Origin of the sequence: Pseudomonas ovata (assembly GCF_003131185.1) — a bacterium.
Taxonomy (GTDB): domain Bacteria; phylum Pseudomonadota; class Gammaproteobacteria; order Pseudomonadales; family Pseudomonadaceae; genus Aquipseudomonas; species Aquipseudomonas ovata.
In genome coordinates, this window is record NZ_QFFU01000003.1 from 172,007 (window position 1) to 228,345 (window position 56,339).

The window sequence follows — 56,339 nt, forward strand, 5'->3', positions numbered from 1 at the left end:
TTCCCGTGTTCAACTTCATTCGCCCTGCCAGACCTGTGAGTACGCGCATCGTCGCGAACACACCGCACACGCCGCCAGCGGCGGCCTGACGCCCTGGCGTGAAAAGCTGGCCAAGCAATTGATTCTGGACAACCTCGGCGAGAACATCGAAGTCACCGAACTGGCCCGCGCCTGCGCCTTGTCGCGCAGTTATTTTTCCCGGGCCTTCAAATGCAGCACCGGCCTGTCGCCCCAGGAATGGATACGCGAACAGCGCATCCTGCGCGCCAAATGCCTGATCGCCCACAGTGGCATGACCCTGACCCAGATCAGCCAGGAATGCGGGTTTTGCGATCAGTCGCACTTTTCGCATATTTTCTCGCGCAGCGAAGGCATTACCCCCTTGACCTGGCGCGGCCATGCGCTCAAAAAGCACCAGGCGGCCCACGTGCAGCGTGGGCTCTGAACCCTTCCCGTTGCCCCTTTCCAGGACAGGAACCCGGCAGTGACGCCCATGCCCGAACAGGCCCTGCAATTCGGCCCTTACCGTATCTACCCGCAACAGCGCCTGGTGCTGGACGCTGACCAGCCACTGCGCCTGGGCAGTCGCGCGCTGGACATTCTGCTGGTGCTGCTGGAACGGCCTGGCGAAGTGATCAGCCGTCAGCACCTGATGAACCGGGTCTGGCCCACCAGTGTGGTTGAAGACAGCAACCTGCGGGTGCACATGGCCGGCCTGCGCAAGGCGCTCGGCGATGGCCAGAGCGGCCAGCGCTATATCGTCACCGTGGCTCATCGCGGCTACAGCCTGGTGGCGCCGGTCACCCGTGCGCAGCACAATGTTCCTCATGACAAACCCGCCACGCCGCTGAACGCCGACCACAACCTGCCCTTGCGCCGCGCACGAATGATCGGCCGCCAGCCGCTGGTCGATGCACTGGTGCACAGCCTGCAAAGCCAGCGCCTGATTACCCTCACCGGCCCCGGCGGGATCGGCAAGACCTCGGTGGCGCTGCGCGTGGCCGAGCAATTGATCGGTCATTACCGCGATGGCATCCGCCTGCTGGAGCTGGCGCCGCTGAGTGACCCGCTGCTGCTGGCCGCGCACCTGGCGGCCTTGTTCGACCTGGCCCCCGATGACGGCGACCCGCTGGGCCAGTTATGCGCCTGGCTGCGCGACAAGCATCTGCTGCTGGTGATCGATAACTGCGAGCACCTGATCGATGCCACCGCACTGCTGTGCGAGCGGGTGCTGCGCAGCGCCCCGCACGTCTGCATCCTGACCACCAGCCGCGAACACCTGCGCGCCGAGGGCGAGTTCATCCAGCGCCTGGACGCCCTCGCCTGCCCGCCGCTCGATCAGGCCAGCGACCTGCATGCCAGCGACTTTCCAGCGCTGCAGTTGTTCATCGAGCGCGCCATGAGCTCCCAGGAGCAGTTCGAGGCCAACCGCGTCACCCTGGCCATGGCCGGCGACATCTGCCGGCGCCTGGACGGCATTCCGCTGGCCATCGAACTGGCGGCCGCCCAAGTGACCAGCCTGAGCCTGTCAGACTTGCAGGCCCAGTTGCAGCACAACCCGGGGCAGTTGATCAGCGGCCACCCGGACAGCACCGGCCGGCACCAGACCTTGCTGGCGACCCTGGACTGGAGCTTTCATTTGCTCGCCCCCGCCGAGCAACGTTGCCTGAGCCGGCTGGCGGTGTTCAAGGACCGTTTTACCCTGGAGTCGGCGCTGGCGGTGGCCGGCGACGCCGCGCTGCCGGTCGAGGCGCTGTACACCGTCATCAGCCAGTTGGTGGCCAAGTCGCTGCTCAATGTCGAGGCTGGCGATGAACAGGTGCTTTATCGTTTACTCGACACCACCCGGCACTACGCTCTGGAAAAACTGCGCCAGTGCGGTGAGCTGCCCGCCACCCTGGAGCGCCATGCCGAACATTGCCTGGCCTTGATGCAACAGGCCCGGCAAGACTGGGAGCACTTGCCGACCGGGCAATGGCTGGAGCGCTATACCCGTAGCCTCAAGGATGTACGCGAAGTACTCGACTGGGGGCTGAGCGGTGAAGGGCCGCAAGCGCTGGCCATCGCCCTGGTGGCTCACTCCGCGCCGCTGTGGCAGGAATTGTCGCGGCTCAAGGAGCATGGCGTGTATGTGCGCAAGGCTTTGCTGGGCCTGCAACACGCAGGACTGCAAAATCGCCCGCTGGAACTGCAACTGCGCCTGGCCCTGGGCAGCTTCAGTTATCACAGCCGTGGTCCGGGGCTGGAAACCATGGACGCCTTTGTCGAGGCCTTGCGCCTGGCCGAACAACTCGGTGACGCGGCCGGCAGGCTGCGGGCAGTGTCCGGGCAGATGACCGTCTACTTGTGCCGGGGCGACTACCCGGCGGCGCTGCTGCAAAGCCGAAGGTTCGACCAGTTGGGGCTGGACCTGGACCCTGAGATCAACCTCAGCGCCCATCGCTTGCGCCTGCTGGCCTTGCATTACGAGGGGCAACAAATCCAGGCCCGGCAACAGGCTGAAAGAGTCCTGCAGCGCCTGGCCCACAGCGGCCAGCACAACCGCTTCAGTCGCGGCTTTGGCATCCAGTACGAACAGAGCGTGGCCACCCTGACCGGCCTGGCCCGCATCCTCTGGCTGCAAGGCCAGCCGCTTGCGGCTGAACGTGTGGCCCGGCAGGCGCTGGACATTGCCGTACAGATCGATCACGGCCTGTCGATCTGCTACACCCTGGCGCTGGCCGGCTGCCCCATCGCCCTGTGGTCCGGTCGTACCGGGCAAGCCTTGGAACGGGTCACGCAACTGCTGGCCCAGACCCATAAACATGCCGTGCTGCTGTTTCATACCTGGGGCCGGCATTATGCCCGCTTGCTCGGCCTGCCCGACGCCCCTGCCGGCCCTGCCACTGGGTTGCTCAGCGACATCCTGCTGACCGTACGCGCAGGGGTGATCGACCAGGCTCAACTGGAACGTGCACAACAGGGCGAGGCCGGCTGGTGCGCGGCAGAAATCCTGCGCTGCCGGGCCGAGAACCTGCTGGCGCCCACTGAAGATCAGGACCTCGGCGCCGCTGAGGCGCTGCTGCACCAGGCCCTGGCCATCGCCCGCCGGCAAGGGGCGCTGGCGTGGGAGTTGCGCAGTGCCCTGAGCCTGGCCAGGCTACGGCCGGAACAGGCCAGGACCTTGCTGGAGCCGGTGCTGGACGGGTTTGAAGCCGACAGCCAGACGCCGGATGTGCTGGAGGCGCAGCGGTTATTGGTCCAGAACCTGCCGGGTGGCGGTGCGCTTTAGCCGGGAACGAATGTCGTACGCTTCGCGGCTGAAGCAGCGCCTACGGGTGAGCCACCCAAGGGGTTGCGAATGCAGACTGTCAGGCGCTGAAAATGCGATGCCCTTTCGCGACCGTTGGTCGCGCCTACGGACAGGTGAGGATTACGACACCTGCATCAAGTCATGCCGGTAGTCGCTGTAGCGCTCGTAACGCGCCAGCACCGCCTGGTACTCGCCGCTGGCTTTCAATTGGGTCTGCGCATGCAGGCGTACCGTGTTGTACAGCCGGTAACGCACCTGGCCTTCATCCGGCACCGACACCAACAACGACCGATCTTCCAGGCGACGCACATCGTTGCGCAACCGGTCGAGGCTGTAGCGGCGATCACAGGCCACACTGGCTGCCGCCTCCAGCGAAAAATCCGTCGCGAAGAGTGCCAGACGCTGCAACAGCTCACATTCCTGCTTGCTCAGCTGTGCATGGCTCCAGTCCAGTGCGGCCGCCAGCGACTGGTGGCGCGCCACGGCGGTGCGCCGGGTCAGATTCAGCAACCATTGGCTATTGGCCAGTTGCCGCTGCAACCCGGCGACGGCAAACACGCCCACGTGTGCAGCCAGCAGTTCGATTGCCAGCGGCAGGCCGTCGAGTTGCCGGCAGATGTCGATTACAACGGGCAGGTCCTGGTCGCGCAGCCCATAGCCTGGCTGGCTGGCCTGGGCGCGGCTGACCCATAATTTCACGGCCGCACAATCGGCGCCTTGCAGCGCCAGGCCCGGCACGTGTTGCAGCCATTCGCCCCAGGCATACAGCGGCTGGCGACTGGTGACCAGCACCGCCAGATGCGGCGCGGCATTCAGCAGCTGTTCGATCCATTGACGACAGGTTTGCGGCAGGCATTCGGCACTGTCGATCAACAGCAGGCACTGGCGCTCGGCCAGTGCCTGGCACACCACCTCGAAGGACGGCTGGCCGTACGCCTCCCGTTGCAGCAGCGTCAACAGCGCCTGCAAGACCTGCGCGGGATCGCCGCTGCTGCAGTCGACCAGCCAGACACCGTCGCGATACGCCGGCATCAACGCTTCGGCCACGCGGCTGGCCAACCGGGTCTTGCCGACTCCGGCCGGCCCTGTCAGGGTCACGAAACGCCGGGTCGCAAACTGCCGCACCAGACCGGCCACCGCCTCGTCACGGCCGATCAGAGGCGTTACACACGCCGGCAGGTTGTGCCGGGCATAACCCACCTCACCGGTGGCTGTACGCTCACCCGGCACCTGGACCACCGGGGCAATGAAGCTGTAGCCGCGATGCGTGACCGTGGCGATGTAACGTTCACCGTCTTGCCCGTCGCGCAGGGCACGGCGCAAGGCCGCGATGTGCACGCGCAGGTTGATCGCCTCGACCACTGAATCGGGCCACACCTGTTCGATGATCTGCTGCTTGCCGACCACTGCGCCGGCCTGCTCGACCAGCACCTGGAGAATATCCAGCGCCCGCCCCCCCATCGACACCGGCTGGCCATGACGCAACACCTGGCGCTGGCGCACATGAAAGGCATAGGGCCCGAACAGCAGCACCGATTCTGCCAAGGCTGATTCTGCGAAGGTAATGACCTGACCTTTCATGCGCACCCCCACGCCCTGCACGGGGACCGCCCGGTCAGCGCATGACGCTCAATAAAGAAGAGGGGTTATCTTGGCAGGCACAGGGTTTGAGACAACCACGGCGGGGGACGCGATACGGTCAATGCAGTGCGCGATACGGACACTGCGTCTGCAGATTCCCTCAACTGAATTGCTCACGGTACTGAACGGGGGTAAGTCCCAACCGGCTCGTGAATAGAAAGCGCATGTGCCGCACGCTGCCGAAGCCGCTTTTATAAGCGATGGTCTTGAGGGGCAGCTCGGTGGTCTCCAGCAGGCTGCGGGCGCAGTCGATGCGAGCGTTCTGCACAAACTCCATGGGCGTGACCTGCACGTCACGCACAAACAGCCGCGAGAAATGCCGGGGGCTCATGTTCGCCAGGGTCGCCATGCGCTCGACCGTGAACGGCTCGTCCAGATGCGCCAGTACGTGATTCTGCACACGGGTCACCGCACTTTCCTGCGGGGCCACCGCCGCCGTCAACGGACTGAACAGCGCCTGCCCGCCCTGGCGCCTCATGAGCACCAGCAGCACCTTGGCCACGTCCTGTGCGACCTTCTTGCCATGATCGCGGGCGACCACGGCCAGGGCCAGGTCGATGCCGGCCGTCACGCCACCGGAGGTCAGCACATTGCGGTCCTGAATGTAGATCTGGTCGTTCTGTACCAGCGCCTTGGGGCAGCGCTTGATCAGCCGCTCGGTGTAGTGCCAGTGCGTGGTGACCCGGTAGCCGTCCAGCAGGCCGGCGTCGCCCAGAATGAAGGCCCCGGTGCAGATCGAACCGTAATACTCGGTGCGCGGCACGGCCTCCTGCAGCCAGTGCTGCACGGCCGGCATGGGCTGGTCATAGGCACCGGGACCCCCGGGAATCAACAGCAGGTCGTAGGCTTCGGTGGCCTCTTGCAGGGTGATATCGGCCTGCACCGCCACGCCGTTGGAGGCGCGCAACAGCCCGGCCTGGGAGCCTACGGTGACGATGCGGTAATGCGCCTGCGGCGGCAGATAACGATTGGCAATGGAAAACACCTCCAACGGCCCGGACATGTCCAGCAGCAGCAGGTCGGGAAACAGCAACATGGCCACGGTTTTCATGCAGGGTCTTCGCGCATGGTGAGGGCAGGATTCCAAGTCTGAGGTTGTAGAGCGCTTTATAACCCGCTCGCCCGCTGCACACAACTGTCAACCGCAAAGAGACAGTCATTCATGATTGAGCTACTTATTGCGACAGTCCTGACTTGGTAACCTTGTTCTCACTTGCTCGACACCTGAATGCACAGGGTCGAAACCGAATGGAGAACCTCCCATGATCACTCTTCGCAAAGCTTCCGAACGTGGCGCCGCCGACCATGGCTGGCTCAATTCGCACCATACCTTTTCCTTCGCCAGCTACTACAACCCGCAGGAAATGGGCTTCTCTGACCTGCTGGTGATCAACGACGACCGCGTGCAGGCCGGCAAGGGCTTTGGCCAGCACCCGCACCGCGACATGGAGATTTTCTCCTACGTGCTTGAAGGCGCACTGGAACACAAAGACACCCTGGGCACCGGCTCGGTGATCCGCCCCGGCGACGTGCAACTGATGAGTGCCGGCAGCGGTGTGGCGCACAGCGAGTTCAACCACTCGCATGAAGAAGGCGTGCACTTCCTGCAGATCTGGATCGTGCCTAACGTCGGCGGCGCGACCCCGAACTACCAGCAGCAGCACTTCAGTGTTGCCGACAAGCGCGGCCAGCTGAGGCTGATCATCTCGCCGGACGGCCAGGACGGTTCGCTGCAGGTGCGCCAGGATGCCAGGGTCTATGCCGGGTTGTTCGATGGCAACGAGTCGGCCACCCTGGACCTGCCCGCTGACCGCTACGCCTATGTACACGTCGCCCGCGGCAGCGTCGTCCTCAACGGCCAGACCCTGCAAGCCGGCGACGGTGCAAGGGTTCGTGATGAGCAGCGTCTTGAACTGAGCCAGGGCGTGGACGCCGAAGTGCTGGTGTTCGACCTGCGTCCACAGGAACGGCCACAACGTCCTTGAGGGCAGCGGCCCGCCAAGGGCGGTCAGTTGCAAGCTGCAAGCCACAAGCAAAGGCATTTCGGTGCCGTTGCCTGTGGCTTTTTTCATGGCGGGTGTTTTGCCTGAAATTGATGCTGTTGCCGAAGCAACACCCGAGGGGATACAAACTTCCCACGCTCAAACTGATATTCTTCGACCCCTGGACACTAGGTCTGTTGCCGTTTCATCACGGCCGCGCCGGCGCCCGTTTTGCCGCGAGGCAAGGCAGGCGCCGCGAAGTCTGGTCATTCCAGATGAGTGGCGAGTAACGCAGTATCGTGGCAAAACAGGCCCGGCCCTTCGGGTTGCGTGCCCAATCTCGCCAGGCGGTGTTGGAGGACTTGAAAAGGGAGTGACCCTTTTCGTCCTCCGCCTGGCCTGGCGAGATTGGGCCCAACAACGCGGCTCGTGCTGAAACGGCAACAGACCCTAGGTAAATAACATGAACCGTCGCAAGAAAATCAAACAACTGCTCCAGGCCCACGCCAAAAAGGCCAGCGCCAAACTGGCACCGGCCAGCAAGTCGAAGTACATCAGCAAGGCCGACCGCCTGAAGCTGGCCGCCGAGGCCGAACAGCCCTGCGCAGAAAACAGCGCATAGTAGGAGCGCCCGGGCGGCGATCCGCTTCAGCCGTGATCGGCTGCGTCAGCAGGCGTAAATCTCGGATCCGGTCATTTCATATGTGCTGAAACCCGCCTCAAACGCTGAGCACCACCTGTTGCGCCATGACATAACGGTTCTTGCCCTCGCTCTTGGCGTCGTACAAGGCAAGGTCGGCGCGGCGCATCAGGCTGACCATCGACTCGCCGGGCTCGAGACGCGCCAGCCCCACGCTGATGGACAGGGTCAAGCCGTACAGCTGGCTTGAGTGCACGGCATCGACAAGGCTGCGCGCCAGCGCCTGGGCGGCCGCCACGTCCGGCAACTGGGCGGCGATCGCAAACTCCTCACCGCCCACGCGGGCAAAATTATGGCCCTGGCTATGATCCTGCAGTTGCCTGCCCACCTCTACCAGCACCCGGTCGCCGACATCATGGCCAAACCCGTCGTTGATCTTCTTGAAATCATCGATGTCGAGCATCAGGAAAAACAGCGGCACCGGCACTGCCCTGCCGGCCAGGGTCGTGGTCAGCCGCTCCATGAAGGCGCGGCGATTGGGCAGCCCGGTCAGGGTGTCGGTGTAGGCCATGCCGTGCAACTGGCGTTGCAGGTCGAACACGTCCTTGCGAATCCGGCAAAACGTCGCGCACACCAATGTGGCCACCAGCAGGCTGGCCACGATCAGGATCAGTGTCAGCGCATGATCCAGGGGCCGCTCAAACTCAGGGCTGATGACATAAAACAACGTACCCCAGATGGCAATTCCGGTACTCAAGGCATGTGCCGGGTGCACATGCATGGCGGAACTGGGCAGGCTCAACACCAGGCCGATGGGCAGAAACCACACCAGCGGATTGCCGATGGCGTTGGCCAGCGCGCCCAGGCAGGCGCTGCAGGTGCACAGCAACAGCAGCCCGGTCAGCCACAAATGCCAGGTGGTGCGTGCCCGGAAGGTGAGGTAACAGGCCACCCCGGCCGCTGCGCAATAGCCGTACAACCAGGGTGAAATGGCCTGGCTCGCGCTGGCCAGGGTCACGACCAACAGGCAAATGGCGACGGCGAGGATTTCACTTGAAACTTCCAGCGGACGCAGTTGAGCAAAGGTTTTCTGCTCCAGACTTTCTTCAGTGCCATGCATGCTCTACAACCTCGACGACGGCCTGGACACTGGTGATGTGCGCCCCGTCCATCCGCTCTGAAAACAATGAACACTGATTACCACGGCGAGTACGCCCATGCCAGTTAATGGATGGTTCTTGTAGGGCTGCCAGAAACAGACATAAAGTAAATTACTTATTTTTTGTTTGATAAGAGCCCACCCAGGCCTGCTGCGCAACAGCGATGCCTTTGTCCTGCTGCTTCTGGCTATACCGGCTTAAGGCGCCGGCAGCTCATACCGACGCTGAATCCGCGCCAGTTCACCCGAGTCGCGCAAGTTCACCAGTGCCTGCGCCCAGGCCGCTACGACCTCATCTTCGCAGTCGCGGCTGAACGCGATGTATAACGATGCGCGATACAGCTCGACGGGGATCCGGCGCAGCTTGCCAGGAGCGATATTGAGCTGGCGGCTGTAATAGGCCACCCCGGCATCGGTGTCGCCAACAATGACCGGCGTGCGCCCGATCAGCAGCATGCGGTACAACTGCAGGTTCTCGGTGGCACTTCGATCAAGGTTGTCAAAGCCCATCGCCTCCAGCAGGTCGGGCATCAGCCCCGCATGACGGGTGGTGATCCGCTCTGCCGCCTGCAGTTGTTCCAAGGTGTTCACCGACGGCACATTGGCCAGTTGCCAGGCATGGATGGACTCCTCGACGATCGGCCCGACCCACTTGTACAACGGCTCGCGCGCGGGCGTGCGGAACATGGAATACATGATGGACCTGGGGCGGCTCTGCAACAGATGGCTGGCACGCATACTGGGCACCATGGCCATCTCGAAGTCGTCATGGGTCAGCGCCATGATCGCCTGCACGATCTCGGTGGTCATGCCCGTGAGCTGATCGTTTTCCTGATAGTTGTACGGCGCCCACTCTTCGGTGAAGACCTTGTACGGCTCGGCACTGGCCTGGGGACCCTGCAAGACGCAGAGCAGCATGGCGATAAGGGTCAGGTGCTTCATGTGCTCCGCCTGGCGAACGTCAAGGTGTACAAAAGGGGCACCTTTACAAAGGAGCCAGACAAGCATAGCCCCTGGCGGGGTCGATGGGCGGTTTGTGGGGTTCCCTGGCGGCCAATCAGTCAAATAAGGATGATGTGTGCAGGTGTCCGCACGATCATGAAATCCAAGGCATCGCCTCGCACAATGTCATGGCGTCGGTGAGCGGGGCCCTTCCCGGCTAAAGCGGATCGCCGCCCGGCCGGTCCTGCCGTAATGCGCCGGTCTACAAGTCCTTGAGGTATTGATCCGCGATCCGCTGCAGCGTGCCATCGCGGCGCAGGGTCTCGACGGCCTCGGCAAGACGCTGAACCCTCGCTTCGTTGCAGGTTTTCGAACAGGCCAGGTACAGCTCGGTGGTCATCAGCACCGGGCTCATCAGCAAGGGCCTGGCGGACACGCCGCGCCAGATATAGCGGCTTTCCGGTACACCGTTGAACCACGCATCCACGCGCCCCAGCAACAGCATCTGCGCCGGGTTGTCGCCGATCTTCAGCGAGTAGATCTGCTCGTCGCTGAAACCCTCGTCGCGTAGCTTCTGTTCTTGCGCGCTGCCCATGCCGACGGCAATGCGGCGGTAGGCCTGGCGCGCCTGCTCGAAGGTCTCGACCCGCTTGTCCAGGCTGAAAAATGCCCGGTCCATGGTCATGATCGGCGCGATCCAGGTGTATTTGGCCTCCCGGGCCGGGGTGCGCGACAGCGGCATGATCAGCAGGTCCTGGCCGAACTCCACCGTGCGCTGGCCGCGCGACCAGGGCAGGACAATCAGGTTCAACTCGATGCCCGCCCGCTGGGCAGCCTTGAGGGTGGCGTCGCCGACGATGCCGTGCCGACCTTCAGGCCCCGTCATGGTCAGGGGCGGTGCATCCGGCAGGTAAATGTTCATGGGGGCCGCCTCGGACAGGCACGCTGAACACAGCAACACCACAGGCAGCGCGGCATGACGCAGGTGCAAAGCTCGCAGACCGGGACGGCGGACAGGTGTGGTCGAAAGACCCATTGAAGTGACTCAGTAGAGGTGGCAGTCAGACACAAGACCCGTGCAGCATAGATGCAAATGCGGCCCGGCGCCTGCTGACGCTATACTCGCCCCCCGTTCAACGACCGTTTTCTGGAGATGTTCATGGAGCAGGTGCTGCTTATCGTCGATATGCAATCGACCTTCAGCCCGCCGGAGTGGCTGATCGACCGTATCCGCTTTTTGTCCGCCAACCTCCCCACCATCGCCTCGGTCGAGTTGCATGACGAGCGCGTCACGCCGTTTCAGCAACAACTGGGCTGGCACCCGGCCGCCGAGGATGAAAACCTGATCGAAGCCGATGAAGTATTCATAAAGCACGGCTACGGGCAGACACCCGAAGCCATCGCGCACCTCAAGCGCCTGGGGGTGAAGCGGGTGCTGGTGTGCGGCATGCAGACCGAAACCTGCGTGCTGGCCGCCGGCTTTGCCCTGTTCGATGCCGGGCTCAACCCGACCCTGATCACCGACCTGACCGTGGGCTCGTCGCTGGACCGCTCAGGCAAGATGGGCATCGAATTATGGAAGCACCACTTTCGCCAGGTGACCACCGCCAGCGAAGTGATGGCCGGCTTGCAAGATCCTGTCACCCGGTGCCCTCCTGATGCATGACCCGATCAGAATCCTCGATATCGCCCAAAGCGACTGGGTCGCCCTGCGCGACCGGCTTGCCGAGCAGGGCTGGACCCTGGAAAAGGGCGGCGGCCTGGATCACGCCTGGGCCACGCTGACCCGGGGCGAGCTGCTGATCGAGATGGACTACGACGTCTGGTTCGAAGGCGAGATCGCCTATGCACGCGCGCAGGCGCCGGCCATTGAGGCGCTGTTACCGACGCCCGCCCCGGCAAAACACCTGCACGATAACCCCTTGTAGGAGCGCGCTTGCCCGCGACCGAGTGCGCAGCGCTCGCAAAATCTGCGAAACGCTGAAAATTTACGGCTGTGAACGTATTCGAAAATCTGCGAAACGCTGAAAATTTATGACTGTGAACGTATTCGAAAATCTGCGAAACGCTGAAAATTTACGGCTGTGAACGTATTCGAAAATCTGCGAAACGCTGAAAATTTACGGCTGCTAACGCAGCCGGTCGCGGGCAAGCGCGCTCCTACAGCGGTCCCATGTTTGCTGGGTGATAGCGTTGTGTCAGTGACACAGCGCGCCTACTCGATCTTCACCTTCGCTGCGCGGATCACTTCGCCCCAGCGCTGGTAGTCATCGGCAATCAACTGGCCGAATTTGGCCGGGGTGCTTTTCTCCAGGGTGATGCCGTTCTGGGCGAAGCGTTCGGCGGTCTGCGGGGCGGCGGCGATGACCTGAATGTCGTGGCTCAGGCGCTCGACCACGGCCGGTGGGGCATTCCTGGGCAGGACAATGCCGAACCAGCCGGAGGCGACAAAGCCTGGCAGGCCGGCCTGCAGGGCACCGGGCACGCCCGGCAGCAAGGGTGACGGGTCGGCGCTGCTGAGCACCAGGCCCTTGAGCTTGCCGGCCTTGATCTGCGGCGCCAGCACGGTGACGGTGTCGACCGCCACGTCCACTTCCCCACCCAGCAGGCCGGTCACCGCCGGCGCGCTGCCCTTGTAGGGCACGTGCAGCAAGTCGACCCCGGCCAGGTTTTTCAGCAGCTCACCCGACAGGTGGCACAGCGTGCCATTGCCGCAGGACGAATAGGTCAGCGCGCCGGGACGGGCCTTGGCCTCGGCGATCAGTTCTTGCAGGGTCTGGATCTTGCTGCTGGCATTGACCGCCACGACGTTGGGCACCGAGGCCAGCACCGCCACCGGCGTGAAGTCCTTCTGCGCATCGAAGCGCAGGTCGCCTTGCAGGTTCGGCAGGATGGTCAGTTGCCCGGCGGTGGCCAGCGACAAGGTGTAGCCATCGGGCTTGGCGCGGGCGACGTATTCGGCGGCAATCGCAGTGCCAGCACCGGGTTTGTTCTCCACCACCACAGGCTGGCCCAGTGAGGTCGACAGTTGTTCGGCGTAATAGCGCCCGACCGTGTCGGCCGCCCCGCCCGGCGGAAACGGCACGATCAGGGTCAGTGGACGTTCCGGCCAGGTGCCGGCCTGGGCCAGGCTGGCGACAGCGCCCAGGGCGAGGCCGGCAATTACAGCGATCAGGGGAGTCTTTTTCATGTACGGCTCGTCAGTCAGGGTTGGACAGAAAATCAGTCTTCGCTGAAGGCCACCTGGCGGGTGGCGCGAAAGCGCGGCAGCAGCATCAGGGCGACCACCAGCGCGGTCACGATCAGCAGGGTCAGGCTCAGCGGACGCTGGAAAAACACCAGCGGATCGCCGCGCGACAGCAACATGGCGCGGCGCAGGTTTTCTTCCATCATCGGCCCCAGGATGTAGCCCAGCAGCAGCGGCGCCGGCTCGCAGCGCAGCTTGATGAACAGGTAGCCGAGCAGGCCGAAGCCCACGGTCAGCAGCACGTCGAACAGGCTGTTGTTGACGCTGTACACACCGATGCAGCAGAACAGCAGAATCGCCGGGTACAGCAGGCGGTACGGCACCGACAGCAGGCGCACCCAGAGGCCGATCAGCGGCAGGTTGAGCACCAGCAACAGCAGGTTGCCGATCCACATGCTGACAATCAGGCCCCAGAACAGCTCGGGGCGCTCTTCAATCACCTGCGGGCCGGGCACGATGCCGTGGATCATCATGGCGCCGGCCATCAGCGCCATCACCGCATTGGACGGCAGGCCCATGACCAGCATCGGAATGAATGACGTCTGGGCACCGGCGTTGTTGGCCGACTCGGGGCCGGCCACGCCTTCGATGGCGCCCTGGCCGAAGCGCGCCGGCTCCCTGGCCAGGCGCTTTTCGATCATGTACGAGGCAAACGAGCCGAGCATCGCCCCGCCACCGGGCAGGATGCCGAGCAAGGCCCCCAGCCCCGTGCCACGCAGGATCGGCTTCCATGAACGGCGGTAGTCATCGCGGCTGGGCGACAGGCGTCCGACCCGGGCGATGCTTTGCTGGCCGGTGTGGTCGCGCTCCAGGTTGGCGATGATCTCGGCAATGCCGAAGAGGCCCATCGAGATCACCACGAAGCTGATGCCATCGCTCAGTTGCGGCAGGCCGAAGGTAAAGCGCTCGACGCCGGAGTTCACATCGGTGCCGACCATGCCCAGCAACAGGCCGAGAATGGTCATCGCCAGGGCGCGTAGCACGTCGCCCTGAGCCAGCACGATCGCCGCCACCAGCCCCAGCAGCATCAGCGAAAAATAATCGGCCGGGCCGAACTGCAAGGCTGCGGCCGCCAGCGGCGTGGCGGCCGCGGCCAGCAGGAGAATGGCCAGGCTGCCGGCGACAAACGAGCCGATGGCGGCGATGGCCAGCGCCGCCCCTGCCCGGCCCTGGCGCGCCATGGCGTGGCCGTCGATGCAGGTGACCACCGAGGACGACTCACCCGGCAGATTGACCAGAATTGCAGTGGTCGAGCCGCCGTATTGCGCACCGTAATAGATGCCCGAGAGCATGATCAGCGCCGCCGATGGCGTCAGCCCGTAGGTAATGGGCAACAACATGGCGATGGTCGCCACCGGCCCCAGCCCGGGTAACACGCCGACCAGCGTACCGAGGGTCACGCCGAGCAGGCAGTACAGCAGGTTCTGCAGGGTAAAGGCGGCGTCCAGCCCCAGGCTCAGGTGCGCGAGCAATTCCATGATCGCCCCCTCAGGCCGGCAGCACCGGCAGGTTCAGGCCCAGGGCCCAGGCGAACACCAGCGCACTGAAGCCGCCCAGCGCACTGCCCAGCACGGTCAGTTCGGTGAGGTTGGCCCTGCGCCGCGCCAGCCCGCTGAGCACCGTCATGGCCAGGGTCGCCAGCGCCAGGCCGAGGCTGGGCAGCAACACGGCAAAGGCCACCACGGCGCCGATGACCGACAGCCCCGGACGCAGGCTGAACAAACCGGCCAGCCCGACCTGCTCTGCCGAAAACGCCAGGCCACGCAGCAGGATGAAGGCGCCCAGTGCGCACAACAGCGCCCCGATCAGCAAGGGAAAATAACCGGCGCCCATGCGCATCACCGAGCCGATGCTGTAGTCACCCACCAGGCTCAGGGCCACAGCGCCAAAGCCCAGAAACAACAACCCGGCGCATACGTCACGGGCATCGCTGACCTGCGCCGGCCAGCGCCTCATGGTTGCACCCGCACAGCGGTGGGCGCGGCGGCCTGAGTGATCGGCGCCTGCAAGGCGGCACTGAAGGATTGATCGAACAGGCTGGCGGCCGGGTAGGACTTGATCAGCCCCAGGCCACTGAAGAAGTCGACGGTCTGCTGAGCCCCGGCGATGACCGCCGGGTTGAGCGGGCCGAGGTCGGTTCTGGCGCGGGCAAACCAGACGCGGGCGATGTCACGGTCGGCGCGGGTGCGCTGTGCCCAGCTGTCGGCGTATTGCTCGGTGTGCGCCGGGTCTTGCTGCGCCCAGTCGCGGGCCTTTTTCAGGCGTTGCAGAAAGTCGGCGATGGCCTCGCGCTTGTCCTTGATCGCGTGTTCATTGGCGACCACGAAGCTCTGCGCCGGGATCAGGTCTTTGGCGGTGGCCAGTACGCGGGCACCCTGGCGTTCTTGCTGGGTCACGTAGGGTTCCCAGGTGGCGATGACATCCACCGAGCCGCCGTCCAGCGCATGCGAGGCGTCCAGTGCACTGAGGTAGCGCACCTCCAGCGCCTCACGCGGCACACCGGCCTTGTCCAGGGCGGTGAACAACAGTTGCTGGCTCCATGAGCCTTTCCAGATGGCCGCGCGCTTGCCGCGCAGGTCGGCCAGGGTCTGGATCGGCGAGTCCTTGGCCACCAGGATGGCCACGCCGTCGAGGTTCTGCCGGCTGACGGCGATCACCTTGATCGGCGCGCCCAGGGCGCCCAGAAACAACGGCGGTGCATCACCCAGCAGGCCCAGGTCGAGGCTGCCGACGTTGAGTGCTTCGGCCACCGGCGAGCCGGCAGTGAACTGCTTGAATTCCAGGGTGTACGGCAGGTCGTCGAGCACCTGCGCCGCTTCCATCACGGCCCGTGTGTTGAAGCTTTGGTCACCGACGGTGAGGGTCAGCGCCGAGGCCGAAAAGCTCAAGGCCGCAGCGAGCAGGCCAAGGGCCAGTTGCAGGGGTTTACGCACGATAGTCTCCACGGGGCCGGCAAGGCCAGGATGAGGAGCCCGATCCGCGTGTGCGGTCTCGTGACGCCTGAGTCGATTCAGGAAAGAAAGGGTGTCAGCCCTGGCGGGCGGCGATTCTGGCGCGGGTCAGAGGCAGCAGTTCGCGGCCATAGTCGCGGGCGTCTGCGATGGGGTCGAAACCGCGGATCAGGAAGGTGGTCACGCCCAGGTCGTAATAGGCCAGGAACGCATCGGCCACCTGTTCGGGGGTGCCGACCAGTGCGGTGGAGTTATGACCGCCGCCGACCAGCCCGGCAATGCCGGTCCACAGCCGCTCATCGACGCGGTCGCCCTTGGCCACGGTCTCCAGCAGGCGCTGGGCACCGACACTTTGCGGTTTGTTGGCGATCACGGGGCCGGCCTGCTCGAGGCGCTGGCGGGCGGTGGTCAGGATCTGGTCGGCCTTGGCCCAGGCGGCGTCTTCGGTGGCGGCAATGATCGGCCGGAACGACACGCTGAACTGCACTTTACGGCCATGGCGGGCGGCCTCGGCACGCACCTTTTCAATGGTCTCGCGGGTCTGCTCCAGCGACTCGCCCCACAGGGCAAAGACATCGGCGTGCTTGCCGGCCACCTGCAAGGCCGCCGGCGACGAGCCGCCGAAGTACACCGGCAGGTGCGGCTGCTGCACCGGCTTGATCGCGGAAAAGGCGTTCTGTGCCTGGTAGAAAGTGCCCTGATGGTCGAAAGGCTGGGTTTCGGTCCAGACCCGGCGCACCACGTCGAGAAACTCGTCGGTGCGTGCATAGCGCTGGTCGTGATCGAGGCTGTCGCCGTCCTTGCGCTGCTCGGCATCGCTGCCGCCACTGATGACATGCACCGCCAGGCGACCGTCCAGCAAGTGGTCCAGCGTCGCCAGCTTGCGCGCCGCCAGGGTCGGCGCGACAAAGCCCGGCCGGTGGGCCAGCAGGAACTTGATGTTCGAGGTGGCCTGGCCGGCCAGGGCGGTGACCAGGAAGCCGTCGGGTTGATCGGACCAGTAGCCGACCAGCACCCGGTCGAAGCCGGCCTGTTCATGGGCCTGGGCCGACTCGACAATAAAGGCCTTGTCAAAAACAGGGCCGGCCGGCGCCAGGGTTTCCGAGGCCAATCGGTGACCGATCATGCCGATGAATTGGACGCTCATAGGGGTCTCCTTGATAGCGAACTTTGTATTAGCGGTTATAAATCAACAATCGCTAAAAACCTTTTCGCATAAGCTATCGAGAAGCAGTGACCTTGTGAAATGCAATTTAGTCATAACCTAATATAAAAAAAATGCATTTTTAACCTGCACAGGGGCTTGTAGGAGCGCGCTCTGCCCGCGACCGAGTGCGTAGCGCTCGCAAAATCTGCGAAACGCTGAAAATTTACGACTGTGAACGTATTCGAAATCTGCGAAACGCTGAAAATTTACGACTGCTAACGCAGCCGGTCGCGGGCAGAGCGCGCTCCTACTGTGCCAGGCTGGCGAAGGCGGTGTTGAGGTCGGCCTTGAGTGAGTGGAGGTCTTCCAGGCCGATGTGCAGGCGAATGATCGCATCGCTCGGGTACGTCTCGAACTGACGCTCGCCCAGTTCGGCCACGGTCACCAGGCTTTCATAACCGCCCCATGAGGCCCCGAGCCCGAACAGCTTCAGGCTGTCGATGAATCGGGCCATCTGCTCGGCACCAGGCTCGACCAGTTCGAACGACAGCAGTCCGTTGCTGCCACTGAAATCGCGCCGCCACAGGTCATGGCCAGGATGCTCCGGCAAGGCCGGGTGAAACACCCGCGCCACTTCCGGGCGTTGCCGCAGCCAAAGGGCGATGTCCAGGGCCTGGCGTTCATGCACCTCCAGGCGGCTGGCCAGGGTGCGGGCGCCGCGCAGCACCAGCCAGGCATCGTCGGGGCTGACTGTGCAGCCCAGGGTGTCGCTCATGCGTGACAACGGCGCAAATGCCGCCTCGACGGTGCACACGCAGCCCATCACCACATCGCTGTGCCCGGCCAGGTATTTGGTCAGTGCGCTGATGACAATATCGGCACCCAGTGCCAGCGGCCGATACAGGTAGCCGGCGCCCCAGGTGTTGTCGACCGCCAGCAGCACGTTGCGGGCCTTGCACTGCGCGGCGATGGCCGGCAGGTCAAGGATTTCATACAGCAAGGAACTCGGGCTCTCGGCATAGACCATGCGCGTGCTGGGCTTGAAGGCCGACGCCAGGTCGCGGCCGTCGGCACGGTAGTACTGCACCTCGATGCCGAAGGGCTCCAGCAGTTCGCTGGCCAGGCGTCGCACCGGGCTGTAGACGCCATCGGTCAGCAACACATGGTCGCCGGGGCGCAGATAGGCCAGAAAGGTCTGCGCGACCGCCGCCAGGCCGGTGGCGAACAGCTTGCTGCGGTAGCCGCCTTCCAGTTCGGTGACCAGGTCTTCCAGGGCAAAGGCGGTGGGGTTGCCACGTGCGCCATAGCTGAGCACCCGCTGCTGATCGCGGCGTGAACGGATGTCGCGCATCTGCGCCAGGTTGTCGAACAGCACGGTGCTGAGCCGGGCGACCGCCGGATTGACGGTCCGCCCGCCCTCGACCTGCGCGCCCCGGCCGGCGTGGATCAGCCGGGTGCGCAGCGGCTCACGGGCCGGCAACGGCTGGAAGCTGGCGATTTCCTCTTCGGTCATCTGCGCAATCAGGCCGGTTTCCCAGGCCAGGTACTGGCGGGCGGCGTCCTTGTTGCCATCGTGGCGATCGTGCACGAAAAACAGAAAGTCGATGCACTGCGCCTGGCTCAGCGAGGTATCGCCGCTCACCTGCGCCAGCGCTTGCCAGTCAGTCAGCAGGCGCACGCCCTCGCGCTGTTCCGGGGGCAGTTCGCTGGCGGCCAGTTGTGCCACGTGCGGGTCGTCGGCCAGCAGCACCAAGGGCCGCCGCTCGCCGCGTACCTGTTCGGCAAGCACGGGCCGGATCGACCACTCGGCGCCCTGTGCATGTTGCTGGCGATATTGCTGGCTGGGGCGCAGATCGATCAGCCGTGCGCCGTGCACCTGGTCGGGCCGGGCCACAGGCAGGTCGACGCTCAGGGCCGTGGGTGCCGGCAAGGCCAGGCCACTGTGCAGGCCGTCCTTGAGCACATAGGCTTCATGCCCCAGTTGCCGCAGCCAACTGGCCACGATCGGCGCTCGCACGCCCTCGCTGTCGAACACCACCACCCGCGCCTTGCGCACGCCGATGTACAGGTCGGTGCCCTGGATCAACTGGCCACCCGGCGCGTGCCGGGCACCGGCCAGACTGCCGGCGGCAAACTCTTCGGGGGTGCGCACGTCGCACACGAACAGGCTGCGCTGAGGGTCCTGTGCCCAGGCCTGCACCTGGGCGGCGTCGACGGTATGGACACCGGCCTGGTCGGCCAGGCGCTGCGCGCGTTGCAGTTGTCCAGCCAGCGGCGGGCGCGAGTCCCGCGGTGGGTAATGCACCTGGCGGCCATGGTCCAGCGGCTGGTCGGCCAGAAACCAGCCTTGGGTACCGTTTTCCAGCGCATACACCGGGTTGTCGATGCCCAGGTTGATCAGGGTTTGCGCACCGATGATGCTGCGGGTGCGCCCGGCGCAGTTGATCACAATCGGTGTCTGCCCGTCGCTCACCAGGTCCTCCAGGCGCAGGCCCAGTTCACCGTTAGGGCAACAGACCGCGCCGGGAATGCTCATCTTGGCAAATTCGCTCAGCGGCCGGCCGTCGAGCACCACCAGTGGCCGCCCCTCGCGTTGCCAGGCGGCCAGTTCCGGGGCGGTGATACGGGGCGTATGGCAAGCCTGTTCGACCCGTTCGCCAAAAGCCTTGGACGGCAGGTGCACCCCGGCGAACAGCTCATGCCCGGCCGCCTGCCAGCCCTGGCTGCCACCCGCCAGCCAATGGCCATTGACGTAGCCTTGCGCTTGCAGGCGTTGCAACGCCCGTTGCGCCAGTGCGCCACCCTCCTGGTCGTAAACCACCAGGCGCACGCCGGGGTTGGGCGCCAGGCGCGGGGCGTCGAGTTCCAGGCGGCTATACGGCAGGTTCACCGCATGAAACAGGTGCGCCTCGCCGTACTGGCCGTGTTCGCGAACATCGAACAGGGCGATTTCCTGACCGTCGAACAGCCAGCGTTTGAGTTGCGCAGGGGTGACAGAGTGGCTCATGAGGGGGTGCCGGTTCCTGTGTAAGGTTGCCGTGGGTGTTTAGAGACCGTACGCCTGGATCGAAGGCGACATCTGCGATTTGTTGTAATTGATCACGGTGCCGTCCTCGCGCACGCCGTAGCGGTTTTCCAGCGACTCCAGCGGGCGGCCGTAAAGATGAAAATGCAGGGTCGACCGCTCGCCGTCCACGCGAATACCGTGCAGGTCCTCGCCCAGAAAGCCGATCGGGGTGCCAGGTTGCACCACCACCTCCCGGTCGAGCACCAGCTGTGCACGGGCCGGGTCGCGCCCGTCGTCGGCGCGCTGATAGACACGGTTGAGCTCCTGGCCTTGCACGGCAACGATCACCGCCCAGGTCTCGTGGTTGTGCGGCAAGGTGCTTTTACCCGGCAGCAGCGAGTTGAGGTACAGCGTCGGGCTTTCGCCGTCGTCGTTGAGACGGTAGCGGAACTGGGTCTCGCCCGAGTCGGCGCTCGGCGCCGGGAAGCGCTCGAAGTTGAACAGGTCATGGCGCGTGGTCAGGTCTTCGACCAGGCGGATGATCTCGGCCAGTGCCGCGCGGTCGACGCCGCGCGCATGGATGGCGCGCACGGCATGCAGAAAAGGCTGGATCACGGATTCGGTGGACATGGGCGGTCTCTCTTGTGGCCAGGCAGGGTTCAGGGTCAAACGGAAATGCTGTAGCGGCTCAGGTTGCTCAGAACATCGGGGGCCGGTCTGGCCGGGCGCCGGCCGCTGTCGTGCAGGGCATGCTGCAAGAACTGACGGGTGCGTTCGTTCTGCGGGTCGCGGAAAATCTGCTCGCTGCTGCCATGCTCGGCGATCAGGCCGTTCTCGGTGAAATACACCCGGTCGCTGATGTCTTCGGCAAAGCGCATTTCATGGGTCACCAGCACGCAAGTCATGCCCTCCTCGGTCAGCTCGCGGATCACGGTCAGCACCTCGCCGACGGTTTCCGGGTCCAGCGCCGAGGTCACCTCATCGAACAGGATCAACTCGGGGCGCATGGCCAGCGCCCGGGCAATGGCCACGCGCTGCTGCTGGCCGCCGGACAACTCGCCCGGCCAGGCATGGGCCTTGTGCTCCATGCGCACCTTGGCCAGCAACTCCAGGGCCTGCTGCTCGGCTTCGGCACGCTCGCGGCCCATGACCTTGCGCGGGGCGATGACCAGGTTTTCGAGCACCGTCAGGTGCGGGAACAGGTTGAACTGCTGGAACACGAACCCCACCCGCTTGCGCAGCGCGATGAGCTGGGCCTCGGTGTGCAGGTCGCTGACCTCGGTGTCACCGACGCGGATCGAACCGCGTTGCGGGCGCAGCAAACCGGTGATGCAGCGCAGGATGGTCGACTTGCCCGAGCCCGACGGGCCGATGATCGACACGGCCTGCCCCTTGTGCACCTGCAGGTCGATGCCTTTGAGCACACGATTGGCGCCGAACGCCAGGTGCACGTCGCGCAGGTCGATCAAGGGTTCAGAAGGCATAGCGACGCTCCAGGCGTTGGGTGAGTCGGGAAATCGGGTAGCAATAAAAGAAAAACAGCGCCAGCACAGTGAAGTACACCAGCACGGTGAAGCCGGTCAGGTTGACGGTGTTGCTGGCAATCTGGGCGGTGTCGATCAGGTCGTGCACGCCCACCAGCGAGGCCAGCGCCGTGCCCATGGTCACCACTGCATACAGGTTCATCCACGGCGGCAACATGCGCTTGAAGCACTGCGGCAGGATGATCGAGGTGAAGATCTGCCCGCGGGTGAAGGCCAGCGAACGGGCCGCCTCCCACTGCGTGCTCGGAATCGAGCCGATCGCACCGCGAAAGATTTCCGCGACATTGGCACTGGCCGGCAACGCCAGGCCCACGGTGACCTTGAGCCAGTCGGGAAACGGCAGGTAATACCCGCCCACCTGCACCTCGAAGGGAAAGACGTAGGTGGTGAAGTAGATCAGCACCAGCCACGGAGCATTGCGAAACACCTGCACCCACAGGCGTGCCAGGCCGCGCAGCGGCGCCAGCGGCGACAACGCCAGGGCGCCGACCAGCAGGCCCAGCAGCGTGCCCAGGGCAATGGCCGTGACGCTGATCAGGATGTTCTGCACCAGGCCCATGCCCAGTGCCGGCGTCCACTGCCAGAGCGCGTAAAAGACTTCAGTGGCCATAACCGGGCATCCTCAGGCGGGCTTCCAGGGCACGGCCGGCCAAATTGACGAGGTAACTCAACAGCCCGAAAAAGCTCAGGATCAGAATCATCAACTCGATGACGTTGTCGCTCTGGGTCCAGATCATGATCGAGGCGTAGGTGATGTCATTGACGGCAATGGCCGAGCCGACGGCGGTCATCTTCACCAGGTCGATGAGGTTGTTGACCAGCGCCGGCAAGGCGAAACGCAGCGCCAGAGGCAACTGCACGTACCACAGCAACTGGCGCTGGTTGAAGGCCAGCGAACGGGCGGCCTCCAGAGTTACCGCCGGCACCGCCTCGATGCCGGCGCGCAAGGACTCGGCATGGAAGGCGCCCTTGTGCAGGGAAATCACAATCACCACCCAGGCAAACGGCGTCAGCGGGTTGGCCGCGCCCACCGCCTGGGTCAGGAGCATGTTCAACACCAGAAAAGCGCAATACAGCTGCACCAGCGTGGGGGTGTTGCGCGTGACCTCGATGAACAACCGCGCCGGCAACACCAGCCAGCGCCGGCTACTGGTCAGCGCGGCCGCCAGCCCGATGCCGACCAACAGGCTGCCGATGATCGACAGCCCGCACAGCAGCACGGTGGTCAGTGCGCCGCCGAGCAGGCTGCTACGTGAATAGCCATCGAGCAGGAAGCCATAGTCCAGGCCCAGCGGTGCGGTCCAGTGGATGAACCCTTGCAGCCAGGCGTTCATGAGCGCACCGCGCGGCCGGCACGTCGCGTCGCGACCTCAACCACCACTGGCCTGCTGTTCGGCTTGCAGGCTGACCAGCGCCGGGGAGGCCGGGGTGATGGCGTTGGCCTTCTCGCGCGCGATTAGCCAGCCGCTGCGGTGCCAGCCCTTAACGATGCCGTCGAGGCGCGCCTGGGTGTCGGTCTCGCCGGTGCGGGTCCAGATCACTGACGGCGCGGGGTTGAGTTCCGGCGTGATGGCGCGGTAGTTGGCCCATTCGCCGCCCTTGGCCACCAACGGGTTGATCAGCGTGGCATCGTGCACGGCGGCCACGCAGTTGCTGCCGCGCAGGGCCAGCAGCGACTCGGCCGAACTCTTGAACGCCTTGAGCTGCACGCCGAGCTGGATCAGCGGCTGGGTGTAGCTGCTGCCCTGCGAGGTGCACACCGGCTGGTCCTTGAGCTGCGCCCAGGAGGTGATCGGACTGTCCTTGGCGACCACGGCGGTACCGCCGACCTTGTAGAACGGTGTTGGCACATGGCCCAGCAGCTTGTCGCGGTCGATGTTCCATTCCATGTTGGCGATCAGCAGGTCGACCTTGCCCTGTTGCAGGAACTGCACGCGATTGGCCGGCAGGACCGAGACCAGCTCGACCTCCACCCCTAGTTGCCGGGCCAGGTCACGGGCCATGTCGACGTTCAGGCCTACCGGCTGCTGAGTGGCCGGGTCCAGCGCCCCGAACGGTCCGCCCGAAAGCATGACCCCGACCACGATACGCTCGCGCTGCTGGACCTTGTCCAGCGTGGCATCGGCCCAGGCCGACACCGCAACGGTGGTGCTGGCGGTGGCCAACAGCGCGCCGATCAGCTGCTTTCGAGCCTTGAACAACAGTGACATGGCAATTCCTCGTCCACGGCCGGGGCGTCCGGCCAACTGGGCGGCATCCTAGGCAGTCGACCGAGGGAACGGAAATGCAAAGATCTAATATTGTTATAACTTAAAAAACAGCGCACATGACAAAGGCGTAGAAAACCAATAAATACAGCAGACAAGCGTCATTGAGCGAGCCCTTTACGCACGAACACATAATGATATCTAATCAGTCAGACACTGCCGCTTATGTGAATCGACGCTGATATGACTGAATCCATCCTAGACCTGGAGTTGCTGCGCACCTTCGTGGCCGTGGCCGACCACGCCAGCTTTGCCGAAGCCGGCCAGTCCCTGGCCCGCACGCAATCGTCCGTGACCCAGCACATGCAACGGCTGGAGCAACAAGTGGGCGTGGGGCTGTTTCACAAGCAGGGTCGGCACAAGGCACTGACCGAGGCGGGCCGGCAATTGCTGCGCCGCGCCCGACAGATGCTGGCGCTCAACGACGAGGCGCTCAATGCCCTGCGCGACAACACCCTGAGCGGCGTGCTGCGCATCGGCTCGCCGCACGACATCGCCGACACCGTCCTGCCGCCGATCCTCAGCCACATCGCCCGATCAGCACCGAACCTGCGCCTGGAAATCGACGTCGGCCGTAGCCCGTTCCTGATGCAGGACCTGCACCGTGGCAAGGTCGACATGATTATCTCGACCCGCACCGATCCCGACCTGCAAGGCTTTGCCCTGCGCACCTCGCCGGTGTGGTGGATCTGCGCCGCGCATTACCAGCACGACCCGCTGCAGCCCCTGCCCCTGGTGCTGGTCGACGAGCCGAGCATTTACCGGCGCATGGCCCTGCAGGCGCTGGAACAGGCTGATATCGCCTGGCGCCAGGCCTACCTGGCCTCGAACCTGATCGGCATCAAGGCGGCGGTGCGTGCGGGCCTGGGCATCACGGCGCGCAGCATGGAAATGGTCGGCCCGGACATGCGCGTGCTGGGTGAAAGCGACGGCCTGCCGCGCTTGCCGGACGTGACTTATCACCTGTGGGTAAGGCCCAACGCGGTCAACCCGATCATCCGCCAGGCCTATGCCCTGATTCGCAGCAGCCAAGGGCTTTAGGGTGCCTGCCGATACTGACGCGGGGTAAAACCGGTCAGGGTCTTGAACTGGCGGGTAAAGGCGCTGTGGTCGGTGTAGCCGCACTGCAAGGCCACCTCGGTGATCGGCAGGTCAGTCAACAGCAGCCGATGGGCGTGCTCCAGGCGCACCTTGTGGATCATCTGCCGCGGGGTCAGGTGGAACACCCGCTTGCAGTAGCGCTCCAGTTGCGCCACGGAAATGCCGGCGATGCCGGTCAGTTCCTTCAAGGCGATCGGCCGCTGGAAGTGGGTACGGATATAGGCGTCCACGGCGGCCAGCCGCTGGTAGGCCGGGTGGCTGTCGCTGGCCGATTGCAGGTCGACGGAAATGCCCACCAGGCCAATGATGTCATCGTCGCGGTTGTACAACGGACGCTTGTGGGTCAGGCACCAACCGGGCTGGCGGCTGCCGTACAGGTGCAGCTCGAGCTGGTCGTCCAGCACCAGGCCCTTTTCCAGCACACGCAGGTCCTGCTCGGTGTAGCCGCCACCGAACGGTGCCGGAAAGACCTCGGTGCTGGTCTTGCCCAGCAATGGCGCCAGGTGCCTGAACCCGCAGCGCTGCACCAGGGTGTGGTTGGCCAGGCGGTAGCGGGCCTGCACGTCCTTGATGAAGATCACGGCGTTGGGGATGGCATCGAGCAAGGGCAAGAGCGCCTGGACACCGACCAGCACCTGGTCAAGGCTGTCGGGGCGTTGCGCTGCGTTTTCCTGGCTCAGCGCCGCCAGCGCAGGTTGCATCATGGCTCGTCATCCTTCGGGCTCGGGCGCCTGATCACGGCGCAAACGCCGAGCTTGCCCGGCGCTGGCGGCCTTGTCGAGCATGACAGCCGGTTGGCACAACTGTGCCGATTTCGTCATCGACATTGATGAAAAGCCTCAAGCGCCACAGGGCGTGGCGGTGCACTGTATGAGCACACCCGCCCTGCCCCTTCCGGGTGAAGGATTCCTGCATGAAGCAGCTACGTGTCATCGACTCCCACACCGGCGGCGAACCGACCCGCCTGGTGCTCGACGGCTTTCCACCGCTGGCCGGCGCGACCCTGGCCGAACAGCGCGATGCCTTGCGCGAGACGCACGATCAATGGCGCCGCGCCTGCCTGCTGGAGCCGCGCGGCAATGATGTGCTGGTCGGCGCACTGTACTGCGCGCCCGTGTCGCCCGACGCGGTGTGCGGGGTGATCTTCTTCAACAACGCCGGCTACCTGGGCATGTGCGGCCACGGCACCATCGGCCTGATCGCTTCCTTGCATCACCTGGGCAGGATCGCGCCGGGTGAGCATCGGATCGACACGCCGGTGGGCACGGTCACCGCCACCCTGCATGACGATGGCGCGGTGACCGTGGCCAATGTGCCGTCGTACCGCTACCGCCGCCAGGTGGCCGTCGAGGTGCCCGGCTACGGCCTGTTCCACGGCGACATTGCCTGGGGTGGCAACTGGTTCTTTCTGGTCAGCGAGCATGGCCAGGCCCTCCAACTGAGCAATGCCGAGCGCCTGACCGACCTGACCTGGAAGATGCTCCAGGCCCTGCAAGACCAGGGCATCTACGGTGCCGACAATGCCGTGATCGATCATATCGAGCTGTTTGCCGACGACGAGCAGGCCGACAGCCGCAACTTCGTCATGTGCCCCGGCAAGGCTTACGACCGCTCGCCGTGCGGCACCGGCACCAGCGCCAAGCTGGCCTGCCTGGCCGCCGACGGCACGCTGGCCGCGGGTGAGCGCTGGGTGCAGGCGAGCATCACCGGCAGCCAGTTCGAGGCCCGGTACGAATGGGACGGCGAGCAGGTGCGGCCATTGATCACCGGTCGCGCCTACATGACCGCCGACAGCACCCTGCTGATCGATGAGCAGGATCCGTTTGCCTGGGGTATCTGAAGCCCCGCCCCACCTTTGTCTTCAACGCCTGCGCGGTTCGCCGCCGGGCCGCCTGTGAGGAACGATGATGAACACTGATATTTTCACCGGCACTATTGCGGCCCTGATGACCCCCTGCACCGCCAGGCGCACGCCGGACTTCGACGCGCTGGTGCGCAAGGGCCGAGAGCTGATCGAACTGGGCATGGGGGGCGTGGTGTATTGCGGCTCGATGGGCGACTGGCCGCTGCTGACCGAAGCCGAGCGCCAGGAAGGTGTGGCGTGCCTGGTCGCTGCGGGTGTGCCGACCATCGTCGGCACCGGCGCGGTCAACAGCCGCGAAGCGATCGCCCACGCCGCCCATGCCGCGCAGGTGGGGGCAAAGGGCCTGATGGTCATCCCGCGGGTGTTGTCGCGCGGGGCCTCGCCGGCTGCACAGGAAGCGCACTTTTCGGCCATTCTGGCGGCAGCGCCCGCGCTGCCGGCGGTGATCTACAACAGCCCCTACTACGGCTTTGTCACCCGTGCCGAGCTGTTCTTCAAGCTGCGGCGCCAGCACCCGAACCTGATCGGCTTCAAGGAGTTTGGCGGGGCCGCCGACATGCGCTACGCCGCCGAGCACATCACCTCCCAGGACGACGAGGTGATCCTGATGGCCGGCGTCGACACCCAGGTGGTGCATGGCTTCGTCAACTGCGGCGCCAGCGGCGCGATCACCGGGATCGGCAACGCGCTGCCACGCGAAGTGCTGCACCTGGTCGAACTGAGCAAGCAGGCTGCCCGAGGCGATGCGCTGGCCAGGCGCCAGGCCGAGGAACTGGCCAGCGCACTGCAGGTGCTGTCGTCCTTCGACGAAGGCACCGACCTGGTGCTGTACTACAAGTACCTGATGGTGCTTAACGGCGACCTCGAGTACAGCCTGCACTTCAACGCCACCGATGCACTGAGCGACGCCCAGCGTGGTTATGCCGAACAACAGTACGCGCTGTTTCGCCAGTGGTACGCGCAGTGGTCCGTCGCGCAGAATGTGGCTTGATGAACGCCCCGATGGCGGCCTCTGATCCAGCAGACGTCGTTGTGGTCGGTGCCGGCATTGTCGGCGTCGCCTGCGCCGTGCAACTGGCGCGGCAGAACCTGCGCGTGGTGGTGGTCGACCGCCAGGCGCCCGGCCAGGGCGCCTCGTTCGGCAATGCCGGGCACCTGGCCACCGAACAGGTGTTTCCCATCGCCGATGCGTCGATTCTCAAGCGCCTGCCGGCCATGCTCACCGACCCGATGGGGCCGCTGCGCCTGGACTGGAAGTACCTGCCACGCGCCCTGCCCTGGTTCACGCGCCTGCTGCTGAACCTGCGGCCGGCGCCGTTCCAGCGTACGGTGGCCGGCCTGCGTACACTCAATGAAGGCAGCCTGGCGGCCTGGCAGCGCCTGCTGGCGAGCATCGGCCAGCCCGAGCTGTTTCGGCACGACGGCTCATTGCTGATGTTCGAGCACAGCGCTTCGCGCCCGGCCGTCGAGGCTTTGCAGGCACGCCTGCGCCAACAGCAGGTGCCGGTCGAGTACTGGGCAACCAGCCAGGTGCGCGATGCCGCGCCGCACTTGAGCGAGCACCTGCAAGGCGGTCTGTTCTTTCCGGCCACCGGGCACTTTATCGACCCGCTGGGTGTGGTCGACGCACTGGTCAAGGCAGCCAGAGGCTGTGGCGTGCAGTTCATGCAACGCGAGGTGAGCGGCGGGCACCTGCATGCGGGCGGCGTGTCGCTGGCGACCGGTCAGGGCCCGCTGGCGGCGCAGCGGGTGCTGATTGCCTGCGGCGCGCATTCGGCGCCCCTGACCCAGGCCCTGACCGGCAAGCGCGTGCCGCTGGACACCGAGCGCGGCTATCACTTGATGCTGCCCCACGAGCACGCGCGCCTGCCGTTTGCGGTCACCTCGCTGGAGCGCCGGTTCATCATGACGCCCATGGCCGCTGGATTGCGCCTGGCCGGCACGGTGGAATTCGCCGGACTTGAGCGCCCGCCGAACATGGCACGGGCCTGGCAACTGCACCGCTTGAGCCAGGGCCTGTTCAACCAGGCACTGAGTGTCGAGGGCGCCACGCCATGGATGGGGTTTCGTCCCTCGCTGCCGGACTCGCTGCCGGTCATTGACCGGTTGGAAAACGGCCGGGTCCTGCTTGCCTTCGGCCATCAGCACCTGGGGTTGACCCAGGCGGCGCTGACGGCCGAATGGGTGGCCGCCCTGCTGCGGCCATCGGTGACCGACCGACCGACACTGAAGCCCTATCGGCTGGACCGGTTCTGAACGAAGGGCCCTCAGGCAGCGTCGTCGGTGAAGTCCAGGTCAATGACCTGATAAAACGCCGCCTCGGTGTCGGCCACGTTCCACACTGCCAGCAAGGCATGATGGCCCTGACGCCGGGGCAGAGGCACTTCGTGGACCGTAGGGTTTCGCGCCATCAGCTTCTCCTCGGCTTCATCGCCCCAATAAGGCTGGTAATCATTGAGCACGACATGGATGGGCTCGTCCTCGAAGTGCGCCCTGACCAATTGCTGGCCCGAATCCCAGCCGTCCCGGGTGATCCAGTAGGTCCAGCGGCGGGTCTTGTGCGGCCTGGAGTAGTTCCATTCCACGGTCAGGGTCGAATCGGGGCTGACAGGGTGTTTGGGCCAGTGACTGCCGGGCTGATTGAGCTTCAGGCGTGCATCGGTATGCCCGCCGCTGGCGATGAAGCCATCGGCAGGCGGGGTCTTGCCGGCGACATCATCCGGGGCGTCGGGATCCTTGTAGCCGGCGGCGGTGCCGGGAAAGCCTTTGCCGCCCTCGACTTCGTTCATCTGGCCTTCATCGAGTTCGCCTTGCTCATTGAGATAAACCGCGCGTGATTTGGGACTGACCACGCGCCCGTGCCGGGGCTGCTGTGCTTCAAGATAGGCAAACAACCGGTTGAGGGTGTCATTGATCAGGGTTCTGAGTTCTCGGGTTCTCATGGTGTGCAGTCTCCATTCATGCAAGAAAGCCTGGACCGCATGTGGCTCGCCGTCGGCTTCTTCACGGCTGGAGCCGCACACTCGACACCGCTCAGGCAACCCGCCGCCTCCTGGCGTGCGGTCCACCGGAGACTAGCAAAGCCGCCTGGGCGGCACACCTCGCAGAACTCATAGGTCGATGCCGGTCAAGAGGCCTGTGAAGCCAGGGATTCGGCTTTGACGTCACGCGGTGGGGGCTTCCTGAAACGGAACACGCACCACAACGCCAGGATCCACACCGGGATCATGAACACCGACACGCGGATGCCGGGAATCATCAGCATGATGACCAGGATCATGGCCATGAATGCCAGGCACAGGATATTGCCGAACGGGTACCACAACGCCCGGAAATACAGGGCCTCGCCCCTGGTGTTCATCGCCCGGCGAAAGCGCAGGTGGGTCAGGGTGATCATCACCCAGTTGATCAGCAGGGCCGACACCGCCAGGGTCATCATCAGTTCGAAGGCGTTACCCGGCACCAGGTAATTGATCAGCAGGCACACCCCGGTGATCGCCGCGCTGGCCATGACCGCCGGCACCGGAATACCGCGGCGGTTGACCTTGAGGAACACCTTTGGCGCATTGCCCTGCTCGGCCAGGCCGAACAGCATGCGGCTCATGCAATAGGCACCGCTGTTGTACACCGACAAGGCGGCAGTCAGGATCACGAAGTTGAGCACATGGGCGGCGACGTCATTGCCGATCAGCGAAAAGATCTTCACGAACGGGCTGGCGCCGTAGGCGTCCTGCGACGCCGACAGGCTGAGCAACAACTGGTCCCACGGGTACAGCGAGAGCAGCAGGGTCAGGGCGCCGACATAGAAAATGATGATGCGGTACACCACCTGGTTGATTGCCTTGGGAATCACCCGCCGCGGATTCTCGGATTCGGCGGCGGTGATGCCGACCATTTCCATGCCGCCAAAGGCAAACAGAATGAACGCCATCGCCATCAGCATGCCGCCCACGCCATTGGGGAAAAAGCCGCCATGCGCCCACAGGTTGCTGACCGACGCCTGGGGGCCGCCGGTGCCGCTGACCAGCAGGTAACTGGCCAGGGCGATCATGCCGACGATGGCGAAGACCTTGATGATCGCAAACCAGAACTCGGTCTCGCCGAAGGCTTTCACATTCGTCAGGTTGATCAGGTTGACCAGCACGAAGAAGGCCGCCGCACTGACCCAGATCGGGATGTCCGGCCACCAGAACTGCACGTATTTGCCCACCGCCGTCAGTTCGGCCATGCACACCAGGGCGTACATCATCCAGTAGTTCCAGCCCGACAGGAAACCGGCAAAGCGGCCCCAGTACTGGGTGGCGAAATAGCCGAAGGAGCCGGCCACCGGCTCCTGTACCACCATTTCGCCCAGCTGGCGCATGATCAGAAAGGCGATCAGGCCGGCGATGGCGTAGCCCAGGATCATGGCGGGGCCGGCGGTTTTCAGCACCCCGGCCGAGCCCAGGAACAGGCCGGTGCCGATGGCGCCGCCCAGGGCGATCAGTTGAATGTGACGACTGCTCAGGCCGCGCGTGAGCCCGGCCGGTTGATGATCAGAACTCATGATGGGTGGACCTTTATTATTATTGGCGATCACGCTGCCGTGCCGGGCACGACAGGCCATTGAGACAGTGCAGCAAGGTCAGAGGGTCGAGCGCAGGCTCCACAGTTCGGGGAACAGTTCGGTGTCGAGCATCTTGCGCAGGTAGCCGACCCCTTCGGTGCCACCGGAGCCTTTCTTGAAACCGATGATGCGCTCGACCGTGGTCACATGGCGGAAACGCCATTGCCGGAACGAGTCCTCCAGGTCGATGAATTTCTCGGCCAGCTGGTACAGGTCCCAGTACTGGTGCGGGTGTTGATAGACCACTTTCCAGGCCGCTTCCACCGAGTCGTCGTGCAGCGTGCGCGTGGTTGATACGCGCGCCAGGCGCTCCTCGCTGATGTCCAGCCCGGCCATGGCCAGCAGGCGGATGGCTTCGTCGTAGAGCGACGGCGCTTCCAGGGTCTTTTGCAGCTCGCTGACCAGCTCAGGCCGGTGCGCATGCGGCTGCATCAGCGGCACGCTCTTGTTGCCCAGGATGAATTCGATTTCGCGGTACTGGAACGACTGGAAGCCCGACGACTGCCCCAGCGAGGGCCGAAAGGCCACGTACTCGCTGGGGGTCATGGTCGCCAGCACGGTCCAGGCGTGCACCAGTTGATCAAAGATGCGCGACACCCGTGCCAGCATCTTGAATGCCGGTGGCAGGTCGTTGAGCTTGAGCTGCTCACGGGCTGCACGCAGCTCGTGCAGCATCAGCTTCATCCACAGCTCGGAAGTCTGGTGCTGGATGATGAACAGCAACTCGTTGTGGTCAGTGGACAACGGGTGCTGGGCGCTGAGGACACGCTTGAGGTCCAGGTAATCGCCATAGGTCATGGCGTCAGTGAAATCCAGCCTGGCATCGTGCCACTGTTCGGTGGCACCGGCCTGGGAGTATGGGCATTGGTTCATGGGGCGATCCTCAAGTGACAGAGTGACGGGTCTGGAATTGCGGCTCGCGCCACTGCTGGCTGTCGAGCACCTCGACCAGCGCCTGCACTGCCGCCCCGACGTCCTGGAACGAGGTGTACAACGGGGTGAAACCAAAACGCATGATTCGCGGCTCGCGGTAATCACCGATCACGCCACGGGCAATCAGCGCCTGCACCACGGCATAGCCTTCAGGGTGTTCGAAACTGACATGGCTGCCGCGCTGGGCGTGGTCACGCGGCGTGATCAGGGTCAGTGGGTGGTCCTTGCAGCGTGCCTCTACCAGTTCGATGAACAGGTCGGTCAGTGCCAGCGACTTGTTGCGCAGCGCCTGCATGCTGGTTTTGGCAAAGATATCCAGCCCGGACTCGACCATGCCCAGCGACACCAGCGGCTGGGTGCCGCACAGGTAGCGGGTGATGCCGGAAGCCGGCGCATAGTGCGGCTCCATCGCAAATTGCCGGGCATGGCCCCACCAGCCCGACAGCGGCTGCCAGACCTGATCGCACAGATCCGGCGAGACCCAGACGAAGGCCGGCGAACCGGGGCCGCCGTTGAGGTACTTGTAGGTGCAACCGATGGCGTAGTCGGCCTTGGCGGCCTTCAATTGCACCGGCACCGCACCGGCCGAATGCGCCAGGTCCCACAGCGCCAGCGCACCGTGCTGGTGGATCAATCCGGTGGTCGCGGTCATGTCGTACATGTGGCCGCTCTTGTAGTTGACGTGGGTCAGCAGCACCAGCGCCACCTGGTCGTCCAGCAGGCCCGGCAGGTCCTGGGGCCGCTCGATCAGACGCAGCTCATAGCCTTGCTGCAGCAGGTCGGCCAGGCCTTCGATGACATACAGGTCGGCGGGAAAATTGTGCAGTTCGGACAGGATGATCTTGCGCTGTGGCGCGCGCTCAGCCTGGATACGCAGCCCGGCTGCGAGGATCTTGAACAGGTTGACGGTGGTGGTGTCGGTGATCACCACCTCGCCGCTGTCGGCACCGATCAGCGGCGCCAGCTTGTCGCCCAGGCGCGCCGACAAGGTGCTCCACTGCGCGGTGTTCCAGCTGCGGATCAGGCCTTCGCCCCACTCCTGCTCGATCATCTGTGTGGCCCGCGCCAGCGCCGCCCTGGGACGGGCGCCCAGCGAGTTGCCGTCCAGGTAGATCACGCCTTCGGGCAAGGCAAACTCGTCGCGCAACGCCGCCAGGGGGTCGGCGAGGTCAAGCTCGCGCAAATGCTGTTGTGTAGACATGGGGTTTATCCTTTCAGGGGGCGCAAGACGGCGCGCACGGGGCTGGCGTCCAGGTGAGAAAAACGCAGGGGCAAGGCAATCAGTTCGTAGTCACCTTCGGCCACGGCATCCAGGACGATGCCTTCGAGGATTGCCATTTCCAGCCGTTCGACGGTGTGGTGGGCGTCCAGCGTCTTGGAGTTCTGCGGGTCCAGCGACGGGGTGTCGATGCCGATCAGGCGCACGCCGTGGCGGGCCAGCAAGGCAATGGTGTCTGGTGCCACGGCGGTAAAATCCGGGTCCCATTCAGTCAACGGCGCGTGCTGATAAGTGCGCAGCAGGACACGAGCGGGTACGCCGGCCAGGGCATGCTCGACATCGGCCGGTTCAACCAGCGCACCACTGCCCAGGCAATGGATCACCCGGCACGGGCCCATGTACAGGTCCAGCGAGACCTCGCCGATCGGCAGGCCGTGCTCGCTGTAGTGCAAGGGCGCATCGACATGCGCACCGGTGTGCGGCGACAGGGTGATGCGCCCGACATTGACCGGGCATTGCGGCCCGACGGTCCAGACGCGCTCCTCCTGAAACGGCGTGTCGCCGGGCCAGGTGGGGGTCTGGGTGTTCAGTGGCGGGCTGATGTCCCACCAGAGGTTTTCCTGCTTCATTGTTGTTTTGCTCCCAAGGCAGCCTGTACAGAATTTTATCTGCGAGGGAACAGAATTATCTTGCTAAGTGCGCGCACCAAGGCACTTTATTCGCAGATTATTCGAATAAATAACTAAATAAAGAAGGATCCTGCACCGCATGAAACTAGACAGTATCGATCTGCGCATTCTGGCGTGCCTGAATCAGGACGGCCGCATGAGTAACCAGGACCTGGCCGAGAAGGTCTCGCTGTCGCCTTCGGCCTGCCTGCGCCGGTTGCGTAACCTGGAAAGCGACGGGGTGATCGCCGGCTACGGCGTGCGCCTGGACCCGGCCCGGCTGGGGATCGAGGTGCATGCGATGGTCAACGTCAATGTCCGCCAGGACATGGAGGGCTGGCACGAACGCTTCATCGAGGCGGTGCAACGCTGGCCGGAGGTGGCCGACGCCTACATCGTCACCGGCGCCAGCAACTACCTGCTGCGGGTACGGGCGCGCAACCTCAGCCACTACACCGACTTCATCGTCAACCAGTTGCATGCCACGCCAGGGGTGACCGACATTCGCTCGGACATCATCCTGCAGAGCCTGAAATCCAGGGACAACCTGCTTGATTTGGTGCGGCCTGCGACTTGAGCGGTGATGCCATCAAAATAATCTACTGATTTTACTGGATATCAGATTCATCCCGGGTAGGAGCGCGCTTGCCCGCGACCGAGTGCGCAGCGCTCGCAAAATCTGCGAAACGCCACATATTTACGATTGCTAACCCATCAGAGATCTATGAAACGCCACAAATATACGACTGCTGCGCAGCCGGTCGCGGGCAAGCGCGCTCCTACCAGGGACTTGTGGCGCTGGCCAAAAGTGGTCAGTCCAATTTGAAAATAAATTAATTGGTATTGCCAATATAGGGATCGGCGTGTAGCGTCAGGCCTTGATCGTGCGCGCAGGTCATTGCCTGCCTACAACAAAAAAGAGATCGCCTGACCATGCAGACTCCCCATTCGCCGGGTGCCCGCCGCCCTGCCGTGTCGCTTCACTTCCCTCGCCCAAATGCCTGCCAAGGAGCCATGACATGCTGACTGTCATCTGCGACGAACCCGGTTCACTGACCGCCATCGACCGTGACAAACCGCACAGGCAGCCTGGCGAGGTGCTGATCCGCATCAAGCGCGTCGGGGTCTGCGGCACCGACCTGCACATTTTCACCGGCAACCAGCCCTACCTCGATTACCCACGGGTGATGGGTCATGAGTTCTCCGGCGTGGTCGAGCAGACCGACAGCGAAAGCGACCTGGCCGTAGGCGATGTCGTTTATGTGATGCCCTACCTGTCCTGCGGCACCTGCATCGCCTGCCGCCAGGGCAAGACCAACTGCTGCACGCGCATTCAGGTGCTGGGGGTGCATTGCGACGGTGCCTTTACCGAGTACCTGAGCATTCCCCATGCCTTCGTGCACAAGGCCGAGGGCATCTCTCTGGACCAGGCGGCGATGATTGAATTCCTGTCGATCGGCGCCCACGCCGTGCGGCGCTCTGCTATCGAGGCTGGCAAACGTGCGTTGGTGGTCGGCACCGGCCCGATCGGCATGGCGGCGGCGATCTTCGCTCGCCTGCGCGGGGCACAGGTCACGGTGCTGGACACCCGTGACGATCGACTGGCGTTCTGCAAGCAACATTTGAACCTCCACGCGACGGTGAAAATCGGTGTAGGCGACAAGGACACCCTGGCGCAACTGACCGAGGGCGATTTCTTCGACGTGGTGTTCGATGCCACCGGCAATGCCAAGGCCATGGAACGTGGCTTCGAGTTCATCGCCCATGGCGGCACCTACGTGATGATTTCAGTGGTGCGCGACTCCATCACCTTCTCGGACCCTGAATTTCACAAGCGTGAAGCCACACTGATGGGCAGCCGCAACGCCACACCGGAAGACTTCCGCCATGTCGAGCAGTGCCTGCGCGAGGGCCTGATCCCGGATGCGGCGCTCAACACCCATCGACTGAAGCTGGATGACGTGGCCAGGTCGTTTGCCACCTTGCTCGACCCCAGCCAAGGCGTGGTCAAAGCCATCATCGAGTGTTAGGAGAGGCCCTGATGAGCACTGCACCGACCCTGTTGGTCCTGACACCCGGTGACGATGTTGCCGTGGCCCGGGGCGATATCGCCGCCGGTCATTCGTTGTGCGCCGACGGCGTCACGCTGACGGCTCGCCAGACCGTGCCGTCCGGGCACAAGATCGCTCTGCGCGCGGTTGCGGCCGGCCAGCGCGTCCTCAAGTACGGACAGGGCATTGGCCTGGCCACCGCTGACATCGTGCCGGGCGACCATGTTCATGTGCATAACCTGGACATGCCCGCCATCAGCACCGAACAACACATGCAGAGCATCTATGTGCCCACGGTGCCCGACCCGGCGACGGCCACCTTCGAAGGCTATGTGCGCGAGGACGGCCGCGTCGGCACACGCAATTACATTGGCGTGATTGCCAGCGTCAACTGCTCGGCCACGGCCTGCAAACAGATCGCCAACGCCTTCTCCAGCGAGCGGCTCAAGGATTTTCCCGGCGTCGATGGCGTGGTCGCCATTACCCACGGCAGTGGCTGTGGCATGGGCGCGCAAGGTGACGGCATCGAGCTGCTCAAGCGCACCCTGCGCGGCTATGCCGACCACGCCAACTTTGCCGGCGTGCTGCTGATCGGCCTGGGCTGCGAGGTCAACCAGTTGACACCGCTGATGGAAGAACTCGGCGAGCGCCCGGCCCTGCTCAAGGCCAGCCTGATCATTCAGGAAGCTGGCGGTACGCGGGAAACCGTCGCCGCGGGCATCGCTCAGGTCGAAGCGATGCTGCCGGTGATTGATCGCTTGCGGCGCACCACTGTGCCAGCCCGGCACTTGACCGTCGGCCTGCAATGCGGCGGCTCGGACGGTTACTCAGGCATCAGCGCCAACCCGGCGCTGGGTGCGGCGGTCGATCTGCTGGTGCGCCAGGGCGGCACGGCGATCCTGTCAGAGACGCCGGAAATCTATGGCGCCGAACACCTGCTGACCGCGCGCGCCGCCTCGACCGACATTGCTGATCGGTTGATGGTACGCATCCGCTGGTGGGAAGACTACGTGCGCCAGCACAACGGTGACATGAACAATAACCCGTCGCCGGGCAACAAGGCCGGCGGCATTACCACCATTCTGGAGAAATCCCTGGGCGCGGTGGCCAAGGCCGGCACCACCGGCCTGATGGGCGTTTATCACTACGCTGAAAGGGTCCGGGCCTCAGGACTGGTGTTCATGGACACGCCCGGCTACGACCCGGTGTCGGCCACCGGACAAGTGGCCGGCGGCGCCACGCTGATCTGCTTCACCACCGGGCGTGGCTCGACCTATGGCTGCAAGCCCACACCGTCCTTGAAGATCGCCACCCACACCGGCCTGTTCCAGCGCATGACGCTGGACATGGACTTCAATGCCGGCACCATCATCGATGGCCAGGAATCGGTGGCCCAGGCCGGTGAGCGCCTGTTGCGGCTGATGCTCGACACCGCCTCGGGGCGGCGCAGTTGCAGCGAGGAAAACGGCCTGGGCGACAACGAGTTTCTGCCCTGGCAGATGGGCGCCGTGATGTGAGCGGCGAGCCACTGTAGTAGCCTGCGCAAAATCCCTGATGGACGCCGTATCGATGGCCGCACCAATCCCCCCTGCCGAGCGCAAGCCGTACCAGAAAATTGCCGACCAGTTGCGTGACTACATCGCCCAGGGGGATTTCAAGCCCGGTTCCAGGCTGCCCCCGGAGCGTGACCTGACGCAGCTGCTGGGGGTTTCCAGGCCGTCGCTGCGCGAGGCGCTGATCGCCCTGGAAATCGAGGGTGGGGTCGAGATCAAGATGGGCTCGGGCGTGTACGTGCGCGCCCAGGCCGCCGGCGCATACAACCGCACTGCCACGCTGGGCGAGAGTCCTTCGGAATTGATGCAAGCCCGCGCCCTGATCGAGGGCGAATCGGTGATCCTGGCTTGCCTGCATGGCAAGAAAAGCGACTACCGCTACCTGCAGGCATGCATCGATGCCATGCGCGCCAGCATCGCCGACGGCCTGCCGCCGCTGGAGGACGACCGCAAGTTTCACCAGCGCCTGGCGAGCATGAGTGGCAATTCGGCGCTGGTCAGGATCATCACCGCCCTGTTCGATGAACGCCACACCCCGCTCTCGACGCACCTGAGCAAACACGCTGAAAACACCCTGACCTGGGAAGCGGCGGTGGTCGAGCACGAAGCCATCCTGCACGCCGTCGCCAGCAAGGATGTACTCGGCGCCCAGACCACCATGCGCCAGCACCTGAGCCGCTCGGAAAACCGCTGGCTCAAGGCGCTGGAGCCGGATGACAGCAACGCCGGCCGGCCAGACTGAACCGCAGACCAGGTAGGAGCGCGCTCTGCCCGCGACCGAGTGCGCAGCGCTCGCAAAATGTGTGAAACGCCGCAGATTTTCACCTATGAACACATTCAAAATCTCGAAAACGCTGAAATTTTACGACTGCTAACGCAGCCGGTCGCGGGCAAGCGCGCTCCTACACCGGCCCCATGTTTGATCTGACGGCCAGTTCGACGCCGCGGATTTCTGCCAGGCCCTTGAGGCGGCCGATCAGTGAGTAGCCGGGGTTGCTCTGGCGATGCTGGTCGTCGAGCAACTGGTGCCCGTGATCAGGCCGCAGCGGCAGACGCGGGCCGCCTTCGCGTTCACGTCGGCATTCTTCCTCGACCAGCGCACCGATGACCCCGACCATGTCGACGTCGCCGTCCAGGTGATGAGCCTCGTGGAAGCTGCGCGGGTCGGCCTCGCGGCGGGTCGAGCGCAGGTGGGTGAAATAGATGCGGGGCGCAAACTGCCTGGCCATGGCGACCAGGTCATTGTCTTCACGCACGCCATAGGAGCCGGTGCAGAACGTCAGGCCATTGGCCGGGCTGGGGGCGGCGTCGAGCAACCACTGGGCATCGGTGGCCGTGGACAGGATGCGCGGCAGGCCCAGCAAGGCACGCGGCGGGTCGTCCGGGTGGATCGCCATGCGCACGCCCACCTGTTCGGCCACCGGAATCACCGCCCGCAGGAAATACGCCAGATGTTCGCGCAAGCGGGCTTCGTCGATGTCGGCGTAGGTGCGCAGCAAGGCGCGGAAGTCGTCCAGGCTGTAATGCTCCTCGGCGCCCGGCAAGCCGGCGATCAAGGTGTTGACCAGCGTTTCGGTGCGCGCCGGGGTCAATTGCTCGAAGTAGTCCCGGGCCTGGCGGATGTCCTCGGTACTGTACTCGGCCTCGGCGCCGGGGCGCTGGAGAATGAACAGGTCAAAGGCGGCAAAGGCGGTCTGGTCGAAGCGCAGGGCCCAGCCACCATCGGCCAGTTCCCAGGCCAGATCGGTGCGGGTCCAGTCCAGCACTGGCATGAAGTTGTAGCACACGATGTCGATGCCGCAGCTCGCCAGGTTGCGCACGCTTTGCTGGTAGTTGGCGATGTACTCGTCACGCCGGCCGCAGCCGCGCTTGATGTCCTCGTGCACCGGAATGCTTTCGACCACCGACCAGGTCAGTCCGGCCGCTTCGATCAATTGCTTGCGCGCCGCGATGGCCTCCACCGGCCAGACCGCGCCGTTGGGGATTTCGTGCAAGGCGGTGACAATGCCGGTCGCCCCGGTCTGGCGTACGTCCGCCAGGGAGATCGGGTCCTTGGGGCCGAACCAGCGCCATGTCTGTTCCATGTGCTTTTCCTCTTATTGTGGGTTGGATACGGCAAAGGCGCGCAGCAGCGGCCCCATGCCATCGCGCAGCAAGGCACTGTAGGCGGCCTGCACCGCCTGGCGAAACACACTCTGGTCGGACAACGCGACCGGGAACACCTCTTCCAGGTCGAGAAAGGCGTCCACCCGCGAGGTGCCTTCGAATTGCTCGGCCAGCCGGGCAAACGTGGCGCGCAACGGGTCGTCGATCACAGGCGTCGAGGCGCCCGGCACCGAGCGGGTGCAGTAATGAATCCAGGCAGCGATGCCCAGCGCGGTGCAGGCAATGCCACGTCCGTCATCGAGCAAGTGCCGGGCGCCAAGCAACCAGCGCTGCGGCAGTTTCTGCGAGCCGTCCATGGCGATCTGGCGCAGGCGGTGTTGCAGGCTGTCGTTGGCAAAGCGCGCCGTCAGGTCATGGGCATAGGCCGTCAGGTCGATGCCGGCCGGCATGTCCAGTGTCGGCACTGCCTCCCGGGTCATGTAGCACTCGATGAAGCGTGCCAGGTCGGCATCGAGCATGGCCTCGGCCACGGTTTCGTGGCCAGCCAGCACACCGATGTAGGCCAGCAAGGAATGGCTGCCGTTGAGCATGCGCAGCTTCATGGTTTCGAACGGGCGCACGTCTTCGACCATCTGCACGCCCTCCACTTCCCAGTCCGGGCGTCCGAGCGGGAAGTGATCCTCGATTACCCACTGGCTGAAGCGTTCGCAGACCACGGCCGCCGGGTCGTTACAATCCATTTGCTGCGCCAGTCGCTCGAAGGATTCGCCATCCATGGCCGGTACGATACGGTCGACCATGCAGCCGGGAAACGCCACGTGCTCGTTGACCCATTGAGCCAGACCTTGATCCTGTTGCCCGGCCAGGGCGCTCACCGCCTGGCGGGTGCGCTGGCCGTTGTCGGGCATGTTGTCGCAGCACAGCACGGTGAAGGCCGCAACGCCGGCGGCGCGGCGCCGGCGCAGGGCTTCCAGGACAATGCCGGGCGCCGAACGCGGGGCCTGTGGATGGGCGATGTCATGGGCGATGGTCGGGTCGTCCAGACGCAATTGCCCGGTGGCCGGACTCAGGCAATAGCCCTTCTCGGTGACGGTCAGGGTGACAATCCGGGTCTGCGGCGCGGCCATGCGCTGCAACAGCGCTTCGAGGTCCTGGCCGCCCTCGCCCACATACAGGGCCTGGCGCAGCACGCCGATTTCCCGCAGCGTCACCTGCTCGCGGTCGCGGTATTCGGCCACGTGGTAGCGCCCGTCCTGCTCGCGCAACTGGTCGACCAGCGTCCGGTTCGAGCGCAGGTTGGCGCTGCACAGCCCCCAGTCACTGGCGCCGTGGCGGTTGAGGTGGCGTTGCAGGTAGACCGCCTGGTGGGCGCGGTGAAACGCCCCCAGGCCCAGGTGCACGATACCGATCTGCGCGGCAACGCCGGCAGAGGGCACACGGTTGACGACAGGCATCGATAGGTTCCTTGTGTTCATGGCAGTTACGGACGGCTCAGGGCCGACTCCGGTTGTGCCTGGGCAGGCGAAGCACCGCTGTCACTCGCAGACAGTGGCCGCACGTAGCGCGCCACGCACACCGCACCGATCACGGTCAGCAGCCCGGCCAGCAGGAACGCACTGGTGAACGATCCTGTGAACTGCACCAGAAAGCCGGTCAGGGTCGGGCCGATGATGCCCGAGGTGTTGGCCAGGAAATGCATGAAGCCACTGACGCCGCCGACCCGCGCCGCCGGTACGGTGTCCTGGATGATCGCCCAGTAGATCGCGCCGGTCAGGTACAGGAAGAACACCGCAAAGGCCACCAGGATGACCGCCGGGTACAGGGTCTTGACCAGGCCGGCCATGGCGATGCACACCGCGCACAGCAACAGGCAGGTCACCAGCACCACTTTGCGCGAGAACATGATCCGCCCGGTCTTCTTGAACACGAAGTCGGAGATGAACCCGCCCAGGGCCAGGCCCAGGAAGCCCAGCAGCCAGGGGATGACCGTGGCGATGCTCATGTCCTTGACGTTCAGGCCGTGGGCCATGGTCAGGTAGCTGGGGAACCAGGTCAGGAAGAAGAACAGCGTGTAGTTATAGGAAAAGAACGCCAGGGCGGTGAACAGCACCGTCGGTTGCTTGAGGTAGTAACGCAGCGGATGCACCGGCAGCGACGACACTTCGCTCTGTTGTTCGGCGCTGCGGATTTCTTCGGCCACCTTGCCGTCGGGCTTGTCCTTGACGAACTTGAACCACACCACGGCCCACACCAGGCCCAGGAGCATGATGATGATGAACGAGATCTTCCAGCCGTAGCTGATGGCGATAAAGCCCACCACCGGCCCGGAGATTGCGCCGCCCAATGGCGTGCCGGACATCGAGGTGCCCAACGCCCGCGCCCGCTGCTTGGGCGTGTACCAGTTATTGACCATCTTGCTGGTGGTCACGCTCAAGGGGCCTTCGCCCATGCCGAACAGGATGCGGATGATCACCAGCGTGACGAAGCCGACGGTCAGCACCGTCAGCCCGCTGAACAGCGACCACAGCACCATCGCCAGCAGCAGCGTGGTCTTGGCACCGTAGCGGTCGGCCGCCCAGCCACCGATGAAGTTGAACGCCGCGTAGCCGACGAAAAAGCTACTGAAGATCATGCCCATTTCACCCGTGCTCAGACCGTAGTCCTTCTGGATGAACGGGGCGGCCACGGACAATGCCGAGCGATCCAGGTAGTTGATGACGCCTGCCAGGAACAGCATGATGATGATTAACGTGCGACCTTGACCAAACATGTAAACCTCCCGCTTCTTGTGTTTATTCGGTGAGGGTGCCCGCAAGGGCACGAATCTCTATAGAGCGTTATGCATGGGTGCTGTCGAGCTCGACCAGCACCTTGCGGGTCTGCTCGGGGTGGTTTTCGATCAGGCTGATGGCCGCCGGCATTTCGTCGAAACTGACCTGATGGCTGATCAGGTCCCGCACCTGTAATTTGCCGCTGGCAATCAATGCCATGACTGCCGGGAACTTGCGGTTGTTCAGCCGCGAGCCCACCAGGGTCAGTTCTTTCTTGATCATTTCCAGCTGCACCAGGTCGCTGGGCACGGTGTTGAAGCCCAGCAGGCCGATACGGCCGGCCGGCGAGGCCAGGCGCACCATTTGCGGCATCAATGCCGGGATACAGGCGGCATCGACGATCAGCGGCACGCCTTCGCCGCCGGTTGCTTCACGCATGTGCGTCTCGACATCGATGTCCTTGCCGTTGAGCACACGGGTGGCACCCAGCGCTTGGGCCGTTTCCAGGCGGGCATCAATGACGTCGGTCACGGTGATGTCGGTCATGCCCAGGGCGCGGGCCATCTGCACCAGGGTCAGGCCGATCACACCGGCGCCGTAGATCAACAGGCTGTCGCCCGGATGCGGCTGCATGCGGTCGAGCACGTTCAGGGCGATGGTGTAGGGCTCTACCAGGGCGGCATGGCTCAGGGGCAGCGAATCGGGCAGGCGGTGGGCGTTGTCGGCCGGCACGCAGACCTGCTCGCTGAAGCCGCCGTCGCGGTGTACGCCGATCACTTGCAGGCGCGTGCAGACATTGGGCCGGTTGATGCGGCACGGGTAGCAGGTGCCGCAGCTGATGACCGGGTCGATGCAAACCCGGTCGCCGACCTTGAGGTGTTCGACGCCCTCGCCCACTTCGCTGACCACGCCGGAGAACTCATGGCCGGTCACCCGCGGAAAGCGCACAAAGGCATTCTGGCCGTGGATGATGTGCAGGTCCGAGCCACAGATACCGGCGTAGGCCACATTGACCTTGACCTCACCCGGTGTAACCTGCGGCGACTCGACCTGTGCCAGGTCGAACTCGAAAGGCGCTTTTACTTGAAAAGCTTTCATCGCTCACTCCTGACAGGGCGGCTGGCGCCCTGTGCTGTTGTCGTTATTGATCGGTGCGACGGCGCTTACCAGTGCCAGAGCGTGCCGTCTTCCAGGCGGTTGACCGGCAGGCTGGCGCGTTTGTAGGGGTACTTGGCTGCCAGCGCTTCGTCGATGTCGACGCCATGCCCCGGCGTTTCGCCGGGGGTGAAGTGGCCGTCTTCAAAGCGGTAGGCATGGGGAAAGACTTCGTCGATGCGTTCGTCATGGGGCATGTGCTCCTGGATGCCGAAGTTGGGCACCCAGGTGTCGAAATGCAGGGCCGCGCCCATGCACACCGGCGACAGGTCGGTGGCGCCATGAAAGCCGGTGCGCACCTGGTAGAGCGCGGCAAAATCAGCAATGCGCCGCACATGGGTGATGCCGCCGGCATGCACCAGGGTGGCGCGGATGTAATCGATCAACTGCTCCTGAATCAGCTCGCGGCAGTCATGGATGGAGTTGAACACTTCGCCCACCGCCAGCGGTGTGGTGGTGTGCTGGCGGATCAGGCGGAAGGCTTCCTGGTTTTCGGCCGGGGTGCAGTCTTCGAGCCAGAACAAGTTGAAGGGCTCGACCGCCTTGCCCAGGCGCCCCGCCTCGATAGGCGTCAGGCGGTGGTGCACGTCGTGGAGGATGTGCAGGTCATCGCCGAAGCGCTCGCGCACGGCAGCAAACAGCTTGGGCACGTGGTTAAGGTATTTGGCGGTGTCCCAGACATGCTCGGCAGGCAGGTTGCTGTCGGCCGGTTCGTACCGTTCGCCGCTGCGCTTGGCCACGCCATAGGTGGTGGCAATCCCGGGAATCCCGCACTGCACGCGCACCGCTTTGTAGCCTTGCTCGACATGACGAGCCACCTCATCCAGGCAGCCTTCGATGTCCTTGCCGGTGGCATGCCCGTAGACCATGACCCGCTCGCGGCTCTTGCCACCGAGCAACTGGTACAGCGGCATCTGCGCGGCCTTGGCCTTGATGTCCCACAGGGCGATGTCGACGGCGGCAATCGCGGTCATGGTCACCGGACCCCGGCGCCAGTAGGCGCCGCGATACAGGTATTGCCAGATGTCTTCGATGCGCTGGGCATCGCGACCGATCAGCGCCGGCAGGACGTGCTCTTCAAGGTAGGCGACCACGGCCAGCTCGCGGCCGTTCAAGGTCGCGTCACCGATGCCGTAGAGGCCGGAGTCGGTGACGATTTTCAGGGTGATCATGTTGCGACCCGGACAGGTGACGATGACGCGGGCTTCGATGATTTTCATGGGGGTCAGGCCTCGACGGCAGAAGAAAATGAAGGCAGGGCAAGGCTGGGCATGGCGGCGTGCGGGATCAGCGCACCGCGGTGCTGCACCACTTGAGCGGCCAGGCGATGGCCCCAGCGCGCCGCCAGTGACGGATCACCGCCCTGCAGGCGACACGCCAGGTAAGCCGCGCTGAAGGAGTCGCCGGCCGCGGTGGTGTCGACGATCTGCCGCACCTGCTCGGCGGGCACCTCGAAGCGCCCCGCCGCGCACTGGATCAGGCAGGCCGCCTCGCCACGCTTGAGCGCGACTTCGCTCACGCCAAAGCCGGCATAGGCCTCGAACAGCGCCTCGGCATCGGCGTAGCCGAACAGCAAGGCGTCGTCTTCCCAAGTGATCAGGGCAAGATCGGTCAGGCGCAGCACCTCGACATAGGCCTGGCGCGCCGCCTCGGCATCAGGCCACAGGTGCGGACGGTAATTGTTGTCGAAGACAAGGCGCGTACCCGACTCACGGGCGCGACGCAGGGCCTGAAACAGGCGCTCGCGGCCGGTGGCGGTGAGGATCGCCAGACTGATGCCGCTCAGGTAGAGGTAGTCATAATCGGCCAGGGTTTCCAGCAAGCCGTCGCCCTGGGGGCCGTCGAACATTTGCCGCGCGGCGGCCTCACCACGCCAGTACAGGAAGCGGCGCTCGCCCTGGGCATCGGTCTGGATGAAGTACAGCCCCGGCAGGGCGCCGTCGATCACCCGCACATGCCGGTCACCGACGCCTTCAGTGCGCCACAGCTGGCGCATGGCATCACTGAAGCTGTCGGCGCCCAGGGCGGTGATGTAGTCAGTCACAAGATGGCTGGCCGGGCTCAACCGGGACAGGTAAACGGCCGTATTGAGCGTATCGCCGCCGAAGGTCTGGCTGAACCCCGAGGCCGGGTCGCCACGCATTTCAATCATGCACTCGCCGACCAGAGCCACCTTGAGCGGGCGAGATGGAACGGTTTGCGGGCATCGCCCTGTCATTATCGTCATCACTGCGCGCCTTTGTTATTTTTAAAACGGCGTTTCATTTTAAGCTTGTGAGGCCGAGTTTAATCGGATTTGGCCCATCGTCAAGAAAAATGAAACAGCGTTTTGATGCGCCAGCGTATATCCTCTGGTTTTCGTTTCCGTTGGAGCCTTCATGGACAACAGCACCCTCCAGAACAATGAACTGGTCTCTGCCGTCGGCCGCACGATGGCCGTGCTCGAGGCGCTGGCCGAGCACCCCGAAGAAAGTGGCGTATCGGAGATCGCACAAAAACTGGACATGTCCAAAAGCACGGTCTATCGCTTCCTGCAGTCGCTCAAGGCCCGTGGCTATGTGGTGCAGGATGCCGAGGACCGCTATCGGCTCAGCGTGCGGCTGTTTGAACTGGGCGCCCAGGCCCTGCCCCATCTGGACATCGTCCGCGAGGCGGAACCGGGGATGCGCCGCATCAATGAACTGACCAGCGAGACGGTGCATCTGGGGATTCTTGATGAGGGCAGCATCGTCTACGTGCACAAGATCGACTCCAAATACAACCTGCGGATGTATTCGCGCATCGGGCGCCGGGCGCCGCTGTACTGCACCGGTATCGGCAAGGTGCTGATGGCCTGGCTGGAGCAACCCGAGTTGCTGGCCCACTTGCACGAGGAAAGCTTCGAGCGGCGCACGGCCAATACCCTGACCAGCATCGAGGCCTACTTGCAGGAACTGGAGACAGTGCGCGACCTGGGCTACGCCGAAGACCATGAAGAATTCGAGGACAACATGCGCTGCCTGGCTGCGCCGATCCGCGACCGCTTTGGTCATGTGATCGGCGGCCTGAGCGTGTCCTTCCCGTGCTTTCGCTTTCGTGAGGAGCTCAAGCAGGACTACGTCAAGCAACTGATGGCGGCGACGCAGCAGATTTCCAGCCAGTTGGGCTGGCATGGGACAGTGTTGAAGCAACCCTGATTGCAAGCCGCGGCGACTGATCAGGCATGATCATCGTGCCTGACAGCACCAAGCTGGCACAGGTCACGTGCAAAGCGTGACCAGGCGAGACACCTGAAGTCTCGGCAAGGAATGAAATTTGCCTTCGTATCCACGGACCACCCTTGGGCGCCGCCAATATGAACATTCCTCTGCAGGCTCAACCGTCGGGCACACCCCCTACCTACATGAACCGCATACAGACCCATGACGCCGACGAGCATGCCCGTCAACTCAATGGCTGGCGCCTGTATTACGACCAATTGAGTCACGGTCGATTCGAAGGCGGGCTCGACGAGTTTCACTCGGAAAAGATTCAGATGATCCGCGACCGCTCTAATCAGGCGATGCTAAAGAAAGGTGCAGGCGCTCAAGGCACCGTCGCCTTTTGCCTGACGCTCCAGAAACACGACGATGTCTATTGCTCAGGCCACCAGATCAGAGAGCCTTGCCTGCTGGTGGCGCAGAGCGACAACATGCCCCAGCTCAGGGTCCCGGAGATCGTGGATATTCTGTTGATCGCCATCGATCAGGCATCGCTGCAACAAACGCTTGAGCATCAAGGTAGCAACTTGCGTATTACCGGCTTTCCCAAGTGTTACCCAGTTGGCCACTCACCCGTGTGGCATCAGTTGAAGTGGCTGGTGAACGAACTGACCCGTGCCTCTGCCGGCGGCCATGCGCTTGAGCAGAAGACGGTCCGCAGCGACATCAGCGATACCGTGATCATGCACCTGATTGACCTGATGACAGAAGACGAGGGGGCGTCACTCAAGCCGACCGCACGCAAGCAGATCGTTGACCGGGCGTGCGAGTACGCCATGAGCCATCTCGACGAACCGTTTTCGATTCTTGATCTTTGCAACAGCCTCGGAACCAGCCGACGAAAACTGCAGTACTGCTTTCAGAGCGCGGTGGGCATCAATGCCATGACCTATTTTCGGACATTGCGCCTTAATTCAGTGCGGCGTGAACTTCAGGACAGCCCGTCGCCGCCAGCCATACAGGCGGTCGCAGAGCGCTGGGGCTTCTGGCACATGGGGCGCTTTTGCGGCGACTATCAGACCTTGTTCGCAGAGCGACCTTCGCACACGTTGCGTCGTTGAATTTGTGCTGAAACCGGATATAAAAAAAGCGTACCGCCTACCACCATGTCCTCACTTCGACACCCCCGAATGAGGACACCGCCTTGAATAATAAGATCGCCAGGTTCACCCCTACTTTCATGGTAGTCACACTTGGCTTACTGGGTGCCTGCGCCTCAGCCGAGGCCACCGAGAATGGAAGTCCGACGACCACCTTTGGTGTCCATGACTTTGGTGCAGGGATGACCCCACCCCCTTCGGCAGGTGGCACCGCCGGTCTGCGAACAGGCTACTATCGTGCCAATGTTTTAAAAGACCCTCAGGGCAATCGCTCTGATAACGACTTCTCGATCAACCTGTTGAGTATCGCGCCCTTTTATATACGCATGACCGACGTCACTGTCATGGGCGCCCACTATGGCTGGGGGGTCGTGCTGCCTTTTTTCAAAATGGATGCCGACGTCAGGATTCCGACACCGGCGGGCAACCTGAACATCGAGGCCGATCCGTTTCGCATGGCGGATACGTTGTTCATTCCCCTGATTCTGCAATGGAATGTCTCACCTCAACTGTTCATCAATACCGCCCTGGGTATAACAGCCCCCACCGGCGACTACGACAAGTATCGCCTGGTCTCGCCAGGCCTTAACCACTGGACTTATTCCCCTTCCTTAAATGCCACTTATATAACCCAGGGCGGCTTCGAACTGTCGTCCAGCGTTCAGATCGATGTCAGCACGCGTAACCAGGCGACCGGCTACAAGAACGGCGTGGAATACCGGCACGAGTTTGCGGCAGGGCAGCACATCGGGCCCTGGACCGTGGGGCTGGGGGGCTTCTATTACCAACAGATCAGCGATGACGATGCGCCTGGCCTTACCACGGGCAACCGCTCGAGGGCGCTGGCTATCGGCCCTGCATTGAGCTACTTCCGCCCAGGCCTGCCGCCTGTTTCAGCGCACGTGTACAAGGAATTCGACGCACGAAACCGCACCGAAGGCTACACATTCGCCGTGCGCCTCTCACAAAGTTTCTGACACGCTGCCAGCAAGATCCAGCCCTCGCAATACCCTCTGCCCGTGAGTGGCGCCCTTATAAAGCGTTGCACTTCGCCGTGTTGAAGTCGCGGCATGAGGCCCTGCACATGCGCACAACGCATAACGCTCTTTATTACCAAAACGCACCCCGTTACACGAGGAAACTCCCATGTCACTCAAGGATCAGCTCCAACAGGCCGAGCATGCACTGGCGGATGCCCTGGCCACTCGAAACAGCCAGGTGGTGGCTAACTTATATACCGCCGACGCACGCTTTCTTCCCGACGGCGGGCCCACGTTAAAAGGCCGAGCCGAGATTGCTGGCTTCTTCGATACGCTGTTCAAACACGGCATTGTGGGCGGGATGTTTACAACACTGGAAGTTGACGACCATGACCATACGGCCTCAGAGATTGGCGAATATCAATTGTTTTCCGAGTCCCCCCAGGGTCAACGTTTAACGGCAGCCGCAGGACGCTATCTGGTCATATGGAAACGCATCGACACCGTCTGGAAGTTGCACCGGGATGTTGTCAGCCGAAAGTAATAAAGCGCATGCCCCTCTCTTCATAAGCACGCATTGACCTCTTGTAAAGGAAAAAACATGGCCACCGAGTCTCTTGTATTCCCGACCGAACCCACTAACGCCCGGCCTGGTTCGGACGCGCTCTGGACCTGGAGTGCGGTAGCGCTGACCCAGGCCATCCGCACCCGACATGTGTCAGCCCGTGAAGTAGTACACAGCTGCCTTGAACGAGCAGACGCCATAAATCCTCTGATCAACGCGCTCACCGAGGTTCATCACGACGCTGCCTTATTTGCTGCCGATGAGGCCGATCGCGCGGTGGCTGCGGGGAAACCGCTCGGGCCACTGCATGGCGTGCCGGTGTCTACAAAGGTCAATATCGATCAACGTGGCTACGCCACCACCAATGGCGTAACACTCTTTGCCGACAACATCGCCGACGACGATGCCCCCTCGATTGCCAAAGTGCGCCAGGCCGGCGCTATATTGACGGCGCGAAGCAATGCACCGGCGTTCTCGCTTCGCTGGTTTTCCAGTAACGACCTGCACGGTGTCACCCTTAATCCCTGGAGCAAGGCCCACACGCCTGGCGGTTCGAGCGGGGGTGCTGCCGCTGCCGTAGCCGCCGGCATGATGCCGATTGCAATCGGTAACGATATCGGCGGCTCGATCCGGCACCCTGCCTACTGCTGCGGAGTGACCGGAATAAGGCCGACCGTGGGACGCGTGCCTCGCTGGTTCGGCCCCAAACAGAGCGATCAGCCTTTCTGTGTACAACTCATGGCAACGGACGGCCCCATTGCACGCAGTGTCGGCGACTTGAGGCTGGCGCTTTCGGCCATGAGCGGCTTTGATCCAAGGGACTTGTTGTCGCTGCCTGCATTTGCCAAAAAAGCACCGCTCAGTCGCCCCGTGCGCGTCGGCGTGCTGCGCACATGCGCCACAGCCTCCCTCTCACCCCAGGTCTGCGCGGCCCTGGACCGCGCAGCGGTTTATCTGGCAGACGCGGGCTACATTGTTGAGGACATCGAACTGCCCTTTCTGGAGGAGGCTTATCGCCTCTGGTACCTGCTGGCGATGCAAGAACTTCGAGAGCTGCTGCCACTCATGGAGCAAGCGGGCGATCACGGTGCACTGACAGCGATGAGGTATTTCACTGAAACCGCCGCTGACTGGTGGGGCACGCAGCCTGCCCTGAGCGACTACATGCACGGATATGCCAGGCGCGGCACCTTGATTGCACAATTGCAAACGGTTCTGGAGTCGTGTCCGATCATCGTGCTGCCCGTCTCGGCCGAGCAGGCCTTTCCGCAAAACCTGGACATCAAAAGCCTTGAAGGCGCACAACGGGCGATCTCGGCCAACTGGTCCATGATGGGGATCGCCACCTTGGGCTTCCCGGCCATGTCGGTTCCGGTGGGTGTCGCTGACGGGCTGCCTTGCGGGGTACAACTGTTGGGCGGACGCTACTGTGAAGACGATCTGTTCGATGCCGCTGAAATCATCGAGGCACGCGCGGGTCGGCTTACGCCCATCGACCCACGCTGAGCTCATCAGGTCTGTGTGCAGAACCGCTGTTTTGTCGACGCCGGTTTTTCCAGAACTTGATGCCAGAACGCAGCGATGACTTTTTGCCCACCCACGAAAAAGGGCCCCTGGAGGGCCCTTTCTTGTGCGGCTGACGACTGCATCATTCAACTGCGAATATGGAGCGGGAAACGAGACTCGAACTCGCGACCCCGACCTTGGCAAGGTCGTGCTCTACCAACTGAGCTATTCCCGCTTTATGTCGACCCGTGTACGGACCTTTACAACATTCAGAATAAATCGCTGAACGATTCATTCAAAAGAAAATGCCCTGAACGCGTCAGGGCATTTCTTTTACCTGAAACTTATAAAGCTTCAAGGCCAAATTTGGAGCGGGAAACGAGACTCGAACTCGCGACCCCGACCTTGGCAAGGTCGTGCTCTACCAACTGAGCTATTCCCGCATAGATGGCGTCCCCTAGGGGACTCGAACCCCTGTTACCGCCGTGAAAGGGCGGTGTCCTAGGCCACTAGACGAAGGGGACGTTGCCCGAAACATATCACTATGTTTCAAACTAACCAGAAAATGACAAGCGGTCATTTTCTGTTTTCACCAGCCCTGCGTGAGCAGAACTGCTTGAAACTGGAGCGGGAAACGAGACTCGAACTCGCGACCCCGACCTTGGCAAGGTCGTGCTCTACCAACTGAGCTATTCCCGCATAATGGCGTCCCCTAGGGGACTCGAACCCCTGTTACCGCCGTGAAAGGGCGGTGTCCTAGGCCACTAGACGAAGGGGACACGCTACAACTTCACTCCTTGCTGCGCTTCGCTGTGTGCTTTACGCTGCAAGTGGCGCGCATTCTATGGATGGATCGGAAGGTCGTCAACCCCCTTGTGAAAATTTATTTAAATCAATTACTTCGTGATGATTGACGGTCCAACCGCATGTCGCCTCGGGTGACGGCCAGCATCAAGATTTAAGTGGGCCTGCGGATAACAACATCTAGGCGCGATAGTGCTTAGCCACTACACTCGCCATTAATTACCTGGACTAAAAAAGAGGTCTGCACAGTGACACCACTCATGATCACGGTGCTCGTACTGGTGGGTATCGCACTGCTTATAGCAATCGGTTACCTGAACCATGTGGCTGAGAACAAAAAGCTGGACAAGGCACGCCATAAAGTCGAACTCAACGACCGCCTGCGTCGTTGCTCGGAAATCAGTGAAACCTTCCCAGGGCAACTGATGAGCCCGGCCCTCAAGCTGCTGCTGACCCGCCTTGAGCTTAATGTGGTGCAACGCATGCTGAACATTGAAAAGACCAATGACCAGCTCAAGTTCCGCACCGAGGAGCTCGAAGAATTGATCGCCAAGGGCGAGGCGATTCCGATCACCAACCCGGTCATTGCCATCCAGACCGAAGCCACGGCCAAGGATGTGCGTTTTTTGCTTGAAGCCTTGCACGCACAGGTCACCCGCGCGGCGCATGACGGCTTTTTGCACACCAGTGAAGCCAAGCACTGGATCCGTGAGATTCGCCACATCCTGGTGCTGCTGCATATCGAGTTCTTCAATACGCTCGGCCAGGAAGCCATGAACCAGGAGCAACCCGGTCAGGCGCGCCTGGCATTCGAGCGCGGCGTGAATTACCTGCGCAACCAGCCGGACCCTGTGACCTACCAGAACCAGTTGGCGATCATGGAAAAGCAACTGGCGCGGGTCAATTCGATCGTGCTGACCAACACGGCCCCGACCGAAAACGACGAGAATGCCCTGACCGAAGGCCTCAAGGCCGACGCCGAGCAGACCGAATGGAAGAAGAAGGTCATCTACGACTGATGCCCCCAAGGTCTGTTGCCATGCGCAGACCCTGCCTGCGCACGGCGCCCAGGCTCAGCAGTCGCTGGCCTGCAGAAAGATTGCCGCCAGGCGCTCGATGCCCTCCTGGTCCTGCACACTGAATCGCCCCAGAGCCGGACTGTCCAGGTCCAGCACGCCAATCAGGCGCCCGTCCTTGATCAACGGCACCACCAGCTCGCTGTTCGATGCGCTGTCGCAGGCGATATGCCCGGCAAAGGCATGCACGTCTTCGACCCGCTGGGTCTGGCGGCTCTGGGCAGCGGTGCCGCATACGCCTCGCCCAAAGGGAATGCGCACGCACGCGATCTGTCCCTGAAACGGCCCCAGCACCAGTTCTTCGCTGCGGTTCAGGTAGAAGCCTGCCCAGTTGAGATTGTCGAGCTGGGTGTACAGAAAGGCGGAAAACTGCGCCGCATTGGCGATGAAATCGCGCTCGTCGGCCAGCAAGGATTCAAGTTGGGCTGCCAGCAGGGCGTAGCCTTGCAGGCCATCACCGGCTTCGCTGAGGTCGATCATGCGCGTTGCTCCAGCAGTTGCAGGCCCACCCAGTAGCGGGCGAACTGATAGGCACAGCGCCCGTTACGGTTACCGCGTCCGGTGGCCCAACGGACCGCCAGGATATCCAGCACCTCGTCGCGCTGCCAGCTCAGGCCGGCCTGGGTGGCCAGTTGGCCGATCCAGTGTTCGACCACGTCCAGGTAATGGGTCTGGGTGAAGGGGTAGAACGACAGCCACAGGCCGAAACGGTCCGACAACGCGATCTTGTCTTCCACCGCCTCGCTGGGGTGCAGCTCGCCGTCGACGCGCTGCCAGTTGAGGTTGTCGCTTTCCTTTTCCGGCACCAGGTGGCGGCGGTTGGAGGTCGCGTACAGCAGCACATTGTCCGGCGCCTGCTCCAGCGAGCCGTCGAGCACGCTCTTGAGCACGCGATAATCGCCCTCGCCCGACTCGAACGACAGGTCGTCGCAGAACAGCACAAAACGCTGCGGCAAGGCCTGCAGTTGCTCGACCAGGCGCGGCAGATCGCCCAGATGATCGCGCTCGACCTCGATCAGGCGCAGGCCGGCATCGGCATACTCGGCCAGCAAGGCTCGCACCAGGGACGATTTGCCGGTGCCGCGCGAGCCCCAGAGCAAGGCATGGTTGGCCGGCAGGCCGTCGATGAACTGACGGGTGTTACGCCCCAACTGGTCGCGCTGCAGGTCGACGCCGATCAGGTCGGACAGGCGCATGTCCAGGCTGACCTCAAGGGGCAGCAAGTAGCCGCTGCGACCTTCGCGCACCCAGCGCGCGGCCAGGCTGTGCGACCAGTCGATAGTCTGGCGCGGCGCCGGAAGCAAAGGCTCCAGGCGGGCCAGCACCGCTTCGGCGCGTTCAAGAAAAGCATTGAGCCGGGAATCCACTGTATCTCCTTGTCTATTGACCGATTTGACCGGACTGCGATCAGCTATGCTACGAATCCGGACCGCAAGCAGCAGTACCTAATGGATATAGCCTTTACCAACAGGTTGTCGTTCAAGCAGGCGCGCCTGACCGTCGTGATCGGCTTTGTGCTCGGGACCTTGCTCAGTCTGCTGCAGATCAGCCTCGATTATGCCAGCGAAGATGCGTCCATCGATCGTGAAATTCGCTCGTTGCTGGAAATCAGCCACAATCCGGCTTCACGCATCGCCTACAACCTCGACGCCGAACTGGCGCAGGAATTGACCCTGGGCCTGCTGCATTCATCGGCCGTGGTCAGTGCCCGGCTGACCGACAATAACAATATCGTCCTGGCCAGTGTTGATCGCCCCATGAGCTCAGGTCGCTTCAGGATGCTCAGCGATCACCTGTTCGGCGAAAGCCGCCAGTTCGAACAAGTCCTGAGCCTGGACAACATGCCCAACGAGCCGATCGGCACCCTGCGCCTGACGGTCGACACCTTCGCCTTTGGCAGCCCGTTCCTGCAGCGCGCCGAAATAACCCTGCTCAACGGTTTCGTGCGCAGCCTGGCGCTGGCAGCGATCCTGTACACGTTGTTCTATATGACCCTGACCAAACCGCTGGTCGACCTGACTGGCGCCCTCACCCGTCATGACCCGCGTCGGCACGAGCAGGACAAGCTGGTCTGCCCACCCGGTCATCAGCATGACGAGATCGGCGTTCTGGTCCAGACCGTCAACCGCCAGATCGAAACCGTGGCCAGCGAGTTTGCCCAGCGCCGTGAAGCCGAAGACCGCCTGACCCGCCACCTGGATGAACTGGAAAACATCGTTGCTGCACGCACCACCGAACTCAAGGCCAGCAACCTGCGCCTGAGCCAGTCCAATGAAGAACTGCAACAGGCGCGCAGCACGGCCCTGGACATGGCCCAGGCGCGCTCGGCCTTCCTGGCACACATGAGCCATGAGATCCGTACCCCGCTCAACGGCCTGCTGGGCATGCTGGCCTTGTCCCTGGATGGGCCAATGAATCCGGAGCAACGCCAGCAACTGGCAATCGCCCACGACTCGGGCAAGGTGCTGGTCGAGTTGCTCAACGATATTCTCGACATGTCCAAGTTCAATGCCGGGCACCTGGAGTTCGAGCGCATCCCCTTCGATGTGTGCGCGCTGGCCGAAGACACCGCCATCCTGCTCTCGCAGAACACCGCCCCCAGCGTCGAACTGACGTGCCTGATCGCCCCTGACTTCCCGGCGTCCGTTCTGGGCGACCCGACGCGGGTGCGGCAAATCGTCAGCAACCTGCTGTCCAACGCCTTGAAATTCACCCGTTTCGGCCGGGTGGATGTCCGCCTGGGCCATTACCTGGAAAGCGACAGCCTGATCCACCGGGTACGGATCGAGGTGCGCGACACCGGCATTGGCATTGCCCGCGAAGCACAGGCCCGGATCATCCAGCCGTTCACCCAGGCCGAGACGGCGATTACCCGGCAGTTCGGCGGCACTGGCCTTGGCCTGGCGCTGACGCACAATCTCTGCGAGGCCATGAACGGCCGCCTGGAGATCGAGTCGCAGCCCGGATTCGGCAGCCGCTTCTGCGCCGACCTGCCTCTGCCGGTGCACCTTGAAGCGGTGCCCCATGCGCGACTGAGCGGGCGAGTCACGGTCGTCAGCACTGCCGGCAGCGGCCTGGTGGAACTGCTGGGCAATCACTTGCCTGGCTGGGGCGTCACACTGGAGCGCCGGGGGATCGATGAGGCCGGCAGCTGTGCGCAGACCGACGCCCGGCCCGACCTGCTGATCACCGACTGCCCCGAATGCCTGTTCGATATTCGCCG

General features: G+C 63.5%; 51 protein-coding genes and 5 tRNA genes (2 of these 56 running past the window's edge). 21 read left to right on the plus strand and 35 right to left on the minus strand.

The annotated features are described in order from the left end of the window. Both DGA31_RS06150 and DGA31_RS06155 read left to right on the plus strand, forming a co-directional pair. Positions 1-445 carry the 3' portion of an AraC family transcriptional regulator gene (locus tag DGA31_RS06150; protein ID WP_109511938.1) on the plus strand. It extends 11 nt beyond the left edge of the window, so only the last 445 of its 456 coding nucleotides appear in the window; the start codon falls outside the window, past its left edge; the stop codon is at positions 443-445. A 39-nt stretch (positions 446-484) separates the two neighbouring features. Continuing rightward, on the plus strand, positions 485-3,271 hold the full coding sequence (locus DGA31_RS06155; protein ID WP_109511939.1) for an ATP-binding protein: 2,787 nt from the start codon (positions 485-487) through the stop codon (positions 3,269-3,271). Positions 3,272-3,412: 141 nt separating this feature from the next. On the opposite strand, the gene DGA31_RS06160 is transcribed toward DGA31_RS06155, so the two are convergent. Both DGA31_RS06160 and DGA31_RS06165 read right to left on the minus strand, forming a co-directional pair. Beyond that, on the minus strand, positions 3,413-4,873 hold the full coding sequence (locus DGA31_RS06160; protein WP_109512051.1) for an ATP-binding protein: 1,461 nt from the start codon (positions 4,871-4,873) through the stop codon (positions 3,413-3,415). A 160-nt stretch (positions 4,874-5,033) separates the two neighbouring features. Continuing rightward, positions 5,034-5,984 (minus strand): GlxA family transcriptional regulator, encoded by a 951-nt coding sequence (locus tag DGA31_RS06165; protein ID WP_109511940.1) that lies wholly within the window; start codon positions 5,982-5,984, stop codon positions 5,034-5,036. Positions 5,985-6,195: 211 nt separating this feature from the next. Between DGA31_RS06165 and DGA31_RS06170 the strand changes: the two genes are divergently transcribed. Together DGA31_RS06170 and DGA31_RS06175 are read left to right on the plus strand one after the other, a co-directional pair. After that, positions 6,196-6,918: a pirin family protein gene (locus tag DGA31_RS06170; RefSeq protein WP_056838412.1), complete on the plus strand. Its 723-nt coding sequence runs from the start codon at positions 6,196-6,198 to the stop codon at positions 6,916-6,918. Between the two features lie 460 nt (positions 6,919-7,378). Further along, positions 7,379-7,537, plus strand: a complete 159-nt coding sequence (locus DGA31_RS06175) for a DUF2986 domain-containing protein (protein ID WP_109511941.1) — start codon at positions 7,379-7,381, stop codon at positions 7,535-7,537. Between the two features lie 97 nt (positions 7,538-7,634). Here the strand turns inward: DGA31_RS06175 and DGA31_RS06180 are convergent, their stop codons facing one another. From DGA31_RS06180 to DGA31_RS06190, 3 genes are all read right to left on the minus strand, one after another. Then, positions 7,635-8,675: a GGDEF domain-containing protein gene (locus DGA31_RS06180; RefSeq protein ID WP_109511942.1), complete on the minus strand. Its 1,041-nt coding sequence runs from the start codon at positions 8,673-8,675 to the stop codon at positions 7,635-7,637. A gap of 237 nt (positions 8,676-8,912) precedes the next feature. Further along, a complete protein-coding gene (locus DGA31_RS06185) occupies positions 8,913-9,656 on the minus strand; it encodes a substrate-binding periplasmic protein (RefSeq protein WP_109511943.1) in 744 nt (247 codons plus the stop codon). A gap of 262 nt (positions 9,657-9,918) precedes the next feature. Next, a complete protein-coding gene (locus DGA31_RS06190; protein WP_241509534.1) occupies positions 9,919-10,578 on the minus strand; it encodes a substrate-binding periplasmic protein in 660 nt (219 codons plus the stop codon). Between the two features lie 237 nt (positions 10,579-10,815). Here DGA31_RS06190 and DGA31_RS06195 point away from each other — a divergent pair, with 237 nt between their 5' ends. Next, complete coding sequence (locus DGA31_RS06195; protein WP_109511945.1) at positions 10,816-11,322, plus strand: isochorismatase family protein; 507 nt, start codon at positions 10,816-10,818, stop codon at positions 11,320-11,322. Next, positions 11,315-11,584 carry a hypothetical protein gene (locus DGA31_RS06200; RefSeq protein WP_109511946.1) on the plus strand — a complete coding sequence of 90 codons (270 nt, stop codon included), beginning with the start codon at positions 11,315-11,317 and terminating at the stop codon, positions 11,582-11,584. Before DGA31_RS06195 ends, DGA31_RS06200 begins: the two co-directional genes overlap by 8 nt. A gap of 287 nt (positions 11,585-11,871) precedes the next feature. Here the strand turns inward: DGA31_RS06200 and DGA31_RS06205 are convergent, their stop codons facing one another. From DGA31_RS06205 to DGA31_RS06255, 11 genes are all read right to left on the minus strand, one after another. Then, entirely contained in the window at positions 11,872-12,846 is a 975-nt protein-coding gene (locus tag DGA31_RS06205; protein WP_109511947.1) for a Bug family tripartite tricarboxylate transporter substrate binding protein, read from the minus strand. A gap of 32 nt (positions 12,847-12,878) precedes the next feature. Next, entirely contained in the window at positions 12,879-14,381 is a 1,503-nt protein-coding gene (locus tag DGA31_RS06210) for a tripartite tricarboxylate transporter permease (RefSeq protein ID WP_056838397.1), read from the minus strand. Between the two features lie 10 nt (positions 14,382-14,391). After that, on the minus strand, positions 14,392-14,859 hold the full coding sequence (locus DGA31_RS06215; protein ID WP_109511948.1) for a tripartite tricarboxylate transporter TctB family protein: 468 nt from the start codon (positions 14,857-14,859) through the stop codon (positions 14,392-14,394). After that, positions 14,856-15,836, minus strand: coding sequence for an ABC transporter substrate-binding protein (locus tag DGA31_RS06220; RefSeq protein ID WP_056838393.1), 981 nt, complete (start codon positions 15,834-15,836; stop codon positions 14,856-14,858). The genes DGA31_RS06215 and DGA31_RS06220 overlap by 4 nt, the downstream gene beginning before the upstream one ends. Positions 15,837-15,930: 94 nt before the next feature. Next, complete coding sequence (locus tag DGA31_RS06225; RefSeq protein WP_109511949.1) at positions 15,931-17,001, minus strand: LLM class flavin-dependent oxidoreductase; 1,071 nt, start codon at positions 16,999-17,001, stop codon at positions 15,931-15,933. 307 nt (positions 17,002-17,308) lie between these two features. Then, on the minus strand, positions 17,309-20,008 hold the full coding sequence (gene metC, locus DGA31_RS06230) for a cystathionine beta-lyase (protein WP_109511950.1): 2,700 nt from the start codon (positions 20,006-20,008) through the stop codon (positions 17,309-17,311). A 39-nt stretch (positions 20,009-20,047) separates the two neighbouring features. Continuing rightward, a complete protein-coding gene (locus DGA31_RS06235) occupies positions 20,048-20,638 on the minus strand; it encodes a cysteine dioxygenase family protein (protein WP_109511951.1) in 591 nt (196 codons plus the stop codon). Positions 20,639-20,673: 35 nt separating this feature from the next. After that, positions 20,674-21,492, minus strand: a complete 819-nt coding sequence (locus DGA31_RS06240) for an amino acid ABC transporter ATP-binding protein (protein WP_109511952.1) — start codon at positions 21,490-21,492, stop codon at positions 20,674-20,676. Beyond that, positions 21,482-22,162 carry an amino acid ABC transporter permease gene (locus tag DGA31_RS06245; RefSeq protein WP_056838384.1) on the minus strand — a complete coding sequence of 227 codons (681 nt, stop codon included), beginning with the start codon at positions 22,160-22,162 and terminating at the stop codon, positions 21,482-21,484. Before DGA31_RS06245 ends, DGA31_RS06240 begins: the two co-directional genes overlap by 11 nt. Next, on the minus strand, positions 22,152-22,886 hold the full coding sequence (locus DGA31_RS06250) for an amino acid ABC transporter permease (protein ID WP_109511953.1): 735 nt from the start codon (positions 22,884-22,886) through the stop codon (positions 22,152-22,154). The genes DGA31_RS06245 and DGA31_RS06250 overlap by 11 nt, the downstream gene beginning before the upstream one ends. A gap of 36 nt (positions 22,887-22,922) precedes the next feature. Continuing rightward, positions 22,923-23,762: a transporter substrate-binding domain-containing protein gene (locus DGA31_RS06255; RefSeq protein ID WP_109511954.1), complete on the minus strand. Its 840-nt coding sequence runs from the start codon at positions 23,760-23,762 to the stop codon at positions 22,923-22,925. 240 nt (positions 23,763-24,002) lie between these two features. Between DGA31_RS06255 and DGA31_RS06260 the strand changes: the two genes are divergently transcribed. Continuing rightward, positions 24,003-24,860, plus strand: coding sequence for a LysR substrate-binding domain-containing protein (locus DGA31_RS06260; RefSeq protein ID WP_056838377.1), 858 nt, complete (start codon positions 24,003-24,005; stop codon positions 24,858-24,860). On the opposite strand, the gene DGA31_RS06265 is transcribed toward DGA31_RS06260, so the two are convergent. Then, on the minus strand, positions 24,857-25,624 hold the full coding sequence (locus DGA31_RS06265; RefSeq protein WP_109511955.1) for a helix-turn-helix transcriptional regulator: 768 nt from the start codon (positions 25,622-25,624) through the stop codon (positions 24,857-24,859). The two genes, DGA31_RS06260 and DGA31_RS06265, sit on opposite strands and share 4 nt — an antisense overlap. 209 nt (positions 25,625-25,833) lie before the next feature. Between DGA31_RS06265 and DGA31_RS06270 the strand changes: the two genes are divergently transcribed. The 3 genes from DGA31_RS06270 to DGA31_RS06280 all read left to right on the plus strand — a co-directional run bounded on the left by DGA31_RS06270 (position 25,834) and on the right by DGA31_RS06280 (position 29,040). Then, positions 25,834-26,760: a 4-hydroxyproline epimerase gene (locus tag DGA31_RS06270; RefSeq protein ID WP_056839063.1), complete on the plus strand. Its 927-nt coding sequence runs from the start codon at positions 25,834-25,836 to the stop codon at positions 26,758-26,760. A 67-nt stretch (positions 26,761-26,827) separates the two neighbouring features. Next, on the plus strand, positions 26,828-27,775 hold the full coding sequence (locus tag DGA31_RS06275; protein ID WP_109511956.1) for a dihydrodipicolinate synthase family protein: 948 nt from the start codon (positions 26,828-26,830) through the stop codon (positions 27,773-27,775). Beyond that, on the plus strand, positions 27,775-29,040 hold the full coding sequence (locus tag DGA31_RS06280; protein WP_109511957.1) for an NAD(P)/FAD-dependent oxidoreductase: 1,266 nt from the start codon (positions 27,775-27,777) through the stop codon (positions 29,038-29,040). Before DGA31_RS06275 ends, DGA31_RS06280 begins: the two co-directional genes overlap by 1 nt. 11 nt (positions 29,041-29,051) lie before the next feature. Here DGA31_RS06280 and DGA31_RS06285 read toward each other — a convergent pair whose 3' ends face one another. The 5 genes from DGA31_RS06285 to kynB all read right to left on the minus strand — a co-directional run bounded on the left by DGA31_RS06285 (position 29,052) and on the right by kynB (position 34,171). Then, complete coding sequence (locus DGA31_RS06285; RefSeq protein ID WP_109512052.1) at positions 29,052-29,726, minus strand: lytic polysaccharide monooxygenase auxiliary activity family 9 protein; 675 nt, start codon at positions 29,724-29,726, stop codon at positions 29,052-29,054. A gap of 185 nt (positions 29,727-29,911) precedes the next feature. After that, a complete protein-coding gene (locus DGA31_RS06290; protein WP_109511958.1) occupies positions 29,912-31,330 on the minus strand; it encodes an amino acid permease in 1,419 nt (472 codons plus the stop codon). 78 nt (positions 31,331-31,408) lie between these two features. After that, positions 31,409-32,263, minus strand: a complete 855-nt coding sequence (kynA, locus tag DGA31_RS06295) for a tryptophan 2,3-dioxygenase (protein ID WP_056838367.1) — start codon at positions 32,261-32,263, stop codon at positions 31,409-31,411. Between the two features lie 10 nt (positions 32,264-32,273). After that, positions 32,274-33,524: a kynureninase gene (kynU, locus tag DGA31_RS06300; protein WP_109511959.1), complete on the minus strand. Its 1,251-nt coding sequence runs from the start codon at positions 33,522-33,524 to the stop codon at positions 32,274-32,276. Positions 33,525-33,529: 5 nt separating this feature from the next. Beyond that, positions 33,530-34,171: an arylformamidase gene (gene kynB / locus DGA31_RS06305; RefSeq protein ID WP_109511960.1), complete on the minus strand. Its 642-nt coding sequence runs from the start codon at positions 34,169-34,171 to the stop codon at positions 33,530-33,532. Between the two features lie 139 nt (positions 34,172-34,310). On the opposite strand from kynB, the gene DGA31_RS06310 reads away from it, so the two are divergent. From DGA31_RS06310 to DGA31_RS06325, 4 genes are all read left to right on the plus strand, one after another. Further along, positions 34,311-34,787 carry an Lrp/AsnC family transcriptional regulator gene (locus DGA31_RS06310; protein ID WP_109511961.1) on the plus strand — a complete coding sequence of 159 codons (477 nt, stop codon included), beginning with the start codon at positions 34,311-34,313 and terminating at the stop codon, positions 34,785-34,787. A gap of 442 nt (positions 34,788-35,229) precedes the next feature. Further along, positions 35,230-36,240, plus strand: a complete 1,011-nt coding sequence (locus tag DGA31_RS06315; RefSeq protein WP_109511962.1) for a zinc-binding alcohol dehydrogenase family protein — start codon at positions 35,230-35,232, stop codon at positions 36,238-36,240. Between the two features lie 11 nt (positions 36,241-36,251). After that, complete coding sequence (locus tag DGA31_RS06320; RefSeq protein ID WP_193551493.1) at positions 36,252-37,778, plus strand: UxaA family hydrolase; 1,527 nt, start codon at positions 36,252-36,254, stop codon at positions 37,776-37,778. Positions 37,779-37,830: 52 nt separating this feature from the next. Continuing rightward, positions 37,831-38,556 (plus strand): FadR/GntR family transcriptional regulator, encoded by a 726-nt coding sequence (locus tag DGA31_RS06325; RefSeq protein ID WP_109511963.1) that lies wholly within the window; start codon positions 37,831-37,833, stop codon positions 38,554-38,556. Between the two features lie 160 nt (positions 38,557-38,716). Here DGA31_RS06325 and uxuA read toward each other — a convergent pair whose 3' ends face one another. The 6 genes from uxuA to DGA31_RS06355 form a co-directional block, all read right to left on the minus strand. After that, positions 38,717-39,898: a mannonate dehydratase gene (gene uxuA, locus DGA31_RS06330; protein ID WP_109511964.1), complete on the minus strand. Its 1,182-nt coding sequence runs from the start codon at positions 39,896-39,898 to the stop codon at positions 38,717-38,719. 12 nt (positions 39,899-39,910) lie between these two features. Beyond that, positions 39,911-41,374: a mannitol dehydrogenase family protein gene (locus DGA31_RS06335; protein ID WP_109511965.1), complete on the minus strand. Its 1,464-nt coding sequence runs from the start codon at positions 41,372-41,374 to the stop codon at positions 39,911-39,913. 26 nt (positions 41,375-41,400) lie between these two features. Continuing rightward, positions 41,401-42,690 (minus strand): MFS transporter, encoded by a 1,290-nt coding sequence (locus DGA31_RS06340; RefSeq protein ID WP_109511966.1) that lies wholly within the window; start codon positions 42,688-42,690, stop codon positions 41,401-41,403. 67 nt (positions 42,691-42,757) lie between these two features. Beyond that, positions 42,758-43,789 carry a Zn-dependent oxidoreductase gene (locus tag DGA31_RS06345; protein WP_109511967.1) on the minus strand — a complete coding sequence of 344 codons (1,032 nt, stop codon included), beginning with the start codon at positions 43,787-43,789 and terminating at the stop codon, positions 42,758-42,760. A 65-nt stretch (positions 43,790-43,854) separates the two neighbouring features. Continuing rightward, the gene (gene manD / locus DGA31_RS06350) at positions 43,855-45,066 is read right to left on the minus strand and encodes a D-mannonate dehydratase ManD (RefSeq protein ID WP_056838345.1); all 1,212 of its coding nucleotides are present in this window, start codon (positions 45,064-45,066) and stop codon (positions 43,855-43,857) included. A 5-nt stretch (positions 45,067-45,071) separates the two neighbouring features. Then, entirely contained in the window at positions 45,072-46,073 is a 1,002-nt protein-coding gene (locus DGA31_RS06355; RefSeq protein ID WP_109511968.1) for a sugar kinase, read from the minus strand. Between the two features lie 151 nt (positions 46,074-46,224). On the opposite strand from DGA31_RS06355, the gene kdgR reads away from it, so the two are divergent. The 5 genes from kdgR (at position 46,225) to DGA31_RS06380 (ending at position 51,236) form a co-directional block, all read left to right on the plus strand. Further along, positions 46,225-47,022, plus strand: a complete 798-nt coding sequence (gene kdgR, locus DGA31_RS06360; protein ID WP_109511969.1) for a DNA-binding transcriptional regulator KdgR — start codon at positions 46,225-46,227, stop codon at positions 47,020-47,022. Between the two features lie 158 nt (positions 47,023-47,180). Continuing rightward, the gene (locus tag DGA31_RS06365; protein ID WP_109512054.1) at positions 47,181-48,146 is read left to right on the plus strand and encodes a helix-turn-helix domain-containing protein; all 966 of its coding nucleotides are present in this window, start codon (positions 47,181-47,183) and stop codon (positions 48,144-48,146) included. A 119-nt stretch (positions 48,147-48,265) separates the two neighbouring features. Continuing rightward, positions 48,266-49,162: a SphA family protein gene (locus DGA31_RS06370; RefSeq protein ID WP_109511970.1), complete on the plus strand. Its 897-nt coding sequence runs from the start codon at positions 48,266-48,268 to the stop codon at positions 49,160-49,162. A gap of 169 nt (positions 49,163-49,331) precedes the next feature. Continuing rightward, entirely contained in the window at positions 49,332-49,709 is a 378-nt protein-coding gene (locus DGA31_RS06375; RefSeq protein WP_109511971.1) for a YybH family protein, read from the plus strand. 57 nt (positions 49,710-49,766) lie between these two features. Beyond that, on the plus strand, positions 49,767-51,236 hold the full coding sequence (locus DGA31_RS06380; protein ID WP_109511972.1) for an amidase: 1,470 nt from the start codon (positions 49,767-49,769) through the stop codon (positions 51,234-51,236). A gap of 159 nt (positions 51,237-51,395) precedes the next feature. Here the strand turns inward: DGA31_RS06380 and DGA31_RS06385 are convergent. From DGA31_RS06385 to DGA31_RS06405, 5 genes are all read right to left on the minus strand, one after another. Continuing rightward, a tRNA-Gly gene (locus tag DGA31_RS06385) sits at positions 51,396-51,471 on the minus strand. A 132-nt stretch (positions 51,472-51,603) separates the two neighbouring features. Next, positions 51,604-51,679: transfer RNA gene (locus DGA31_RS06390), tRNA-Gly, on the minus strand. Between the two features lie 5 nt (positions 51,680-51,684). Further along, a tRNA-Glu gene (locus tag DGA31_RS06395) sits at positions 51,685-51,760 on the minus strand. 99 nt (positions 51,761-51,859) lie between these two features. After that, positions 51,860-51,935 (minus strand) — tRNA-Gly (locus tag DGA31_RS06400). A 4-nt stretch (positions 51,936-51,939) separates the two neighbouring features. Next, a tRNA-Glu gene (locus DGA31_RS06405) sits at positions 51,940-52,015 on the minus strand. Between the two features lie 285 nt (positions 52,016-52,300). On the opposite strand from DGA31_RS06405, the gene DGA31_RS06410 reads away from it, so the two are divergent. Further along, entirely contained in the window at positions 52,301-53,059 is a 759-nt protein-coding gene (locus DGA31_RS06410) for a hypothetical protein (protein WP_109511973.1), read from the plus strand. 54 nt (positions 53,060-53,113) lie between these two features. On the opposite strand, the gene DGA31_RS06415 is transcribed toward DGA31_RS06410, so the two are convergent. Together DGA31_RS06415 and DGA31_RS06420 are read right to left on the minus strand one after the other, a co-directional pair. After that, positions 53,114-53,596 (minus strand): GAF domain-containing protein, encoded by a 483-nt coding sequence (locus DGA31_RS06415; protein ID WP_109511974.1) that lies wholly within the window; start codon positions 53,594-53,596, stop codon positions 53,114-53,116. Next, on the minus strand, positions 53,593-54,483 hold the full coding sequence (locus DGA31_RS06420) for an ATP-binding protein (protein WP_109511975.1): 891 nt from the start codon (positions 54,481-54,483) through the stop codon (positions 53,593-53,595). Before DGA31_RS06420 ends, DGA31_RS06415 begins: the two co-directional genes overlap by 4 nt. Positions 54,484-54,564: 81 nt before the next feature. Here DGA31_RS06420 and DGA31_RS06425 point away from each other — a divergent pair, with 81 nt between their 5' ends. Further along, a protein-coding gene (locus tag DGA31_RS06425; protein ID WP_109511976.1) for a hybrid sensor histidine kinase/response regulator crosses the window boundary here: on the plus strand, positions 54,565-56,339 show its 5' portion. 598 nt of this gene lie beyond the right edge of the window; only the first 1,775 of its 2,373 coding nucleotides appear in the window; the start codon lies at positions 54,565-54,567; its stop codon lies beyond the right edge, outside the window.

Excerpts from the sequence above, each read along its gene's own strand:
- DGA31_RS06160 (WP_109512051.1), bottom strand. The coding sequence starts at position 4,873 with ATGAAAGGTCAGGTCATTACCTTCGCAGAATCAGCCTTGGCAGAATCG.
- DGA31_RS06165 (WP_109511940.1), bottom strand. The coding sequence starts at position 5,984 with ATGAAAACCGTGGCCATGTTGCTGTTTCCCGACCTGCTGCTGCTGGAC.
- DGA31_RS06170 (WP_056838412.1), top strand. The coding sequence starts at position 6,196 with ATGATCACTCTTCGCAAAGCTTCCGAACGTGGCGCCGCCGACCATGGC.
- DGA31_RS06175 (WP_109511941.1), top strand. The coding sequence starts at position 7,379 with ATGAACCGTCGCAAGAAAATCAAACAACTGCTCCAGGCCCACGCCAAA.
- DGA31_RS06180 (WP_109511942.1), bottom strand. The coding sequence starts at position 8,675 with ATGCATGGCACTGAAGAAAGTCTGGAGCAGAAAACCTTTGCTCAACTG.
- DGA31_RS06185 (WP_109511943.1), bottom strand. The coding sequence starts at position 9,656 with ATGAAGCACCTGACCCTTATCGCCATGCTGCTCTGCGTCTTGCAGGGT.
- DGA31_RS06190 (WP_241509534.1), bottom strand. The coding sequence starts at position 10,578 with ATGAACATTTACCTGCCGGATGCACCGCCCCTGACCATGACGGGGCCT.
- DGA31_RS06195 (WP_109511945.1), top strand. The coding sequence starts at position 10,816 with ATGGAGCAGGTGCTGCTTATCGTCGATATGCAATCGACCTTCAGCCCG.
- DGA31_RS06200 (WP_109511946.1), top strand. The coding sequence starts at position 11,315 with ATGCATGACCCGATCAGAATCCTCGATATCGCCCAAAGCGACTGGGTC.
- DGA31_RS06205 (WP_109511947.1), bottom strand. The coding sequence starts at position 12,846 with ATGAAAAAGACTCCCCTGATCGCTGTAATTGCCGGCCTCGCCCTGGGC.
- DGA31_RS06210 (WP_056838397.1), bottom strand. The coding sequence starts at position 14,381 with ATGGAATTGCTCGCGCACCTGAGCCTGGGGCTGGACGCCGCCTTTACC.
- DGA31_RS06215 (WP_109511948.1), bottom strand. The coding sequence starts at position 14,859 with ATGAGGCGCTGGCCGGCGCAGGTCAGCGATGCCCGTGACGTATGCGCC.
- DGA31_RS06225 (WP_109511949.1), bottom strand. The coding sequence starts at position 17,001 with ATGAGCGTCCAATTCATCGGCATGATCGGTCACCGATTGGCCTCGGAA.
- metC (WP_109511950.1), bottom strand. The coding sequence starts at position 20,008 with ATGAGCCACTCTGTCACCCCTGCGCAACTCAAACGCTGGCTGTTCGAC.
- DGA31_RS06235 (WP_109511951.1), bottom strand. The coding sequence starts at position 20,638 with ATGTCCACCGAATCCGTGATCCAGCCTTTTCTGCATGCCGTGCGCGCC.
- DGA31_RS06240 (WP_109511952.1), bottom strand. The coding sequence starts at position 21,492 with ATGCCTTCTGAACCCTTGATCGACCTGCGCGACGTGCACCTGGCGTTC.
- DGA31_RS06245 (WP_056838384.1), bottom strand. The coding sequence starts at position 22,162 with ATGGCCACTGAAGTCTTTTACGCGCTCTGGCAGTGGACGCCGGCACTG.
- DGA31_RS06250 (WP_109511953.1), bottom strand. The coding sequence starts at position 22,886 with ATGAACGCCTGGCTGCAAGGGTTCATCCACTGGACCGCACCGCTGGGC.
- DGA31_RS06255 (WP_109511954.1), bottom strand. The coding sequence starts at position 23,762 with ATGTCACTGTTGTTCAAGGCTCGAAAGCAGCTGATCGGCGCGCTGTTG.
- DGA31_RS06260 (WP_056838377.1), top strand. The coding sequence starts at position 24,003 with ATGACTGAATCCATCCTAGACCTGGAGTTGCTGCGCACCTTCGTGGCC.
- DGA31_RS06265 (WP_109511955.1), bottom strand. The coding sequence starts at position 25,624 with ATGATGCAACCTGCGCTGGCGGCGCTGAGCCAGGAAAACGCAGCGCAA.
- DGA31_RS06270 (WP_056839063.1), top strand. The coding sequence starts at position 25,834 with ATGAAGCAGCTACGTGTCATCGACTCCCACACCGGCGGCGAACCGACC.
- DGA31_RS06275 (WP_109511956.1), top strand. The coding sequence starts at position 26,828 with ATGAACACTGATATTTTCACCGGCACTATTGCGGCCCTGATGACCCCC.
- DGA31_RS06280 (WP_109511957.1), top strand. The coding sequence starts at position 27,775 with ATGAACGCCCCGATGGCGGCCTCTGATCCAGCAGACGTCGTTGTGGTC.
- DGA31_RS06285 (WP_109512052.1), bottom strand. The coding sequence starts at position 29,726 with ATGAGAACCCGAGAACTCAGAACCCTGATCAATGACACCCTCAACCGG.
- DGA31_RS06290 (WP_109511958.1), bottom strand. The coding sequence starts at position 31,330 with ATGAGTTCTGATCATCAACCGGCCGGGCTCACGCGCGGCCTGAGCAGT.
- kynA (WP_056838367.1), bottom strand. The coding sequence starts at position 32,263 with ATGAACCAATGCCCATACTCCCAGGCCGGTGCCACCGAACAGTGGCAC.
- kynU (WP_109511959.1), bottom strand. The coding sequence starts at position 33,524 with ATGTCTACACAACAGCATTTGCGCGAGCTTGACCTCGCCGACCCCCTG.
- kynB (WP_109511960.1), bottom strand. The coding sequence starts at position 34,171 with ATGAAGCAGGAAAACCTCTGGTGGGACATCAGCCCGCCACTGAACACC.
- DGA31_RS06310 (WP_109511961.1), top strand. The coding sequence starts at position 34,311 with ATGAAACTAGACAGTATCGATCTGCGCATTCTGGCGTGCCTGAATCAG.
- DGA31_RS06315 (WP_109511962.1), top strand. The coding sequence starts at position 35,230 with ATGCTGACTGTCATCTGCGACGAACCCGGTTCACTGACCGCCATCGAC.
- DGA31_RS06320 (WP_193551493.1), top strand. The coding sequence starts at position 36,252 with ATGAGCACTGCACCGACCCTGTTGGTCCTGACACCCGGTGACGATGTT.
- DGA31_RS06325 (WP_109511963.1), top strand. The coding sequence starts at position 37,831 with ATGGCCGCACCAATCCCCCCTGCCGAGCGCAAGCCGTACCAGAAAATT.
- uxuA (WP_109511964.1), bottom strand. The coding sequence starts at position 39,898 with ATGGAACAGACATGGCGCTGGTTCGGCCCCAAGGACCCGATCTCCCTG.
- DGA31_RS06335 (WP_109511965.1), bottom strand. The coding sequence starts at position 41,374 with ATGCCTGTCGTCAACCGTGTGCCCTCTGCCGGCGTTGCCGCGCAGATC.
- DGA31_RS06340 (WP_109511966.1), bottom strand. The coding sequence starts at position 42,690 with ATGTTTGGTCAAGGTCGCACGTTAATCATCATCATGCTGTTCCTGGCA.
- DGA31_RS06345 (WP_109511967.1), bottom strand. The coding sequence starts at position 43,789 with ATGAAAGCTTTTCAAGTAAAAGCGCCTTTCGAGTTCGACCTGGCACAG.
- manD (WP_056838345.1), bottom strand. The coding sequence starts at position 45,066 with ATGAAAATCATCGAAGCCCGCGTCATCGTCACCTGTCCGGGTCGCAAC.
- DGA31_RS06355 (WP_109511968.1), bottom strand. The coding sequence starts at position 46,073 with ATGACGATAATGACAGGGCGATGCCCGCAAACCGTTCCATCTCGCCCG.
- kdgR (WP_109511969.1), top strand. The coding sequence starts at position 46,225 with ATGGACAACAGCACCCTCCAGAACAATGAACTGGTCTCTGCCGTCGGC.
- DGA31_RS06365 (WP_109512054.1), top strand. The coding sequence starts at position 47,181 with ATGAACATTCCTCTGCAGGCTCAACCGTCGGGCACACCCCCTACCTAC.
- DGA31_RS06370 (WP_109511970.1), top strand. The coding sequence starts at position 48,266 with ATGGTAGTCACACTTGGCTTACTGGGTGCCTGCGCCTCAGCCGAGGCC.
- DGA31_RS06375 (WP_109511971.1), top strand. The coding sequence starts at position 49,332 with ATGTCACTCAAGGATCAGCTCCAACAGGCCGAGCATGCACTGGCGGAT.
- DGA31_RS06380 (WP_109511972.1), top strand. The coding sequence starts at position 49,767 with ATGGCCACCGAGTCTCTTGTATTCCCGACCGAACCCACTAACGCCCGG.
- DGA31_RS06410 (WP_109511973.1), top strand. The coding sequence starts at position 52,301 with ATGATCACGGTGCTCGTACTGGTGGGTATCGCACTGCTTATAGCAATC.
- DGA31_RS06415 (WP_109511974.1), bottom strand. The coding sequence starts at position 53,596 with ATGATCGACCTCAGCGAAGCCGGTGATGGCCTGCAAGGCTACGCCCTG.